58 protein-coding genes, 1 tRNA gene and 2 pseudogenes (1 of these 61 running past the window's edge) are annotated in these 57671 nt (G+C 40.9%); 52 read left to right on the top strand and 9 right to left on the bottom strand.

Going from position 1 to position 57671, the window contains the following annotated elements:
* From ACFORE_RS08550 to ACFORE_RS08535, 4 genes are all read left to right on the top strand, one after another.
* On the top strand, positions 1-186 hold the end of the coding sequence (locus ACFORE_RS08550; RefSeq protein WP_154455494.1) for a hypothetical protein. 396 nt of this gene lie to the left of the window's left edge; only the last 186 of its 582 coding nucleotides appear in the window; its start codon lies beyond the left edge, outside the window; it ends in the stop codon at positions 184-186.
* 37 nt (positions 187-223) lie between these two features.
* Positions 224-1576: a 23S rRNA (uracil(1939)-C(5))-methyltransferase RlmD gene (rlmD, locus tag ACFORE_RS08545; RefSeq protein ID WP_154455495.1), complete on the top strand. Its 1353-nt coding sequence runs from the start codon at positions 224-226 to the stop codon at positions 1574-1576.
* An 85-nt stretch (positions 1577-1661) separates the two neighbouring features.
* A complete protein-coding gene (locus ACFORE_RS08540; protein WP_154455496.1) occupies positions 1662-2240 on the top strand; it encodes a GNAT family N-acetyltransferase in 579 nt (192 codons plus the stop codon).
* Between the two features lie 111 nt (positions 2241-2351).
* A tRNA-Thr gene (locus ACFORE_RS08535) sits at positions 2352-2422 on the top strand.
* A 10-nt stretch (positions 2423-2432) separates the two neighbouring features.
* Here the strand turns inward: ACFORE_RS08535 and ACFORE_RS08530 are convergent.
* Both ACFORE_RS08530 and ACFORE_RS08525 read right to left on the bottom strand, forming a co-directional pair.
* Entirely contained in the window at positions 2433-3179 is a 747-nt protein-coding gene (locus tag ACFORE_RS08530) for a nicotinamide mononucleotide transporter family protein (protein WP_154454488.1), read from the bottom strand.
* 6 nt (positions 3180-3185) lie between these two features.
* Entirely contained in the window at positions 3186-3824 is a 639-nt protein-coding gene (locus ACFORE_RS08525; protein ID WP_167829256.1) for a deoxynucleoside kinase, read from the bottom strand.
* A 428-nt stretch (positions 3825-4252) separates the two neighbouring features.
* Here ACFORE_RS08525 and ACFORE_RS08520 point away from each other — a divergent pair, with 428 nt between their 5' ends.
* From ACFORE_RS08520 to ACFORE_RS08495, 6 genes are all read left to right on the top strand, one after another.
* Entirely contained in the window at positions 4253-4507 is a 255-nt protein-coding gene (locus ACFORE_RS08520; protein WP_154454487.1) for a DUF1912 family protein, read from the top strand.
* A 2-nt stretch (positions 4508-4509) separates the two neighbouring features.
* The gene (locus tag ACFORE_RS08515) at positions 4510-4827 is read left to right on the top strand and encodes a helix-hairpin-helix domain-containing protein (protein ID WP_154454486.1); all 318 of its coding nucleotides are present in this window, start codon (positions 4510-4512) and stop codon (positions 4825-4827) included.
* Between the two features lie 246 nt (positions 4828-5073).
* Positions 5074-5652 (top strand): GNAT family N-acetyltransferase, encoded by a 579-nt coding sequence (locus tag ACFORE_RS08510; RefSeq protein ID WP_154454485.1) that lies wholly within the window; start codon positions 5074-5076, stop codon positions 5650-5652.
* Positions 5652-6215: a shikimate kinase gene (locus tag ACFORE_RS08505; protein ID WP_154454490.1), complete on the top strand. Its 564-nt coding sequence runs from the start codon at positions 5652-5654 to the stop codon at positions 6213-6215. Before ACFORE_RS08510 ends, ACFORE_RS08505 begins: the two co-directional genes overlap by 1 nt.
* 12 nt (positions 6216-6227) lie before the next feature.
* On the top strand, positions 6228-8879 hold the full coding sequence (locus ACFORE_RS08500; protein WP_154454484.1) for a valine--tRNA ligase: 2652 nt from the start codon (positions 6228-6230) through the stop codon (positions 8877-8879).
* 306 nt (positions 8880-9185) lie between these two features.
* Positions 9186-10253: a hypothetical protein gene (locus ACFORE_RS08495; RefSeq protein WP_154454483.1), complete on the top strand. Its 1068-nt coding sequence runs from the start codon at positions 9186-9188 to the stop codon at positions 10251-10253.
* Between the two features lie 24 nt (positions 10254-10277).
* Here the strand turns inward: ACFORE_RS08495 and ACFORE_RS08490 are convergent, their stop codons facing one another.
* The 3 genes from ACFORE_RS08490 to ACFORE_RS08480 all read right to left on the bottom strand — a co-directional run bounded on the left by ACFORE_RS08490 (position 10278) and on the right by ACFORE_RS08480 (position 11842).
* Positions 10278-10622 (bottom strand): helix-turn-helix domain-containing protein, encoded by a 345-nt coding sequence (locus ACFORE_RS08490; protein ID WP_264879790.1) that lies wholly within the window; start codon positions 10620-10622, stop codon positions 10278-10280.
* A gap of 66 nt (positions 10623-10688) precedes the next feature.
* Positions 10689-11534 (bottom strand): IS982 family transposase, encoded by an 846-nt coding sequence (locus ACFORE_RS08485; RefSeq protein WP_420884313.1) that lies wholly within the window; start codon positions 11532-11534, stop codon positions 10689-10691.
* Positions 11535-11716: 182 nt separating this feature from the next.
* Positions 11717-11842, bottom strand: a complete 126-nt coding sequence (locus ACFORE_RS08480) for a hypothetical protein (protein ID WP_293963154.1) — start codon at positions 11840-11842, stop codon at positions 11717-11719.
* A 139-nt stretch (positions 11843-11981) separates the two neighbouring features.
* Between ACFORE_RS08480 and ACFORE_RS08475 the strand changes: the two genes are divergently transcribed.
* From ACFORE_RS08475 to ACFORE_RS08450, 6 genes are all read left to right on the top strand, one after another.
* The gene (locus ACFORE_RS08475; RefSeq protein WP_380435098.1) at positions 11982-14534 is read left to right on the top strand and encodes an SEC10/PgrA surface exclusion domain-containing protein; all 2553 of its coding nucleotides are present in this window, start codon (positions 11982-11984) and stop codon (positions 14532-14534) included.
* Between the two features lie 59 nt (positions 14535-14593).
* On the top strand, positions 14594-15322 hold the full coding sequence (locus ACFORE_RS08470) for a DUF6287 domain-containing protein (RefSeq protein WP_380435097.1): 729 nt from the start codon (positions 14594-14596) through the stop codon (positions 15320-15322).
* A gap of 53 nt (positions 15323-15375) precedes the next feature.
* Positions 15376-15558, top strand: a complete 183-nt coding sequence (locus ACFORE_RS08465; protein ID WP_380435096.1) for a hypothetical protein — start codon at positions 15376-15378, stop codon at positions 15556-15558.
* Positions 15559-15569: 11 nt separating this feature from the next.
* A complete protein-coding gene (locus ACFORE_RS08460) occupies positions 15570-16103 on the top strand; it encodes a hypothetical protein (protein WP_204984635.1) in 534 nt (177 codons plus the stop codon).
* 342 nt (positions 16104-16445) lie between these two features.
* Positions 16446-17030 (top strand): TetR/AcrR family transcriptional regulator, encoded by a 585-nt coding sequence (locus ACFORE_RS08455; RefSeq protein WP_380435095.1) that lies wholly within the window; start codon positions 16446-16448, stop codon positions 17028-17030.
* 93 nt (positions 17031-17123) lie between these two features.
* Positions 17124-18899: an oleate hydratase gene (locus ACFORE_RS08450; protein ID WP_380435094.1), complete on the top strand. Its 1776-nt coding sequence runs from the start codon at positions 17124-17126 to the stop codon at positions 18897-18899.
* 43 nt (positions 18900-18942) lie between these two features.
* On the opposite strand, the gene ACFORE_RS08445 is transcribed toward ACFORE_RS08450, so the two are convergent.
* The gene (locus ACFORE_RS08445; RefSeq protein ID WP_240892613.1) at positions 18943-19224 is read right to left on the bottom strand and encodes a hypothetical protein; all 282 of its coding nucleotides are present in this window, start codon (positions 19222-19224) and stop codon (positions 18943-18945) included.
* A 587-nt stretch (positions 19225-19811) separates the two neighbouring features.
* Between ACFORE_RS08445 and ACFORE_RS08440 the strand changes: the two genes are divergently transcribed.
* Positions 19812-20075 (top strand): hypothetical protein, encoded by a 264-nt coding sequence (locus tag ACFORE_RS08440; RefSeq protein ID WP_380435093.1) that lies wholly within the window; start codon positions 19812-19814, stop codon positions 20073-20075.
* 405 nt (positions 20076-20480) lie between these two features.
* Positions 20481-21473: an aspartate--ammonia ligase gene (asnA, locus tag ACFORE_RS08435; RefSeq protein WP_154454480.1), complete on the top strand. Its 993-nt coding sequence runs from the start codon at positions 20481-20483 to the stop codon at positions 21471-21473.
* 59 nt (positions 21474-21532) lie between these two features.
* Here the strand turns inward: asnA and ACFORE_RS08430 are convergent, their stop codons facing one another.
* A complete protein-coding gene (locus tag ACFORE_RS08430; protein ID WP_380435092.1) occupies positions 21533-22396 on the bottom strand; it encodes a hypothetical protein in 864 nt (287 codons plus the stop codon).
* 126 nt (positions 22397-22522) lie between these two features.
* Between ACFORE_RS08430 and rsmD the strand changes: the two genes are divergently transcribed.
* The 15 genes and pseudogenes from rsmD (at position 22523) to trpA (ending at position 35654) form a co-directional block, all read left to right on the top strand.
* Positions 22523-23062 carry a 16S rRNA (guanine(966)-N(2))-methyltransferase RsmD gene (gene rsmD, locus ACFORE_RS08425; RefSeq protein WP_154454478.1) on the top strand — a complete coding sequence of 180 codons (540 nt, stop codon included), beginning with the start codon at positions 22523-22525 and terminating at the stop codon, positions 23060-23062.
* Between the two features lie 22 nt (positions 23063-23084).
* Positions 23085-23582: a pantetheine-phosphate adenylyltransferase gene (gene coaD / locus ACFORE_RS08420; RefSeq protein ID WP_154454477.1), complete on the top strand. Its 498-nt coding sequence runs from the start codon at positions 23085-23087 to the stop codon at positions 23580-23582.
* Positions 23560-24648, top strand: coding sequence for a SepM family pheromone-processing serine protease (locus ACFORE_RS08415; RefSeq protein WP_154454476.1), 1089 nt, complete (start codon positions 23560-23562; stop codon positions 24646-24648). Before coaD ends, ACFORE_RS08415 begins: the two co-directional genes overlap by 23 nt.
* A gap of 141 nt (positions 24649-24789) precedes the next feature.
* Positions 24790-25029, top strand: a complete 240-nt coding sequence (locus ACFORE_RS08410) for a DUF3923 family protein (protein WP_154454475.1) — start codon at positions 24790-24792, stop codon at positions 25027-25029.
* Between the two features lie 217 nt (positions 25030-25246).
* Positions 25247-25822 carry a YutD family protein gene (locus ACFORE_RS08405; RefSeq protein ID WP_154454474.1) on the top strand — a complete coding sequence of 192 codons (576 nt, stop codon included), beginning with the start codon at positions 25247-25249 and terminating at the stop codon, positions 25820-25822.
* Between the two features lie 21 nt (positions 25823-25843).
* A complete protein-coding gene (gene rlmN / locus ACFORE_RS08400) occupies positions 25844-26956 on the top strand; it encodes a dual-specificity RNA methyltransferase RlmN (protein ID WP_380435091.1) in 1113 nt (370 codons plus the stop codon).
* Positions 26949-27461 carry a VanZ family protein gene (locus ACFORE_RS08395; protein ID WP_154454472.1) on the top strand — a complete coding sequence of 171 codons (513 nt, stop codon included), beginning with the start codon at positions 26949-26951 and terminating at the stop codon, positions 27459-27461. Before rlmN ends, ACFORE_RS08395 begins: the two co-directional genes overlap by 8 nt.
* Before the next feature lie 86 nt (positions 27462-27547).
* Positions 27548-28705, top strand: a complete 1158-nt coding sequence (locus ACFORE_RS08390; RefSeq protein ID WP_264879496.1) for a permease — start codon at positions 27548-27550, stop codon at positions 28703-28705.
* A gap of 693 nt (positions 28706-29398) precedes the next feature.
* Positions 29399-30754 carry an anthranilate synthase component I gene (gene trpE / locus ACFORE_RS08385; RefSeq protein WP_264879495.1) on the top strand — a complete coding sequence of 452 codons (1356 nt, stop codon included), beginning with the start codon at positions 29399-29401 and terminating at the stop codon, positions 30752-30754.
* The gene (locus ACFORE_RS08380; RefSeq protein WP_154454469.1) at positions 30751-31362 is read left to right on the top strand and encodes an aminodeoxychorismate/anthranilate synthase component II; all 612 of its coding nucleotides are present in this window, start codon (positions 30751-30753) and stop codon (positions 31360-31362) included. The genes trpE and ACFORE_RS08380 overlap by 4 nt, the downstream gene beginning before the upstream one ends.
* Positions 31334-32338, top strand: coding sequence for an anthranilate phosphoribosyltransferase (gene trpD, locus ACFORE_RS08375; protein WP_154454468.1), 1005 nt, complete (start codon positions 31334-31336; stop codon positions 32336-32338). Before ACFORE_RS08380 ends, trpD begins: the two co-directional genes overlap by 29 nt.
* On the top strand, positions 32335-33102 hold the full coding sequence (trpC, locus tag ACFORE_RS08370; RefSeq protein ID WP_380435090.1) for an indole-3-glycerol phosphate synthase TrpC: 768 nt from the start codon (positions 32335-32337) through the stop codon (positions 33100-33102). The genes trpD and trpC overlap by 4 nt, the downstream gene beginning before the upstream one ends.
* Complete coding sequence (locus ACFORE_RS08365) at positions 33089-33670, top strand: phosphoribosylanthranilate isomerase (RefSeq protein WP_204984622.1); 582 nt, start codon at positions 33089-33091, stop codon at positions 33668-33670. The genes trpC and ACFORE_RS08365 overlap by 14 nt, the downstream gene beginning before the upstream one ends.
* A complete protein-coding gene (gene trpB / locus ACFORE_RS08360) occupies positions 33667-34869 on the top strand; it encodes a tryptophan synthase subunit beta (protein WP_380435089.1) in 1203 nt (400 codons plus the stop codon). Before ACFORE_RS08365 ends, trpB begins: the two co-directional genes overlap by 4 nt.
* 3 nt (positions 34870-34872) lie before the next feature.
* Positions 34873-35654 (top strand): annotated as a pseudogene (trpA, locus tag ACFORE_RS08355) (tryptophan synthase subunit alpha).
* A 58-nt stretch (positions 35655-35712) separates the two neighbouring features.
* Here trpA and ACFORE_RS08350 read toward each other — a convergent pair.
* Both ACFORE_RS08350 and ACFORE_RS08345 read right to left on the bottom strand, forming a co-directional pair.
* Positions 35713-37053, bottom strand: coding sequence for an Nramp family divalent metal transporter (locus tag ACFORE_RS08350; RefSeq protein ID WP_154454464.1), 1341 nt, complete (start codon positions 37051-37053; stop codon positions 35713-35715).
* 80 nt (positions 37054-37133) lie between these two features.
* A complete protein-coding gene (locus tag ACFORE_RS08345; RefSeq protein ID WP_154454463.1) occupies positions 37134-37784 on the bottom strand; it encodes a prepilin peptidase in 651 nt (216 codons plus the stop codon).
* Positions 37785-37923: 139 nt separating this feature from the next.
* Between ACFORE_RS08345 and ACFORE_RS08340 the strand changes: the two genes are divergently transcribed.
* The 19 genes and pseudogenes from ACFORE_RS08340 to ileS all read left to right on the top strand — a co-directional run bounded on the left by ACFORE_RS08340 (position 37924) and on the right by ileS (position 57586).
* On the top strand, positions 37924-38454 hold the full coding sequence (locus ACFORE_RS08340) for a Dps family protein (protein WP_154454462.1): 531 nt from the start codon (positions 37924-37926) through the stop codon (positions 38452-38454).
* 135 nt (positions 38455-38589) lie between these two features.
* On the top strand, positions 38590-38796 hold the full coding sequence (locus tag ACFORE_RS08335; RefSeq protein WP_154454461.1) for a YqgQ family protein: 207 nt from the start codon (positions 38590-38592) through the stop codon (positions 38794-38796).
* Positions 38793-39761: an ROK family glucokinase gene (locus ACFORE_RS08330; RefSeq protein WP_154454460.1), complete on the top strand. Its 969-nt coding sequence runs from the start codon at positions 38793-38795 to the stop codon at positions 39759-39761. The genes ACFORE_RS08335 and ACFORE_RS08330 overlap by 4 nt, the downstream gene beginning before the upstream one ends.
* A gap of 10 nt (positions 39762-39771) precedes the next feature.
* Positions 39772-40152, top strand: coding sequence for a rhodanese-like domain-containing protein (locus tag ACFORE_RS08325; RefSeq protein WP_154454459.1), 381 nt, complete (start codon positions 39772-39774; stop codon positions 40150-40152).
* Positions 40153-40348: 196 nt separating this feature from the next.
* Positions 40349-42190, top strand: a complete 1842-nt coding sequence (typA, locus tag ACFORE_RS08320) for a translational GTPase TypA (protein WP_154454458.1) — start codon at positions 40349-40351, stop codon at positions 42188-42190.
* A gap of 55 nt (positions 42191-42245) precedes the next feature.
* Positions 42246-42518, top strand: a complete 273-nt coding sequence (locus ACFORE_RS08315) for a DUF3165 family protein (RefSeq protein ID WP_269725732.1) — start codon at positions 42246-42248, stop codon at positions 42516-42518.
* Between the two features lie 101 nt (positions 42519-42619).
* On the top strand, positions 42620-43984 hold the full coding sequence (gene murD / locus ACFORE_RS08310; protein WP_235280648.1) for a UDP-N-acetylmuramoyl-L-alanine--D-glutamate ligase: 1365 nt from the start codon (positions 42620-42622) through the stop codon (positions 43982-43984).
* Entirely contained in the window at positions 43977-45053 is a 1077-nt protein-coding gene (locus ACFORE_RS08305) for a UDP-N-acetylglucosamine--N-acetylmuramyl-(pentapeptide) pyrophosphoryl-undecaprenol N-acetylglucosamine transferase (RefSeq protein WP_154454455.1), read from the top strand. The genes murD and ACFORE_RS08305 overlap by 8 nt, the downstream gene beginning before the upstream one ends.
* On the top strand, positions 45054-46274 hold the full coding sequence (locus tag ACFORE_RS08300; RefSeq protein ID WP_269725734.1) for a cell division protein FtsQ/DivIB: 1221 nt from the start codon (positions 45054-45056) through the stop codon (positions 46272-46274).
* A gap of 189 nt (positions 46275-46463) precedes the next feature.
* The gene (locus ACFORE_RS08295; protein ID WP_154454453.1) at positions 46464-46667 is read left to right on the top strand and encodes a cold-shock protein; all 204 of its coding nucleotides are present in this window, start codon (positions 46464-46466) and stop codon (positions 46665-46667) included.
* Positions 46668-48032: 1365 nt separating this feature from the next.
* Positions 48033-48191, top strand: a complete 159-nt coding sequence (locus ACFORE_RS08290; RefSeq protein WP_167510354.1) for a hypothetical protein — start codon at positions 48033-48035, stop codon at positions 48189-48191.
* A gap of 451 nt (positions 48192-48642) precedes the next feature.
* Positions 48643-50007: a cell division protein FtsA gene (gene ftsA, locus ACFORE_RS08285; RefSeq protein ID WP_168261277.1), complete on the top strand. Its 1365-nt coding sequence runs from the start codon at positions 48643-48645 to the stop codon at positions 50005-50007.
* A gap of 22 nt (positions 50008-50029) precedes the next feature.
* Positions 50030-51352 carry a cell division protein FtsZ gene (ftsZ, locus tag ACFORE_RS08280; RefSeq protein WP_154454451.1) on the top strand — a complete coding sequence of 441 codons (1323 nt, stop codon included), beginning with the start codon at positions 50030-50032 and terminating at the stop codon, positions 51350-51352.
* A complete protein-coding gene (locus tag ACFORE_RS08275; RefSeq protein WP_154454450.1) occupies positions 51352-52026 on the top strand; it encodes a YggS family pyridoxal phosphate-dependent enzyme in 675 nt (224 codons plus the stop codon). The genes ftsZ and ACFORE_RS08275 overlap by 1 nt, the downstream gene beginning before the upstream one ends.
* A 305-nt stretch (positions 52027-52331) precedes the next feature.
* A pseudogene (locus ACFORE_RS08695) lies at positions 52332-52634 on the top strand (cell division protein SepF); the annotation flags it as partial.
* A gap of 12 nt (positions 52635-52646) precedes the next feature.
* The gene (locus ACFORE_RS08265; RefSeq protein ID WP_154454448.1) at positions 52647-52907 is read left to right on the top strand and encodes a YggT family protein; all 261 of its coding nucleotides are present in this window, start codon (positions 52647-52649) and stop codon (positions 52905-52907) included.
* A complete protein-coding gene (locus ACFORE_RS08260; protein WP_154454447.1) occupies positions 52904-53692 on the top strand; it encodes a YlmH family RNA-binding protein in 789 nt (262 codons plus the stop codon). Before ACFORE_RS08265 ends, ACFORE_RS08260 begins: the two co-directional genes overlap by 4 nt.
* A 10-nt stretch (positions 53693-53702) precedes the next feature.
* Entirely contained in the window at positions 53703-54485 is a 783-nt protein-coding gene (locus tag ACFORE_RS08255) for a DivIVA domain-containing protein (RefSeq protein ID WP_154454446.1), read from the top strand.
* 314 nt (positions 54486-54799) lie between these two features.
* A complete protein-coding gene (gene ileS, locus ACFORE_RS08250) occupies positions 54800-57586 on the top strand; it encodes an isoleucine--tRNA ligase (RefSeq protein ID WP_235280655.1) in 2787 nt (928 codons plus the stop codon).
* The last annotated feature ends 85 nt before the right edge of the window (positions 57587-57671 follow it).

Below are 57671 nucleotides of genomic sequence, written 5' to 3'. Positions count from 1 at the left end.
GCTTATTTGAATGCTTACGTGACCACTAATGTGGCTGATAGTGACGATGATTTGGACCACTTGCCTTTTTTATCGTCCAAGCAGCTTAGTGTATTAGCCTTAAATGGTATTTACGGGATTCAGAATTTTCAACTTTTGACGGAAACGGCTCTTTTGCCTTGCCAACTTTTGGAAAAGCCACTTTAGAAAAATTGAAGAAATCAGGAGTTACATTTAGTCAACAATGAATGTGAAAGTAAAGCAAAAAATTCCTTTGAAAATCAAGCGTATGGGAATCAACGGGGAAGGTATTGGTTTTTATAAAAAGACCTTGGTTTTTGTGCCAGGTGCCTTAAAAGGTGAAGATGTCTTTTGTCAAATCACGGCTGTGAAACGCAATTTTGCTCAGGCTAGGCTTTTGACTATCAACAAAACCTCGCCTTTTCGTGTGCAGGCACCGTGTCCTATTTATGATGCGTGTGGCGGTTGTCAGATCATGCATTTGCAGTATGACAAGCAGTTGGAGTTTAAGGATGATTTGATTAGGCAGGCCTTGAAAAAGTTCAAACCTGCGGGTTATGAGAATTATGACATTCGTCACACGATAGGCATGGATACTCCTTATCATTACCGTGCTAAATTGCAATTTCAAACGCGTGCGTTTAAAGGAAATGTCAAAGCAGGCTTGTTCCAAGAGGGAAGTCATCGTTTGGTTAATATCAAAGATTGTTTGGTGCAGGATGAGTTGACGCAAGCCATTATCAATCGTGTGGTGGCATTGTTAGAAAAATACCAAGTTCCAATTTACGATGAGCGTCGAACTGCAGGTGTGCGGACGGTGATGATTCGTAAGGCAATGGCGACGAATCAGGTACAGCTCATTTTTGTGACCAGTCGTGAACTTTTCTTGGCGCCAGTGATTAAGACCTTGACGGCGGAATTTGAGGAAATTCAAGGCATTGCGGTCAATCTTAACCGTTCCAAATCAAGTGAGATTTACGGAGATAAGACGGAAATCATTTTGGGACGTGCTACGATTGAAGAAGAGGTCTTGGATTATCAGTTCTCATTGTCACCACGAGCTTTTTACCAGCTAAATCCCCAGCAAACGCAGGTCTTGTACGGGCAAGCTGTGGCAGCCTTGGATGTTTCTGAAAATGACCATATTATTGACGCTTATTGTGGTGTGGGGACGATTGGTTTTGCCTTTGCTGATAAGGTCAAGAGTGTTCGAGGCATGGATATTATTCCAGAAGCGATTGCTGATGCGAAGAAGAATGCTCAGCGTATGGGCTTTGACAATACTTACTACGAAGCTGGTCGTGCGGAGGATATTATTCCCAAGTGGTACCAAGAAGGCTATCGTGCGGATGCCTTAATTGTGGACCCACCGCGTACAGGCTTGGATGAGAAATTGCTTCAAACGATTTTGCGTTACCAACCAGCCAAGATGGTTTATGTGTCTTGTAATACAGCAACCTTGGCGCGTGATTTGGTGGCTTTGACGAAGGTTTACCAAGTGGAATATATTCAGTCAGTGGATATGTTTCCTCATACGGCACGGACTGAAGCCGTGGTGAAATTAAGCAAGAAATGATACTATAACAGGGCTTGTCAGCTTTCTTTTGACAGGTCCTGTTTTTCTCGTTATACTGTGACAAAACAGTTGAGGAGGACAGGAGATGACGCCTACGATTCGTTTGGCTCGTTTAGAAGATGTGTCAAGGCTGCGGGAGATTTACCGTTATTACGTGGAAGAAACGGCTGTGACTTTTGATTATGAGGTACCCAGCCAGGAGGAATTTGCAGCGCGAATGCAGGATATCCAATCGTTTTACCCTTATTTGGTTGCAGAAGAGGCTGGGCAGATTGTGGGCTATGCCTATTCAGCCCCTTTTCATGTCAGACCTGCTTATGCTTGGTCAGCGGAAATGACGATTTATTTGGATCACAGGCAGCGTCATAAGGGGCTTGGACGTTTGCTTTACCAGCAGTTGGAGCATTATCTGCGTCAAATGGGTGTGCTAAACCTCAATGCTTGCATTGCATCGACGGCGGTGGAGGATGCTTATTTGACCAATCATAGTTCGGGATTTCACCAAGCCTTGGGGTATCAGTTGGTTGGGACTTTTCATTCATCAGGTTATAAATTCAACCGTTGGTATGACATGATTTGGATGGAAAAAATGTTGGGCGAACATCTTGAGTTGACTCCTCCTGTCCAATCCATTCACACTATTTTGAAACAAAATCTTTCTTAGGCATACCAAAAAGCCCCACAAAAGCAAATGCTTGTGGGGTGTGCCCTTTTTTGAGCAAATTGGTAAAAAAAGCTTGCGAAAGTTTTCGTGTCGTGTTATTATTATATGGTAGCCGCTATAGTTAAATGGTATAATAGAGCAATGGTAATGCTCCGTTCCGAGTTCAATTCTCGGTGGTGGCAGATGATTATATTATAAAGTCTCTTCGGAGGCTTTTTTGTTTTGGAGTGCGACATTGTCGCCTTTTCCTTTTTGCCAAATCATGATACCGACGGATCCTTGGGCAAACATACCAAGGTAGCTAAAGGCAACGACTTGATTGCCAATCGCCATGAATAAAATAAAGCTGAGCAAGTCAACCAGTAGCCAGAGGTAAAAACCGTCAATGTGTCCTTTGACTTGTCTTTGTTGTGCGGTGAAGGAAAGTCCGTTGGTGAGAGCGTCTAGGATGATTTGTTGACCGCCCATCCAAAAGGAGAGCAAACCAAGCCAAATCGTCCAGAAAAAGATAGCAATGAGAACGTCTTTAACACCAAAGCCTTTATCGACCACCAGTTCGCCGTCTTTGTTGCGGCGTTTTTTCCAATTGCTGTTACCGATAAATTCTGTGATGAGGTAATAAAGACTGGTAAACATATCACCATAGATGCCTTGCATCCCAGCAACGAGGATTCCAGCAAGGTTTTGAATGCCGTTGACTTTGAAAGTGTGTTGCCATTGCAAGGCGAGGGTCCAGGTTCCAATAAAACCAAAGACAGACATGATGATAGAAAGAATGGTGATCATGTCTAATTGCCCTAACCAAAGGGTTGAGAGGATACCGTAGACCGTAAAGCCAAGTGAAACAGTAAAGGATGCAATGACAAAGAGGCGTTCTCTGAGAGTAAAACGACCCCAAGCGAGGTCAAATGATTGTTTGAGTGAAAGTTGTGTGTCCAAAAAATGTTAATCTCCAATTCCAATTGATTTCATTTCTTGACGGATCATGCGATAAACTTTTTGCCAGTCCTCTGATTTAGTCACATCGATGTGATCAGTATTGATTTTCATTTTGGGACTGTATTGGTAGTTATCGTACCAGTTATTATAATGTGAGTGAAGAAGTTTGTAATAATCGGTTAACCCTTCGTTGTGGTCAGGTTGTTCAAATTCACGTCCGCGTTTTTTGATGTTGGACATGATATGGTCAAAACTGCCTTCAAGATAGATGAGTAAGTCAGGTGCTTTTTTAGGAAGTCCGTCAATTTCCTCCATCATGTTATCCAAAAGGTCTAGGTAAATACGGTATTCTTGGTCGCTGATACTACCTTGAAGGGTGTTGATGTAGGTAAATAAAGCATCCTCATAAATCGAGCGGTCCAAGACATTGTTATCAGCCTTGTAGGCTTTTTTGATAGCAGCAAAGCGTTTGTTTAAGAAATAAATTTGCAAAGCAAAGCCGTATTTTTCAGGGTCTTCATAGTATTTATCTAAAATAGGGTTGTTTTCAACAGGTTCAAAGAAAGCTGTTGTTCCTAGTTCTTGGGCCAAAAGAGAAGTATAGGTCGTTTTTCCAACTCCTATCATTCCTGCTAGAATAATCACGATGGTAATGCACCTCCAAAACGTTTTTTATTGATCAATAAAGGATTGTGTTGTCCTAAATCTAGGACTGGTTTGACAATTAAGCACTCAGGCTGGGCTAGGTTTTGGTCATGGCTGGCTCCTTTCTGTTAGAATCATCTATGTAGTCGCAAGAAAATCAATTTCTTGTGGGAACTGCATATCAAAAAACACAATATATTGTTAACGGTTAAAATGTTAACACTATATTTTGTGTTTTGCAAGGATTGAAAAATATTATTTTTGTGATATACTGGGAAACTTTATTGTCCTAAAAAATGAAAAGGACAGATAGATTTCTGAAAATGGTTCTTCTTTCATGTCAAAATAGCATGGAAATCCCTTACAAACTTCTCTTTTTGCGATGCTTTTGATATAATATGTGCTAGGAAATCAGACGAGGTGGAGTTATGACTTACGAACAAGAATTTTTAAAAGACTTTGAAGCTTGGGTAGATTCACAAATCACAATCAATGAAATGGCTATGGATGCAAGCCGCAAGATTGTAGAAGAGGACAAGGATGAGCGTGCTGCGGATGCTTATATTCGTTATGAAAGTAAGTTGGACGCTTACAAATTTATCCAAGGAAAATTTGCGAATTATAAATCCGGCAAAGGTTTCCATGATTTACCAGATAATCTTTTAGGAGAGAGAAATTATTAATAATGGCAAAGAAAAAGAATCGAAAAAAAGAGTATATGTTGAAATTAAAGCGTGCGGGAATGCTAAAAACAGCAGCCGCATCAACGCTTGAGGCGGCCAGTAAACTAGTTTCAAAAGCAACTCTTAGTTTGGAAGAATTTTCAGCAATTTCTGCCGTAGAAGGCATTCGACCAAAATTGATTGAAACGCTGTACAATGAAGGCATTCAATCAGTCTTGGATTTTGAAAAGTTTAGTGAAAAAGAGGTTTTGGCCTTTAAAGGGATTGGTCCAGCGACGGTTAATAAGTTAAAGGAAAATGGTGTTTCCTTTAAGGCCTAAGCATTGCGTTAGCGGACTAAATCTGATAAAATAAAACCATTCAGAGGTGTCTTAAGGACCATTTGTCACAGAGAGCGGTGTGGTTGAGAAATCCGTACAAATGTTAAGGCTGGTTGCTGAAAGGGTGTAATTGAATAAACAAGTTGCGAGTGCCAGTCACTCGAATGTGGGTGGTACCGCGGATTTATAAAAAGTTCGTCCCTGTCGTATGGCAGGGGCGGTTTTTTATTGGGAAAAGGGGATATTATGATAAACATTCTAGGTCACATAAAAGGTGAGAAACTGCCTGATGTAGAAACGGAGCGGCTTTATTTGCGACAGCGTTTGGTCATAGATGCCAAGGACGTGTTTGCTTATGCAAGTTTGCCAGAAGTGACTTGGCGAGCAAGCTTCCCACCTGTGAAAACGGTAGAAGAGGAGGCCTATTATCTTGAGCATATCTTACCAAAACGCTGGGAGGAGCAAAAGATTCCGTCTGGTTATGGGATTTGCCTAAAAGGGACAAACACAGTCATTGGTTCAGTTGATTTCAATCATCGCCATGCAGATGATGTGCTGGAGATGGGCTATCTTCTTCATCCAGATTATTGGGGGAAAGGGCTGATGACAGAGGCTGCGCGTGCGTTGTTGGAAGTTGGATTTACCCTACTCAATCTCCACAAAATTGAAATTGAATGTTATGGTTACAACAAAGCAAGCCAACGTATTGCTGAAAAACTAGGTTTCACCCTCGAAGCTCGAATCCGTGACCGCAAAGACGCACAAGGAAAACGTTGTGACCTATTGCGCTATGGATTGCTGAAAAGTGAGTGGGAGGGGAGATGATGAATCTTGTTATTATTGGTGCACAAGCTTCAGGTAAGATGACGATTGGTCAAGAAATTGAAAAGATGACTGATATGACTTTGTTTCATAATCACGATAGCATTGATTTTGTTAGCTGTTTTATGGAATATGGACCTATCTCTGCTGAACTCATTCGGAAAATTAGACTAAATTTTTTCGAAGCTTTTGCTCAGAGCAATCAACCTCTTATTTTTACTGTTGTGATTGATTTTAATGATTCAAATGACATTGCGTTTTTGAGACAAATTCAAGATGTTTTTCACTCGTTTAAGAGAGAGGTTTTGTTTGTCGAACTTGAAACGGATTTAACAGAACGGCTTCGGCGCAATCGCACCGAACATCGTTTGCAGTGTAAACCAGTAAAACGTGATTTGGAATGGTCTGAAAAGGATATTTTATCAACGATGACTTTTGCTCAGTTTAATCCAGAGAAGTCACCCGAATTTCTTAAGTATTATTATAAAATCAATAATACAGAGTTATCTGCTCGTGAATCAGCGCAGCTTATTTTACAAAAATTAAATGATATTGAAAAAAAGTAGAAAGGACACATTATGTCAAAAGAACTTTCACCCAAATATAACCCAGCTGAGGTTGAGGCTGGGCGTTATCAAAAATGGTTAGATGAGGATGTTTTCAAGCCTTCTGGCGATAAGAAAGCTCATCCCTATTCTATCGTTATTCCACCACCAAATGTGACTGGTAAACTTCACCTTGGTCACGCTTGGGATACGACTTTGCAAGATATTATTATTCGTCAAAAACGTATGCAAGGTTTTGATACTTTATGGCTTCCTGGTATGGACCACGCTGGGATTGCGACACAAGCAAAAGTTGAAGCCCGTCTTGCTGAAGAAGGCATTTCACGTTACGATCTTGGTCGTGAAAAATTCCTAGACAAAGTTTGGGAATGGAAGGACGAATACGCGACAACAATCAAGGAACAATGGGGGAAGATGGGGATTTCTGTGGATTATTCTCGTGAACGTTTCACCCTTGATGAAGGCTTGTCAAAAGCGGTGCGTAAGGTCTTTGTTGAATTGTACAAAAAAGGTTGGATTTACCGTGGGGAATTTATTATCAACTGGGATCCAAAAGCACGCACAGCACTTTCTGATATCGAGGTTATTCACAAGGATGTGGAAGGGGCTTTCTACCACATGAACTATATGTTGGAAGATGGTTCACGTGCCCTTGAAGTGGCAACGACTCGTCCTGAAACCATGTTTGGTGACGTTGCCGTGGCGGTCAATCCAAATGACGACCGTTACAAAGATTTGATTGGTCAAAATGTAATCCTTCCAATCGTAAACAAGCCAATTCCAATCGTTGGTGACGAACACGCTGACCCAGAATTTGGTACTGGTGTGGTTAAAATCACTCCAGCTCACGATCCGAATGACTTCTTGGTTGGTCAACGCCATGATTTGCCACAAGTCAATGTCATGAACGATGATGGTACTATGAATGAACTTGCAGGTGAATTTGCTGGTATGGACCGCTTTGAAGCTCGTAAAGCTGTCGTGAAAAAATTGGATGAAATCGGTGCGCTCGTCAACATCGAAAAAATGGTTCATAGCGTGGGTCACTCAGAACGTACAGGTGTGCCAGTTGAACCACGTTTGTCAACACAATGGTTCGTTAAAATGGACCAATTGGCTAAGAATGCCATTGCCAACCAAGACACAGACGACGAAGTGAAATTCTACCCACCACGTTTCAACGATACCTTCCTTCAATGGATGGAAAATGTGCATGACTGGGTGATCTCACGTCAATTGTGGTGGGGACACCAAATCCCAGCTTGGTACAATGCAGACGGTGAGATGTATGTCGGCGAAGAAGCTCCTGAGGGCGACGGCTGGACACAAGATGAGGACGTGCTAGATACTTGGTTTAGCTCTGCCCTTTGGCCATTTTCAACAATGGGTTGGCCTGATACGGACTCAGAAGATTTCAAACGCTACTTCCCAACATCTACCTTGGTAACGGGTTATGACATCATCTTCTTCTGGGTGTCACGCATGATTTTCCAATCATTGGAATTTACAGGACGCCGTCCGTTTGAAAACGTGCTTATCCACGGTCTTATCCGTGACGAGCAAGGTCGCAAAATGTCTAAATCACTCGGTAACGGTATCGACCCAATGGATGTGATTGAAAAATACGGTGCAGATGCGCTTCGTTGGTTCTTGTCAAATGGTTCTGCCCCTGGCCAAGACGTTCGTTTCTCTTATGAAAAAATGGACGCTGCTTGGAACTTCATCAACAAAATCTGGAACATTTCACGTTACATCTTGATGAATAACGATGGTTTGACTCTTGAGCAAGCCAGCGACAACGTCGCAAAAGTGGTAGCTGGTGAGGCTGGTAATGTCACTGACCGTTGGATTTTGCACAATTTGAATGAAACCATCGCCAAAGTCACTGAAAACTTTGATAAATTTGAATTTGGTGTGGCTGGTCACATTCTTTACAACTTCATCTGGGATGAATTTGCGGATTGGTATGTGGAATTGACCAAGGAAGTGCTTTACAGCGACAATGAGGCTGAAAAAGTCATCACACGTTCTGTTTTGCTTTACACGCTTGATAAGATTCTTCGTTTGCTTCACCCAATCATGCCATTTGTGACAGAAGAAATCTTTGAACAAATCTCTGAAGGCTCTATCGTAACGGCTGCTTACCCAACGGTGAACCCAGCCTTTGAAAACGAAGCAGCTCACAAGGGTGTGGAAAGCTTGAAAGACCTTATCCGTGCAGTGCGTAACGCTCGTAGTGAGGTCAATGTGGCACCAAGCAAACCAATCACTATCCTTGTCAAAACAAGCGACAGCGAATTGGAAGCTTTCTTTAATGACAATGTCAACTACATCAAACGCTTCACCAATCCAGAAAAATTGGAAATCGCATCAGATATCGAAGCACCAGACTTGGCCATGTCAAGCGTCATCACAGGTGCTGAAATCTTCTTGCCACTAGCTGATTTGCTCAATGTCGAAGAAGAATTGGCACGTTTGGACAAAGAACTTGCCAAATGGCAAAAAGAATTGGACATGGTCGCTCGTAAACTCGGCAATGAGAAATTTGTCGCTAATGCCAAACCAGAAGTAGTGCAAAAAGAACGCGACAAACAAGCTGATTACCAAGCCAAATACGACGCAACCGTTGCTCGTATCGAAGATATGAAAAAATTGGTGAAATAAATATGTATTTTCAGGAAAACTTTTAGGTTTGTTTAAGGAAGTCTTTATATACTATAATCATCCTAAAACTTTTCTTTTTCATAATCTCCAAGGGAGAGGCCTATGATGTTGAGCCTCTTCTTTTTTTATTTCTGTGTATCCGATTTCAAAAAAGATGTTATAATAGTCTCATAACTATCATTTATGAAATAGGATACGAGATATGATTTTGAGACAAAAAGGGAACAGAGTTTAGAATACCACTCGTTAAATGTTGCCCAAAAAGTACGGCAAGAAGGCAGCACTATCGTTTAGGAGGTTATGACGATGAAAAAGCTCGTTTTACTATCAACCGTGGTTTTGCTTGGTTTAAGTGCTTGTTTGGCGGAAAGTCAAAACAATTGGTTTGACCAGTCGCAAGATCATGTGAACCATGAGACCAGCGAAACCACGCATTCAAGTCATTCAAAAGAAGAGGAAACAAGCGAATCTAGTGAATCTAACGAGTCTAGCAACTCTAGTGAATTTAGAGAGTCTAGTGAGTCTAGTACAGAAGAAACAGTTGACCCAGTTGATGCCATACTAAATGGTGACTATTCGTCGCTCGTTGGTGTGTGGGATTATCCTGACGGTAGTTCTTTTAAACAAGCTGATATTGTGACGGTAGTTCTACCCGATGGTTACCGTTTAAAGGTTGATAGCAACGGTAATACACGGGGTGTCGAGCAATTGATTGGTGCTAGCGAGGCTATACAAAGCGTCATCTATTTTAGAAATTCGACCAAAACTGAAAAAGTTGATGTTATTAAATTGTCAGTAGCGTCGGGTTTTATGGGTGCTGGCGGTTATGTTCCCTTGCTTTACCCAGCTGGTTGGCAAGTAGGTAATACTGACAGCACACGAGATAGAATGGCTGGAACGCAAAATGGCACACCTGCTGAAAATGCTTATTGTCAATTCAAAATATCGGATGATGTTAGCCAATATGAGAATTGTTCAAGGCTTGTTTCTTATAACTATTCTACTCCTTATATTTACATTTTAGGTAGCTATCAAGCGTCTGATGGCTCTAGCATAGCAGTTGTTGACTATGATTCTGACCTATTAGAGGATGTTACAAATGGTCGATATATCGGCAGTTTTGATGTTGATAACTCACAACCATTGACGACAAGTTATCAAAAAGTTGGCGATTATCTTTACTATCCATTTGAAGTAACTCTTGAAGGAGGTAATGAATACAACGCTCTCTTTCTTATCCCTCGTGGTCAAGTTGCTGGTAAGACCGACACCTCACAAGACCGCTTGATTATTGGAAACACAGGCGACCTATCCTTTAGCAAGATTCCCGCGGACAAGGTCTTTTATAAGATTAGCGAGCGAACAAACTATTAAAAAAAACACCAAATGTGTGTTTTTTTAATAGTTTTCTGAGTCAGTCATATCAATTATTTCATTCATGATATGAATAAATTTCTCTTTATTTTGTGATTGTTGAATTTTAATTATCATACTAGTTAATTCAGCATCAACTGTATTATCTTCTTCGTGAGAATAGGGAAGGAAAAAAGTACTCAAAGAAACATCTAGAGCATTTAAAATCTTAATAAGGGTTTCAAGCGTCATTTTCCTATGATTATTTTCAATTAGGTTGATAAAAGGCAGACTTAAGTCACTTTTTTCCGCAAGTTCTTGCTGAGTATATCCGCATTTCAAGCGATATTTCTTAATACGTTTGCTGATATCTTTGAGTAACGTCTCCATAAAATCACAATCCTAGTTTAATAATATATTATTATAAAGATTACCCGTGGTGCTAGTTGAAAAATCTCAATTATAAACCCAAATAATACTTTCTAACCACAGTTCCAGTCCGCATAAGCTACGAACAAGGGGTCTTTGAATATCAAATTCTGTACAGAGTACCGAAAATCTCGTTTCAATAGTTCGTCGTTTAGCCATTAATTTCCAATTATTATGATGTTTAGCTTCGCTCATGTTTTGACGTAACGGTGTCCAAAGCTGGTATCCTTTTTGTGCTAATCGTTGCTTCAATGATTGGCTAATATAGCCTAAATCCGCTAAAATCATAGGAAAATTGGTATCTTCTAGTAATTCCTCACAGGCTTTACTATCATGGGGTGATGCAGGTGTCACGAGGTAGTTCACAACGTAACCTGATAAGGTTACCAACATACGCACCTTGAAACCATAAAACCACATTTGTTTAGCTGAATTAAAGGAAATATCAGCCTGTTCGTCCCGAAAAATCCTAGTTTTAAAATTTCTAACTGGAAGACAAACAGGAAGTGGAAAGCTATCTACAATAACAAGCTCATCTTTAGATATTCGTTTTGTTAGCGCTTGTCTGATTAGTTTAAATAGAGGAAGCAAATATTTTGCACGACGATAAAATCGCGTACGTTCTAATCCACTACTACCAATAAATAACTGACACATACGATAAAACTTACGCTGAGACCGAATACCTAACTCTACTTGTAAAAATAAGAGAACTAAAATAGAACTATCTTTTGTTTTACAAAGTTTGATATTGTGGCGTTCACGCAATAACTTGGGACTGTATTGACGATAAATAAGAGTACAAAATTGTTTTAATGGCTTCATATCCCATTGTAAATGATGAGATTTAGCGGTATACTGTAAATGGCTCATTTGGACTACCTCCTGTTTAGTTGTCACTTACAGTATAGTCCATTTGGGCTTTTTTCGTATCTTAAATTTTACTAGCACCACGGGTAGTTAGTGATAAATGGTAAGGAGATAACGAAATTCTATGAATCGCAAACAATTACTCACATCTGCCGCTATTACTGTTGCACTTGCTGGTGTTAGCGTTAAATCAACAACTCATGTACCGCTGATGAAATTGATGACGCTTCTGTTGAAACACAAGCGCAAGTATCTGATTCTCTTGATACTGTCAAAGAAGAGGTCGATACCGCTAAAGCTGATGCTGACACAGCACAAGCCGCTACTGACTCTCAACAAGAAATTGTTAATAACGCTCAAACAAACGCTGATAAAGCTCAAGATGAAGTTAACAAAGCAAACCAAGCTGTATCTGATCAACAAGACGTTGTATCTGACGCAAATCAAACCATGGCTGATACTAAAGCTGATGTTGATGCCGCTCAAAATGCTGTTGATACGGCACAAAAGATTGTTGATGGTGAACAATCAGACGCTGATGCGCAAAAAGCACTTGATGATGCTAAAGCAAACGAACAAGCAGCTAGCGACGCAGTTAACAACGCAACAGCTGATAAAGCCGCTGCAGAAAAAGCAGATAGTGATCGTCAAGCGGCTATTGATGACGCAAAAGCTGATGTAGAAAAAGCAACTCAAACAGATACAGGTGCTATTTCACAAGAAATCGCAGACGCAAATAAAACAATTGCCGATAGCGACGCCACTATTGCTGACGCTGATAAAACAATCGCAGAAGCAGATAAAACAATTTCTGAAAACACAGATAAAATCAAAGAAATTGAAAAAAATACTGCAACAACACCAACAGCTCCAAAACCAACATTACCTGAAGGTTATGATTTGGATGGTACTGGCGGATATACAGCCATGGAAGAAGCCCAAAAGGCGACAATGGAGTTGAACAAATCATATCAAATTCCCGCATTTAATGTTCAAACAAATACAACAGAAGCTGACCGCAATACAACTGTTGATATTTCAAACCCAATATCAGAACAACTTAAAGAAATTAATGAATATGCGGCTCAAGTAATTAATGATTTGCGTAAACAACTTGGTAAACCAGCAGTTACTATTTCAACAAACTCTATCAATGTTGTTACTCAAGTTGCTAAACAATACGAAGCTGATAACTGGTTTGCTTTTGATAATAAAGGTCATGATGAATCTGCTCTAAAAACTGGTGCAGCCGCCGCAAATTCTGCATATAGTTCAGAATGTATAGCATCAACAAACACAGACAGTCGTTATATGACTATGGCTCAAATCAAACAAGACATTTATGAAGCTATTACTCTCATGGTATTTTCTAGTGATGAACTTCATCACGCTGAAATTATTCTTGAAGAAACAGCGCAAATGGGTGTAACATACAGCTTCTTCTCTAATTATAAAGGTCTTGGTGATTTCGCACAAATTCACTTTGTATTTAGTGTTCCACTCGCAGGAAATACTGATGCAAATGATACTGCTGATTACGTAACAACTTACGAACAAGCAGAAGAAACAGCAAAAGCTGAGCAAGCTAAACAAATCGCTAAATATCAAGACGCTATCACATCTGCAACTGCAACTAAGAAAGAAGCAGAAAACACAAAAGCTAAAGCAACAGCTGTTAAAACAGAAGCTGAAACTAAGAAAGCTGACGCAAAACAAGCGTTGTCTAATGCTCAAGCTAAATATGACGCCGCTGTTGCTGTTCCCGAACAAACAGCTACTGCCAAAGCTAATTTGGCTAAAGCTCAAGCTGACCTTGCAACAGCCAAAGCAAATGTTGAAACAGCACAAAAAGCTCTTGATGCTATTCATGCAAGTCAAGCTGAAAAAGAAGAAACTTTGAAACAAGCGAAAGCTGATTTGGCTGATAAAATTGTTGCATGGACAGAAGCTAAAGATGCGCTTGCTAAAGAAATCGCTAAATTGAATGAACTTCAAAGCGTTTCAACAGAAAAACAACAAGCATTGAGTGATGCAATTGATGCTGTAACTGCGGCTAAACAATCATTGGAAGATGCTATCAACTACTTGAATCGTCTTGAAAACAGCAAAGACAATTTGAGTAAAGCAACAGCCGCTAAAACAGAAGCCGATGCAAAATTGGCAACAGCAAAAGCTGAGCTTGAAACAGAACTTGCAAAACTTGCGACATTGAAAGAAACAAGTGACGCCGCTCAAGCTAAATACGAAGAAGTAAAAGCTCGTTATGATGCCCTTGTAAAAGCTCAAGACGAATTGAATAACAACGATAAAGGTGATGATACACCAACAACACCTATTGTTGATGAAAAATCTGAACTTGAAAAAGCCAAAGAAGCTAAAGAACAAGAACTTGCTCAAAAACAACAAGAACTTGCAGATGCTAAAGCGGCTGTGGCTCAACAAGAAGAAAACATCAAAAGTCTTCAAGAATGGTTTGATGACCAAATGAATAGATATCTATCAAATGGTGGTAAAATTGAAGATCTTGATCCTAACAGCCAACTTGCGCATACACCAGATCTACTTCGTAAACTGGGCGTAGAACTCAATGAAGCTCGTGATAAACAAGCCTCAATTGAACAAGACATTGCAACACTCACTTCAGAAATTGCTTCACTTGATGAACAAATTAAAGAAGTTGATTCTAAGAAAGATGAACCTGTTGTGCCTAATACACCAACAACACCAGACAAACCAGAAACTCCTGTAACTCCAACAACAGATACAAAACTAAGTGAATCTGCACAAACAGATACTAATGGCCAAGCAGCTTATCATGAGGTAGTGACAAAAGCAGAAACACAAAAAGTGATTGACCGCCTAGGCGTTCCAACTTATCAAGCAACTGCTGAACTTCCAAATACAGGTGATGACAATACAGCAACATTTACGCTCATGGGATTAGCTATTACTGCCATGGGAATGTTTGGAGCAATAAAATTAAAAGGGAGAAAAGATTGTTAAAAACGAAGCAAACAAGCCTAGTTGCTTGTTAGTTGTTTTATATGAAAAAGAAGAATATCATGAAAAAGTTTAAGTGTATTATTGGTCTATTATCTTGTGCAGCCATATTAACAGCTTGTGGGACAAAAACGGATAACGTTAAAAGTACAAGCAGTACAAAAGCTAAGACTAGTCAAACATCTTCATCAACCAAGCCTTCATCAAGCACAGAAACGCAATCATCTTCATCGGAAGAACCACAAAAATCTGATGAAGAACTTTACGCAGATATTATCGCTTCGTATCCAAATGAGTATCGTGTCGGAAAGCACACTTTTTATGACATTGACGGGAACGGAACAGATGAAATGAATGTTGGAAATGGCAGCTTTGCCTATGCACTCTACTATTTAGAGAATGGTGTTCCAACAGAGCTAGTGTCATCTAATGTTTTATCAGTAGGCGGTGTTCGTCAAGGATTTTCTATTTATAAAAACGGTCAAGTATCTTACATGGACATCTCTTCATTTAATGGAGAGGGGACTATAACGGATTATCAGCTTAAATCTGACAATACAGGTGTGGATATTATCAAAGAGTTAGATTATAAAATTGGAGAGACAGCAGATGATGGCTTACAAGATGTTGAAACATTGGATTACAGTACTCTCACTTGGCAATCTGCTTTTGATGCTGCTGATGCCCAAATGGATATTAATGCTATCCAAAATAAAGATTACAGTTCAATCGCTGGAACATGGCAAAATACTAAGGGGGTGTCCTTACTTTTAATGCAAACGGCATTGTAGGAGACAATCTTACTGTAGACCCATTTAATAATGCAACTGTTGAAAATGGTATATTGAGTACTAGTGTTTCAGCTGCTCCAACAGGTAGCTATATGATTAAGTTTGCACCCCAAGGAACATTCTTTGTAACAGAAACCCTCGAAAATGAAGTGTCAGATGTTAGTAAAGATCGTATTTGGACTGGGCAACAATATAATTACACAGACCCAAGTACGTTTTATTACAAGGTTGATTAAAGGAGATAATGATGAACTATAAACGTATCTATGTCGCAACTTTATCTATTATTGGCTTTATTTCTATCTTTATGCCTTGGATTGTTTACAATTCTTATACATTAGATGCTGTTAACGATATATTTAACGATGGTTATTGTTTTGGAGTGATGTTTTTAGTTATTTTAGTGTTATCAATGATAGGTTCAGAAACGTTAGGTCGAAAACGCAAGTTAGCACTATTAATTCTTTCAGTTTTGATACTTATTTTTGCTATTGGTGATTTTATGGCAAACCAAGAGTCACTTACTCGGTTAGGAGCTTCTTTTGGGATTGGATTTTTCCTGACACTCCTTTCGTCAGCTTTTATAGCAATTTATGTTTTCTTAGCTAAGCAAGATGGTACAGAAGAAAAAATAGAATTTAACTCTGAAGATTTCAAAGAGTTAGGTCAAAAAAGTTTAAAAGTGGCTAACTCAGTAACAAAAGTATCAAAGAATATTGTCAAATCTGCTATTGATGAAGTAAAGAAAGAGATTCGAACAACTGATAAAGAAGAAAAGTAGAGCAAGAAATGGGATTTTTTAGGAAGAACAGCTTATTAATCAAGACCGTATGATTGAGTTATTAGAGTACTCTAATGCTCTAGAAATGACTCATATTGCTCTTACTGCTGACATTGCTCGTACGAATACAACAATTGCTTCAAATCTTACTGATATTAATCAGTCAGTTAATACTATCAAAAATCTACGATAAGTTTTGTATAAAAAAGCTACCTTGATAAATTTACGTGGACTAAAATCCTAAATGATTCAAAAGTCTTAAAAAGTAAACATAAGCCTGACCATCTGGTTGGGCTTATTTTTTTGGTATAATGGTAGGGATAATGATAAGAGAGGGCGCAAATGACACAGGTAACCAAACGGGCTTTGGAGGAGGCGCTGAAGCGTCTGCTTTTTGAGAAGCCCTTGAGCAAGATTACAATTCAAGACTTGGCAGATGAGTGTGGGATTAGTCGGATGACTTTTTACTACCATTTCAAGGATATTTATGATTTGGTGGAGTGGTCGTTTGTTGAGGATGCCAATGCTATTTTTCAAGCAGAACCAAGCACTGAGAGTTGGGAGATGGCTTTGCAGCACGTTTTTGAGATGATTAAAAAAGACGAGCTCTTTATCATGAGTGTTTACCACGCGGTTAGCCGTGAGCAGATTGAGCGTTATTTGCATCTGGTGATCCATCATTTGATGAGCCAACTCATTGAAAAAAGCGTGGCGACTGCTGGCATTAGCCTGACGGACAAGGAAGGGCTTTTTGTCACGAATTTTTACAAATATGCCTTGATTGGTACGTTATTGGACTGGGTCAAGCCAGACATGAAGGCAGATTATCAAGAATTGGTAGTACAATTGACCAGCTTGATACATGATCCACTGATTGGGACCTTGAGGGGCTTTGCGTCCAAAAACTTATCAAAACCCCTAAAATGATAAAGTTTTTATCACTTCCAAGCATTTGTTTATTGACTTTGTATGGGTAAAGGTCTAAAATGAAAGCGATTAAAAATAGTGGAGGTCATCAATATGTATTATTCAAGCGGAAATTACGAAGCATTTGCTCGCCCTTTGAAACCAGAAGGCGTTGAGCATAAGTCTGCTTATTTGATTGGCTCTGGTTTGGCAGCCTTGTCTGCGGCTTGTTTCCTCGTGCGAGATGGGCAAATGCCAGGGAAAAACATTCATGTTTTAGAAAAAGCCCCCATTCCTGGTGGGGCTTGTGATGGCTATCAATACGCTGATATTGGCTATGTCATGCGTGGTGGTCGTGAAATGGATAATCATTTTGAGTGTATGTGGGATTTGTTCCGCTCTATTCCATCTATTGAAACCGATGGCGTGAGTGTCTTGGATGAATATTATTGGCTCAATAAAGCCGACCCCAACTATTCTCTCTGCCGTGCGACAGAAAAACAAGGGCGAGATGCTCATACTGACAAGAAATTTGGTTTATCTGATAAGGCAGCCATGGAAATCATGAAATTATTCTTCACCCCTGATGAAGATTTGTACAACAAACGCATCAACGAAGTCTTTGACGATGAAGTCTTTGATTCTAACTTTTGGTTGTACTGGCGCACCATGTTTGCCTTTGAAAATTGGCATTCTGCCCTTGAAATGAAATTGTATATCAAACGTTTCATTCACCATATTAGTGGTTTGCCTGATTTTACAGCCTTGCGTTTCACTCGTTATAACCAATACGAATCCATGATTTTACCAATGGTCAGCTACCTCAATTCCTTTGGCGTGGTCTTCCATTACGACACGAAGGTGGTCAATGTCGAATTTGATTGCCAAAAAGACAAAAAAGTTGCAAAATGCATTGACATTATTCATGACGGTAAAGAAGACTGCATTGATTTGACAGAAGATGATTTAGTCTTTATCACAAATGGTGGTTGTGTGGAAAATTCAAGTTATGGTAGCCAAGACAGCCCAGCAAGCTTCAACAAGACCATTCGTGAAGGTAGCGGTTGGGATATGTGGCGTAAGATTGCTGCTCAAGATGACTCCTTTGGTCACCCTGATAAATTCTGTTATGACCCCGAACAATCCAACTGGATGAGTGCGACTGTGACGACCTTGGATGATAAGATTCCAGCTTATATTCAAAAGATTTGTAAACGTGACCCATTTTCAGGAAAAGTTGTGACAGGTGGTATTGTAACGGCGCGTGATTCTAATTGGTTATTGAGTTGGACAGTCAACCGTCAACCACAATTCCGTTCACAACCGGAAAACGAATTGGTGGTTTGGGTGTATGCTCTTTTCTCTGACAAGGAAGGTGACTTTGTTAAAAAAACAATGCGTGATTGTACAGGTAAAGAAATCTGTGAAGAATGGCTTTATCACATGGGTGTTCCCGTCGATGAGATTGAAGACCTTGCGACAAACAGTGCCAAAACCGTTCCTTGCATGATGCCTTACATCACTGCCTTCTTTATGCCACGTGAAAAAGGCGACCGTCCAAACGTTGTGCCTGATGGTGCTGTCAACTTTGCCTTCCTAGGTCAATTTGCCGAAACCGAACGCGATACCATTTTCACCACGGAATATTCTATCCGTACAGGTATGGAAGCTGTTTATACTTTGTTAGACATTGACCGTGGGGTGCCAGAAGTATGGGGTAGTACCTACGATGTGCGTGACTTGTTGCGTGCTACCGTTGCCTTGCGTGATGGCAAACCAATCACAGATTTGGACTTGAATTTCGTTGAAAAATTCATCTTGAAACAAGCCCTAAGAAAGACCGAAGGCACAGACATCGAAAAAATTTTGAAACGTTACCATGTCATCTAAACTGCCTTGACAAGACAAATAACCTTGGTGCTAGTCACCAAGGTTATTTGTCTATTAGTATGCTGAGGTTGTGTTCTAGCATTTCACTGAGAATGACAATCAATTCGTTTTCAGAGATATTTTCAGGACGTGCCAGCCAGTTAATATAGACTCCCATAATACCATTTACCATATACCTGATTTTAAGACGGTTTTCAAAGCTAGAATGGTTTTTCAGGTAGTGTTTGCTCAATCCTTTTTCCAAAATTCGTGAAAAATCTTTAATCAAGTAAGCATAGGCATTTTTCTGAGCGATGATTTGGTAAAAACTCAGGTGGCTTTTCATGATTTGATTTAGCTCGCTAAAAAAGAGCAAAAAATCAAATTCTTCCTGTGCGTTGAGGATGTCGTCTAATTGCGAGCTAGCCTCTGCGGTCGATATTGGCTAACTTGGCAAGTTCGGTGACGGTGATGTCATCCACATCTTTTGATTCTATTATAGGTATCTGTGTTCATTATAATGATTACATAGAAAATCTTCAATGATGAAGAAAAATAAAGGAGACATCACGTTTTTTCATATTTGACCATTATCCTAAGGTTGATGTGACCTTGCAAGATTTTGTGACGTGACCCTTGGAGAAACTCGTTTTGCACTAACCTTGACAATGATTATCATTATCTTATTTTGGGATTTTTAGTTTGCGTGTACTCGTTTTTAATCGTTGATTGTGAAAAAAGTGGACCTTATCCGCTATGGATGCATACTTTTTATTGTGCTGCTGATTTTATGGGGATTTGGGTCTTTCTTTCTGCCTACTTGCGATATGACCATTTTTGGTTCTTCTTGCTTGGAACCTTTGGTGAAGTCGTTTGGGTGGCTTTTGAGCTGTATTGCTTGTGGCGTGCGGTGACCTATGAAAGAGAAGAGATTTGGGGCAAGGGCACTACTTTGCAAAAGGCTATTATTTTGATGCTTGTTTGCAAGTTTTGATTTTCTTTGTCAGTGTCAATCTCTTGCGCGTGGAATTGCACGATGAATCAATATTTAAATTCTGGATTTTCACACAAGTCATTATCTGTGTGGTACCAGGTTTGTTCTGGGAAAAACGTGGCACACGTATTGGAGCTAGCTGGCAACTTAACATCGTATTTGTCTTGGTAGCTGTCTTGTCTTTCAATCTTTGGAATATGTGAGCTCTCATTAGTCCGCAATATTACTCAATGAGCAGGAATCCTTGATTCTACATCGTTGGTTGAATTACCTTGCTCTTTGCTCTTCGTGGTTGCTACATCTATGCCAATTACCACCAAAACCAAGCCGCTTGCTTGACGGTAAAAAGCCCATTTTCTAAAAGAATCTCCAAACCATTAAGCTGGTGGGACAAGCTTGTCCTAGCGGCTTTTTTTGCTTTTTTAGGGAGAATATAACCAAATATGTTAGATAATATAACATTAAAACTAAAAAAAATTAGAAATTTTCAAAAAAGTATTTCTTTTTTAGACAAATAGGTGTATAATAACTCCATTGTTGTATGACAATTCTAATGAATGGCGCTTGAGAGCTTGTTTATTAGGGAAAAAGATTTTAAGGAGGAGCATATGAAGAAAAGCTTTATTCATCAACAGCAGGAGATTTCTTTTGTCAAGAATACATTCACTCAGTACTTGATCGATAAACTTGGCATTGTTGAAGTGCAAGGACCTATTCTTAGCCAGGTCGGGGATGGAATGCAAGATAATTTGAATGGTATTGAAAATCCCGTATCTGTCCATGTGAAAGAAATCACTGATGCTGAGTACGAAGTGGTTCATTCATTAGCGAAGTGGAAACGCCATACCTTAGCACGCTTTGGCTTCAATGAAGGGGAAGGGCTTTTTGTTCATATGAAAGCTCTAAGACCAGACGAAGACGAACTGGACCCTATTCATTCGATTTATGTGGACCAATGGGACTGGGAAAAAGTCATCCCAAATGGACGCCGTGACATTGATTATTTGAAAGAAACGGTGGAGCAAGTCTATAAAGCCATTCGATTGACAGAATTAGCCGTTGAAGCACGCTTTGATATTGAAGCGGTTTTGCCAAAAACCATTACGTTTATCCACACAGAAGAATTGGTGGAGCGTTACCCTGATTTAACACCAAAAGAGCGTGAAAATGCTGCCGCTAAAGAATACGGTGCGATTTTCCTTATTGGTATCGGGGGTGTTTTACCAGACGGAAAACCTCATGACGGTCGTGCCCCAGACTACGATGACTGGACTTCTGAATCAGAAAATGGTTACCACGGTTTGAATGGGGATATCATTGTTTGGAATGAAACCATGAACTCTGCCTTGGAATTGTCATCAATGGGTATTCGTGTGGACGAAGAAGCCCTAAAACGCCAAGTCAAAATTACTGGTGACGAAGACCGCTTAGAATTAGAGTGGCACCGCGCCCTCTTAAACGGTCTATTCCCACTCACTATCGGTGGTGGTATCGGACAATCACGCCTAGCAATGTTCTTGCTCCGTAAAAAACACATTGGAGAAGTCCAATCAAGTGTATGGCCAAAAGAAGTGCGTAATACCTACGAAAACATTCTCTAACAGGAAGAATAAGATGCAAACAAAAAAGTTGTTAGAAAATCTTCTAACAACTTTTTATGTTATTCACGTTGGCATTTCGTTAAGCCTCGAGCTTCTGCGTCAGATAGAGTAACTTGTGTGGTGCTTTTAGCATTATTTAAACCAGGACAACCAGGGCTGAAGTGGTAATGTTTTCCAGTTCGAGTGATATAAACTTGTGTGGTATCATCTTGTTGGGCAGCAGGAGCCTGAGCTTGTGCTTGAGCTTGGGCCTGCGCTTGTTGTTCGGTTAATTCTTTTGTAGAAATGGCATTTTCAACAAGGGTGATACGATTTTGTAGGCTTGCTTTTGTGCCCTTGTCGTTAACCAAGTTGGTTTTATCAGTGGCATTTGCAATATTGTCGCGACTTTGATTGTCTTCTAAGTATTTGACCGCATCATCGGCTTCTGTGATGAGAATGGCCTGTTCTACCAAATTCGTGCGGTTGTTAAGGTCAGCTTTTGTTTCCTCGTCAGATACCAAATTCACTTGATTTCTTGCAGCTTGCAAGTTATCGCGATTGTGGTTATCTTCTAAGTTTTTAACGGCTGTCTTAGCTTCTTCATTGACGATGTTTTGTTCGACAAGATCAATGCGTTGGTTTAAGGCTTCTTTCTGAGTTGAATCAGGAAGATTATCAACGGTTGCTTTAGCGTATGCTAAATTGCTTCTGGTTTGGTCATCTTCTAGTTGTTTAACTGTTTTTTTAGCTCGGTTAAGTTTCTTGTTTTTAGTTGATTTCTTTATTTTTGTTTTAGTGCTGGCTTTTGTTGTTGATGTGTGACTATCTGCCAAGACAATTGCTGTATTGTCGCTCGATGATGGCAAAAATCCTTGATCTGTAGTCATTCCCATAAGGGCAGCTGCCATGAAGAGCACGGCAAGTTTGACCGTCTTTTTCATGTATCATTCCTCCAAAAATAATATTCTTCTCATCAGATTATATCAATCCTAAAAAATTGTGTCAATAGCGTTTAGAGTTTATCGTTTTTTAAGGCAATCGCCCTGTTTTTTGCTATAATAGGTGTCATGAGAGTTGTAGCAGGAACATTTGGAGGGCGTCCTTTAAAGACGCTAGATGGAAAAATCACGCGCCCAACGACGGACAAGGTCAAGGGAGCTATTTTTAATATGATTGGTCCTTACTTTGATGGAGGACGGGTCTTGGATTTGTTTTCGGGAAGTGGCAGTCTAGCTATTGAGGCTATTTCGCGCGGTATGGACGAGGCGGTCTTGGTGGAACGCAACCGTCAAGCGCAGGCTATTATTACGGAAAATATCAAGATGACCAAGGCCCAAAACCAGTTTCATTTGTTGAAAATGGATGCCAATAAAGCAATTGGTGTGCTCAAAGGTCCGTTTGATTTGGTGCTTTTAGACCCGCCTTATGCCAAGGAAGAGATTATCAAAAACATCACGGATTTGGAGGATGCTGGGCTTTTGTCTGAGGAGGTCATGATTGTCTGTGAGTCCGATAAGGCGGTGGATTTGCCTGAGGAGATTTCTCATTTTGGTATTTGGAAGCAAAAGACCTACGGTATTAGCAAGGTCACGGTTTACGTGAGATAAGAGCTATTGGAAAGGAAAGCATATGGCTAAAATTGGTTTAATGATGGGTTCTTTTGACCCTGTGACAAATGGGCATTTGGATATCATTGCGCGTGCAAGTCGCTTGTTTGATAAGCTGTATGTGGGCATTTTTTACAATCGTGATAAAAAAGGCTTTTTTAGCGTGGAAGAACGCAAGCAAATGCTGGAAGAAGCTTTGGCGGCTTTTCCCAATGTGACGGTGATTATGGCGCACGATTCCTTGGCGGTAGCTATTGCCAAGCGTTTGGGTGTTGGCTACTTGGTGCGTGGTATTCGAAATGCTAAAGATTTGGAATACGAGGCAGATTTGGCCTTTTACAATCACCATTTGGCAGCAGAGATTGAGAGTGTCTTTTTGCTGACAGCGCCTCAGTGGCAACACATTTCGTCGAGCCGCATTCGTGAATTGATTGCTTTTCAAGCAGATATTGCTGATTTTGTGCCAAAAAGTGTGATGACAAAAGTGGAGGAAATTAATGACAAAAAACAATGGCTTTAAGAAGACACTCGGCAAAGTCGGTCATTTTTTGAAGCGTTTTAAGTGGTGGATTGTAGGTGTTGTGGGAGTTCTTTTTCTCCTGTTTAGCCTCTTTTACCCGCTGAATTACTATATCGAAATGCCTGGTGGTGCCTATGATGTGCGCAGTGTTCTGACGGTTAATAATAAAGAGGATGACGAAGAAGGGTCTTACAATTTTGTAGCGGTATCGGTCAGTCAGGCGACCTTGGCCCAGCTGGTTTATGCTTGGTTGACCCCGCATACCGAGATTTCCACAGCTAAGGAAACCACAGGTGGTTACAGTAATGAGGATTACCTGCGTATCAATGATTATTATATGCAGACCTCACAAAATACAGCTACTTATGAAGCACTGACTTTGGCTGGCCAACCTGTTACTCTTGATTATGAAGGGGTTTATGTCCTAAACGTCAGCGATAATTCAACCTTCAAGGGCATTTTAAACATCGCCGATACTGTAACTGGCATTAACGGTCAGACCTTTAACAGTTCGGCAGAGCTGATGGCTTATGTGGCTGATTTGGATTTGGGTTCTGAAGTAACGGTTCAATACACTTCAGACGGCAAGGCCAAAGAAGCAACGGGTAAAATCATTGAATTGTCAAATGGTAAAAATGGAATTGGTATTGGTTTGGTGGACCATACCAAAGTATCGTCAGACATTCCTGTTGACTTTCACACCAGTGGTGTCGGCGGTCCAAGTGCTGGTTTGATGTTCACCCTTGATATTTACGACCAATTGACCCAAGAAAACCTTCGTAAAGGGCGCAAGATTGCTGGAACAGGAACCATTGAAAGTGATGGTTCTGTGGGCGACATCGGTGGAGCGGCTCTTAAGGTTATCTCTGCGGCAAAATCAGGTGCGGATATTTTCTTCGTGCCAAATAACCCGGTAGATGAGGAAACCTTGAAGCAAGACCCCGATGCTAAGACCAACTATGAAGAAGCGGTTGAGGCTGCCAAAAGCATCGATACAGATATGAAAATCGTCCCTGTCACAACGGTTCAAGAAGCCATTGACTATCTTCGTGACACGGATAAATAAACAAACAAAGCTCCTAGTTCTTCTTCTCCTAGCAGAAAGAAGGTCCTAGGGGCTTTTTAATGAATTTTTTAATTTTTTCTTAAGCTTTCTCCGCTACAATGTCACTAAGCGTAAATAATAGATTGTTTGTAGGAGTAACTTATGAAAAACTGGCAGAAGCGCTTTATCATCTGGTTTAACTTGGCTATTTTGTTTGTTTTTTTAGATGTCAGTTTACTGATATTTGTTCGCTCGATTGACCACGAAGGGATTTATCAGACCACGGCAATGAAATGGGAAACCTTCTTTGTTTGGGCACTTTGCTACGCGATTGTGTGTCTGGGTCAGATTTTAGGGTATGTGCTGTTTAAACGTCGCAAATCAGCAAGAAGTGGGAGTTAAGCCTCGTTTGTCAACCAAAAGAAAAAAGAAGTGCGTCAAAAGAACCTGACAAGCTTCTTTTTTAGTCTATTGGAAGCTTTCTAGCGACTAGCGGTTGGCGATTTTCAAAAGTCAAAAAATAGTGTATAATAAAAAGGTTACGACTGCCACCAAGCTTTTTTAATGAGCAAGTTTTTTGCTGGCAGCATGCGTTTAACTATGGATTGAGAGGAGACCGATGAGAAAAGAGATCTCTCCTGAAATGTACAACTACAACAAGTTTCCTGGTCCACAGTTTGTGGCCTTTCCTGACCGTATTAAAAGTGAAACGATTGAGTTGTTCATTTTGGAAAATACAAAAGATGCCCTTGATGTGACTGTTTTTAGCCAACGTTTTTCAGATATTTTGCTCAAATACGATTACATTGTTGGTGACTGGGGCAACGACCAGTTACGTCTTAAGGGATTTTATAAAGATGACAGAGATGTCAAAAAATCACGTTGCATTTCGCATTTAGAAGACTATTTAAAAGAATATTGTAATTTTGGGTGTGCTTACTTTGTGCTCGAAAACAAGGCACTGAGAAAGGAAAAGGCAGATGAGCGCCGAAAAGGTAAAAGCAGCCGACATAGCAAGCGCTCAGCGTCCGCATCAAAAGAAATGAATGACAAAGGGCGTGAACGCTCTCATCACAAATCTTTTACCAAAAAACACCACTCTGATAAAAAACAAAAACCACTGACTGAACGTCAGACCAAAAAAGAAGTTACTTCGACATCACACCATTTTGTGATTTCCAAAAAGAAACGATAGAAAGGATTTTGTATTTACAACATGCAAACAGAAACAAAAGAAGTTAAGCCTTCTATTTATAGCTTGACACGCGATGAATTGATTGAATGGGCGATTGAACACGGGGAAAAGAAATTCCGTGCGACACAAATTTGGGATTGGTTGTACCGCAAACGCGTCCAATCTTTTGAAGAAATGACCAACATCTCTAAAGACTTTATCGCGGTTTTAAATGAGAATTTCTGCGTCAATCCTTTGAAACAACGCATTGTTCAAGAAGCTTCTGACGGAACGGTGAAATACTTATTTGAATTGCCAGATGGCATGCTGATTGAAACCGTATTGATGCGTCAACACTATGGTTTGTCAGTCTGCGTGACGACCCAAGTGGGTTGTAACATCGGTTGTTCGTTTTGTGCCAGCGGTTTGATTAAAAAACAACGTGACTTGACCAGCGGTGAAATCACATCACAAATCATGATGGTGCAAAAATACTTTGACGAACGTCATCAAGGTGAACGCGTCAGCCACGTGGTGGTCATGGGAATTGGTGAACCATTTGATAACTATGACAATGTACTGCGCTTTTTACGCACCATTAACGATGACAATGGGTTGGCTATTGGTGCCCGCCATATTACCGTATCAACTTCAGGTTTGGCTCATAAAATCCGTGAATTTGCCCAAGAAAGCTTGCAAGTCAACCTTGCGGTTTCTCTTCACGCGCCAAACAATGAATTGCGTTCTCAAATCATGCGCATCAACCGTTCATTCCCACTGGAAAAACTCTTTTCAGCGATTGAATACTACATTGAAACCACTAACCGCCGTGTAACCTTTGAATACATCATGCTAAACGGTGTCAATGATTCGCCAGAAAATGCTCAAGAATTGGCTGATTTAACCAAGAAAATCCGCAAATTATCTTACATCAACTTGATTCCTTACAACCCCGTATCAGAGCACGACCAATATAGCCGCTCAAGTAAGGAGCGTGTGGCAGCCTTCTACGATGTGCTCAAGAAAAACGGCGTTAATTGCGTGGTGCGTCAAGAACACGGAACTGATATTGATGCGGCTTGTGGTCAATTGCGTTCAAATACCATGAAAAAAGACCGTCAAAAAGCAGCGGTGAAAGAGCAAGCAGATGCCTAATTGGTTGGATAGCCGAGGGGAACTCGTGCCTTCCATGCGTCGTCTAACGCGCATCTTGGTAATTATCTACGCCCTCATGGTAGCTTGGATGTGCTTTTCTCCACAACCCATTATCATTGATGGTGTCGAAACCCCAAACTTGATTGCTTACGGTCGTTTGCGTTTATTGCTTGTACCTTTTAATACCTTTTTGTCCTTTGGGCAGTTAGAAGGTTTCAAGGAAATCTTTTGGGTCATTCTCCAAAATGTCATGAATGTCTTTTTACTCTTTCCTTTGATGTTGGGCTTGATTGCCCTTTTTCCAAGGTGGCGAAGTCTGAGCCAAGCAGCGCTTTTAGCCTTCTTGATTAGCCTAGGCATTGAAAGCACGCAATTGTTGGTGGATGTCTTGTACAATGCCAACCGTGTTTTTGAGATTGATGACTTATGGACAAATACCTTGGGTGGTGTGCTGGCCTTTCTGGTTTATCGCTGGCTGGTGCGCCTTCTTAACCCAAGTCATTAACCAATTTGCCTTGGCAGATTGGTTTTTATGATGTAAACGTTCTCCTAGGTTTTACAAGTTTCCGTAGGCATATTATAATGGTAGGTATGGCAAATGAAAATGTTCGGATTGTTTTAAACCAAGAGATTGCTCAGCAGCTCCATTTGGAGAAGGGGCAGGTGGTAGAAGCGGAGTTAGATGTCAATCGCCTGCTCATCCAAACGGGCGAAGAACCCAAGCGTCAGACGCTATCCAGCTGGGTCGTCATCGTGGCAACACTGGTTCTATGTTCGCTTTTTTATGCCCTTAGTGCTCTTCAAAATAGAAACCAAATTTTATTAGTGGGGGATTATTCGATTATTACCTTCCTGATTGCTTTTTCGGGGGTTTTAGGGATGACGGTTTTCACCATCAATTTGATTCGAAACCGTCAGCTATTTTTAGGAGGACTAAAGGCGCGTGTATTCTGGCGGATGTTGCCCATCATCGTGGCATCTTTTACGGAGATTTTGCTGCTGGCCTTGCTGGCTTTGGACTGGCTTTTGGAGCAGATTTTCACAGGAGCATCCTTTGACAAATTCACGGCTAGCTTGATTTTGGGCGCTGCCCTTTATGCCGTCAGCGTTTTTTGGGGACAAATAGCAGAGCAGATTAGGGCGACTTGGTTGACCACTGTATTTACCATTATCATGATTGGCGGTGTCTTTCATTCCATGGCTTCCAATAGTTCTAGGGAATGGTGGCACTTTAACCTGAGTTTCCTAGGCACGCAAGAGGCAAGGGACAGTTGGCAATTCAACTTGACTTTGATGCTGTCTGCCTTGATTTTAGTGGCCTTGGTGGATTACCTCTTTGTCGCCTTGGGTGAAAAATACGCTAAAAACTGGAAATTGACGCTGATGCGCGTGATGTTGACCTTGCTGGGGCTTGATTTGGGAGCGGTTGGTTATTTCCCAAATAATGCCAATTCTCATGTTCTTCATACGCGTGTGGCAGGCTATTTGGTTTTGATTATCATCGCTTTAATCATCAGTGTTCGCTGGCTACTGCCCAATGTCACCAAGGACTTTTTGATTATGTCTTACGCCATTGGTGGCATGCTAGTTGTCTTGCAGATTGCCTTCCAAGGTGTGCACTACTTGTCTTTGACTGCCTTTGAAATCAGCGCTTTCTTGCTGGCCTTTACTTGGCTGATAAGGCTGTTCAACCACTTAGAGCAACTCATCGTGACGGATAAGAAAATCGTGCACCTAACCATTGAATAAAAAAAACTCATCTCTTAACCTCGTTTGGTTAAGAGGTTTTTTTAATGAAAACAATATTTTTAGAAAATTTAAAAAAATCTATTGACAAGCCTATTTGAAGCTCGTATAATATAAGGCAATTAGAAAGTAACAGAAAATGATTTTCAGGGAGCCCATGGTAACTGCGAATGGGTAATGTTTTTTTGTGAAAATTGGGCTGATGGTAATGGTTGAAAATAACACATGTTTTTCAGGTAGGCACCCCTTATCGTGCAACTCCTTGTTGGAGGAGATAGAGATAACGGCAGTTTAATAGCTTTTTTCCGTCAAAATGAGGTGGCACCGCGCTAAAATAGACGCCCTCACACAGATAGTTTTTTTCTGTGTGAGGGTTTTTGTTTTATATGGTGATAAGATTTTCAATCCTATAATAGTGAAATGAACGCTGATGATCTAGGCAGGTTATGGGCGGCAAGTTTCAGGTAGGTACCCCTTATCGTGCAACTCCTTGTTAGAGGAGATAGAGATGACGGCAGTTTGATAACTTTTTTCCGTCAAGATGAGGTGGCACCGCGCTAAATAGACGCCCTCACACAGCTATTTTTTGCTGTGTGGGGCTTTTTCTTTACCTTGGAGGTGACTGATGAAAAGACGCGATAAAGGCTGGCGAATCAGCTGATAACCCAAATATTTCAAGAATAGAAAGGACTATGTATGAGAACGATTTTAACAGCTGATACTTTGACGCCTATTTTGGCTTACTTACGTATTCAAGGAAAACATAAGGTTATCTTGGAGTCTATTCCCAGAGAAAAAGAAAATGCTCGTTTTTCCATCGTGGCTTACAATCCCGTTTTTGACATCAGTTTTGACGAGGGCAAGTTGACTCAAAATGGAAAGGAGATTGCGGCAGATCCTTTGGATTACCTCAATCATCTAACGGTTAAAAATAGTGAGAGTGATTTGCCTTTTGCTGGTGGGGCAATTGGTTTTGTGGGTTATGACATGATCGGGCTTTATGAGGCGATCGGGGATATTCCCAAGGATACCATTGGCATGCCAGATCTGCGTTTCTTTGTTTACGAATTTTATGTGATTTTTGACCATAAAACCGAAAAAGTCCACGTGGTTGAGGATAATGGTTATAGCCAGCGTGATCAAAAAGCTATGCGTCAAGCGCTTGACAAGGTAACTAAGGAGTTACAAACGCAAGTTGACAAGGAATGTGCGCCCCTAAGGTCTTCCTCTTTGGATTTTAAACCGCATATGGAAAAGGCGGCTTTTGAAAAGATGGTGGAAAAGGCTAAGCGCTACATTCGTGAGGGGGATATGTTTCAATGTGTGCTGAGTCAGCGCTTTTCAAGTCCCTTTGCTGGTGAGCCTTTGGATTATTATCGTCAGTTGCGCGTGGCTAATCCGTCTAATTACCTTTATTTATTTGATTTTGGGGATTATCAGATTATTGGAGCTAGTCCAGAGAGTCTGGTATCGGTGAAAAAAGATGTGGTAACCACCAATCCCATTGCTGGGACGCGTCCGCGGGGGCAAAATGATGCTCAAGATGCTGCGTTAGCCAAGGATTTACAAACCGACGTCAAAGAAACGGCTGAACATCGTATGTTGGTGGACTTGGGCCGAAATGACATTGGCAAGATTTCTCAAAATGGAACGGTCAAGGTTACGACCTATATGGCGGTGGAATATTTTCGCTACGTCATGCATTTGACTAGTGTGGTTAAGGGAAAATTGCTGCCTGGGGTGCAGAGCATTGAAGCCTTGAAGGCGACCTTGCCTGCTGGTACGGTATCAGGTGCGCCAAAAATTCGAGCCATGAAACGCATTTACGAATTGGAACAGGAAAAACGCGGTGTTTACGCAGGTGCTATTGGTTATTTGTCTGCCTCGGGTGATATGGATTTTGCCATTGCCATTCGCACCATGATTCTCAAAAATCAGCGAGCTTATGTGCAAGCAGGAGCAGGAATTGTTTACGATAGCGTAGCAGAAAAGGAATTTGCTGAAACGCTCAATAAAGCCAAAGCCATGACACGAATAGGGGAAAGCCGTTGATTTTATTAGTTGATAATTATGATTTATTTACCTACAATTTAGCCCAATACCTAGGAACCTTTGCTGAGGTTCAGGTCTTGCGAAATGACGACGTAGGCTTAGAAGTGGCAGCCCAAGCAGCAGACGCTTTGGTCCTATCCCCAGGTCCAGGTTGGCCAGCCGACTCTGGAAAAATGGAGGCTTTGATTGAGACCTTTGCGAAAGAAAAGCCTATTTTGGGGATTTGCCTTGGGCATCAAGCCATCGCTGAAACCTTTGGCGGTCAGCTTGGACTTGCTCATAAGGTCATGCACGGCAAACAAAGTGAGATGGCAGTGATAGCAGATTCACCGCTTTTTGAAGGAATGGGAAGTACTTTGCTGATTATGCGCTACCACTCCATCGTGGTGACGGATTTGCCTAAGGGATTTGAGGTGGTGGCCAAAACAACTGATGACCAAGAAATCATGGCCATTCAACATCAGGAATTACCGATTTACGGGCTGCAATTTCACCCAGAAAGCATAGGAACGCCAGATGGCTTGCAGATGATAGAGCAATTTGTGCAATTGGTTAGGGAAGATAAAGGGAGAAGAGAAAATGAAAGAAGTATTTCATCAAATGGCTAATGGAGAAGATTTGACACAAGAACAAGTAGAAGCTTTGTTTGACGCGATTTTAAATCAAGAGGTGTCTGAAAGCGAGTTGGCTGCTTTTCTTATGGGGCTTAGGGTCAAGGGAGAAACATCTGCTGAGATTACAGGCATTGTGCGAGCGCTAAAACGCCATGCGGTTTCTCTGCCACAGACCTTTGAAGATGCCATGTGTAATTGTGGGACAGGCGGCGACCAATCTTATAGTTTCAATATCTCGACAACAGCTTGCTTTATTTTAGCGGCGGGTGGCATTCGGATGGCCAAGGCTGGTAATCGTTCGGTGTCGTCACAATCTGGCTCTGCCTACGTGCTGGAGGCTTTAGGTATTAACATTGCGGCTGCTCCTGAAACCTTAGCCCAAGCCTTGCAAGAAGTGGGACTTGCCTTTATCTTTGCCCAAACCATGCACCCAGCCATGCGTTTTATTGCTCCAGCCCGCAAGACACTTGGCATTCCGACTATTATGAATTTGGTAGGCCCTTTGGCCAATCCCTTGGACCTTGAAACGCAATTGATGGGCTTGTACAGTGAGGATTTGCAGGGAACAGCTGCTCAAGTGATGCAGCAATTGGGGCGTAAGCGTGCCATTATCATCACAGGCCCCAATCACATGGACGAAGCCGCTCTTTACGGTACCAACACCTACACCCTCCTCGACAATGGCCATATCAGCCAACACCAATTTACTTATCAAGATCTTGGCATGCCAAAAGTCACTTTGGATGACATTGTCGGCGGAGATGCCAAGGAAAACGCCGCTATTTTGCTCAGCGTTCTTAACAATGAACCTAGTCCCTATCTGGAAACAACAGCGCTCAATGCGGGACTTGGTTTTTACGCCAATGGCAAGGTGGCTAGTCTGGAAGAAGGCATTGCCTTGGCTCGTCAATTGTTGGCAGATGGTTCTGCCTTAGCCAAATTGCAGCAACTCAGAGAGGTACAAGTATGACACAGACATTTCTTTCGCGCATTTTAGCCGAAAAAGCCAAGGAAGTTGAAACGATGGCAACCGAAGAATTGCAACCCATGCGTGATACCTACAAGCTTTACGATTACCTCAAAAGTCACCCTAAGCAGTTACAAGTGATTGCAGAAGTGAAAAAAGCCAGTCCCAGCTTTGGCGATATCAATCTTGACGTGGCTATTGACCAGCAAGCAAAATGCTATCAAGAAAACGGGGCAGCCATGATTTCCGTGCTGACCGACCCACATTTTTTTAAAGGCAGTATTGAGGATTTGCGTCAGGTTTCCAGTCAGGTGCGCATTCCGACGCTGGCTAAGGATTTTATCATCGATGAAAAACAGATTATTCGCAGTCGTAATGTTGGCGCAACGGTGATTTTGCTGATTGCGGCGGCTTTGCCAGAACAACGTTTGAAGGCCTTTTATGATTTTGCGACCCAGTTGGGCTTAGAAGTCTTGGTTGAAACGCATCATTTGGCAGAGCTGGAAATTGCCCATCGGATAGGCGTCAAAATCATCGGCATCAACAATCGCAACTTGCAGACTTTTGAGACAGATGTACACACCAGCTTGGCTTTATCCGAGCATTTTCAAGAGAAACCTGTATATATCTCAGAATCAGCCATTTTGACCAAAACTGACGCAGCTCTAGTTGCCCCCTTCTTTAATGGGATTTTAGTGGGAAGAGCCTTGATGCAGGCGGAAAATGTAGCTGAAAAAGTGAAGGAGTTGCAGATTGACAAAGGTTAAAATTTGCGGGCTTTCAAGCAAGGAGGCGGTCAAGCAGGCCGTCAAATGCCGAGCGGATTATATCGGATTTGTCTTTGCTAAAAGCAAGCGACAGGTCGGCTTAAAACAAGCCAGCTATTTGGCACAGTTTGTTCCTAAAACCGTCCAAAAAGTAGGTGTTTTTGTAAGCCCGACCTTGCGGGAACTAAAAGAAGCGATTAGAACAGTACCTCTTGACATGGTGCAAATTCACGGAGAATGTGATGATAGCCTCTTTAATCACCTTGACGTTCCTAGCATTCGTGCCATCCCTGTTCATCAAATACTGGAAGATATCGACACCCAAGCGGACTACCTTTTATTTGACGCTCCTTTAGCTGGCTCGGGCAAGACTTTCGATTGGGACTTGTTAAAAGATAAGACCATTTCAAAACCCTATTTTTTAGCAGGTGGATTGACGGGGGACAATGTCCGAGAAGCGATAACTTTCTTTCACCCTGATGGTGTTGACGTTTCTTCTGGTGTTGAAACGGATGGTCAAAAAGATTTAGAGAAAATAGCGAGATTTATAGAAAGTGTGAAACAATGACATATAACCAACCTGATCGTAAGGGATTTTATGAAAAATTTGGTGGGCAATTTGTCCCTGAAACGCTGATGACTGCGGTGCTAGAGCTGGATAAAGCTTACCGCCAAGCAAAAGTAGATCCTAGTTTTAAAGAAGAATTGGATCAACTTTTGAAAGATTATGTGGGACGTGAAACGCCGCTTTATTATGCGGAGCGTTTGACCAAGCATTTTGGTGGGGCGAAAATTTACCTGAAACGCGAGGATCTCAACCACACAGGTGCCCATAAAATCAACAATGCCCTCGGACAAGTTTTGCTTGCTAAACGCATGGGGAAAAAGAAAATCATTGCCGAAACAGGAGCAGGCCAACACGGAGTTGCCACAGCCACAGCCGCTGCCCTATTTGACATGGAGTGTACCATTTACATGGGAGAAGAAGACGTGAAACGCCAAGTTCTCAATGTCTTTCGCATGGAGTTGCTGGGGGTCAAGGTCTTTTCGGTGACCGATGGCTCACGTGTTTTGAAAGATGCGGTCAATGCTGCCTTGCGTGCATGGGTGGAAAACGTCGAGGATACGCATTACGTTATGGGTTCAGCTCTTGGACCAGCCCCTTTTCCTGAAATGGTGCGAGATTTCCAATCGGTCATTGGTAAAGAAGCCAAGCGGCAATACGCGGAATTATCAGGTGGGCAATTGCCTGATGCTGTTCTGGCTTGTGTAGGCGGTGGTTCCAATGCCATTGGTTTGTTTTACCCTTTCGTCGAGGACGAATCTGTTGCCCTTTATGGGGCTGAGGCTGCTGGTCATGGATTGGATACGGAAAAACACGCTGCAACCTTTGCCAAAGGTCGTCCTGGTATTTTGCACGGGGCTTTAATGACGGTGCTTCAGGACCGTCACGGGCAAATCATGGAAGCCTTCTCCATTTCAGCTGGGCTGGATTATCCAGGTGTCGGCCCTGAGCATTGCCACTTTAAAGACATTGGCCGTGCTAGTTATGATGCCATTACAGATGAAGAAGCCTTAGAAGCCTTTATGCACCTATCTCGCTTGGAAGGTATTATCCCAGCCCTCGAATCCAGCCACGCTATTGCCTTGACCAAGAAAGTCGCCAAGCAATTGGGGCCAGATAAATCGATCATCGTCTGCCTATCTGGTCGTGGCGACAAGGATGTCATGCAAGTCAAAGAACGTTTGGAAACAGAAAGGAAGTAGCCCATGACCAAAACACTCACGCAACATTTGGAGAAAATTAAGGCAAGTGGAAAAGGGATTTTTGTGCCCTATATCATGGCAGGTGACCACGAAAAAGGCCTAGACGGTTTATACGACACCATTGCTTTTTTGGAAAATAGCAGAGCTTCTGCATTGAAGTGGGAATTCCTTGGTCTGACCCCGTTGCTGATGGACCTGTTATTGAACTCGCAGGACAAAGAAGCTTGGCTAACGATGTGAGTTTAACAGCGATTGTTCAAAAATTACAAGAAAAACAAACGACAGTTCCTTTGGTCATCATGACTTACATCAATCCTGTCTATCAATACGGCATTGAGAAATTTATTGCTGACTTGAAAAATACGTCTGTTAAAGGGTTGATTATTCCTGATTTACCACACGAACATGAAAATATGATAAAACCATATCTTACCGACACAGATATTGCTCTTGTGCCGCTGGTTAGCCTGACAACAGGTATTGAACGTCAAAAAACGTTATGTAAAGATGCTGAAGGTTTCATTTATGCTGTGGCTGTTAATGGCGTCACAGGTAAAACAGGTCATTACCGTGAGGATTTGGATAAACATTTGACCAATCTTAAAGCCATTGCTGACATTCCTGTTTTAACAGGTTTTGGTGTCTCAACTCCAGCGGACATTGAGCGCTTTAACAAAGTATCAGACGGTGTCATTGTTGGAACCAAAATCGTCAATGATTTGCACCAAGGTCATTTGGAAGCATTAGCAAACTTCATCCAGTATGGTGCTACCTATGCAAACTAAAAAAGCCTCCAAACGGAGGCTTTTAATCATGCGTAAATACTAGTGAGGTGAATTGTTATTAAAACAAATCAAAAATCAATTTGAGGTTTAAAACGGTTAGAACGACAGCAACCACATAGCCTAAAATGGTGTTCCACTTGGCATTGACAAACTGACCCATGATTTTCTTATTAGATGTGAAGTAAAGCAATGGGAAGATTGAAAATGGCAGAGCTAATGAAAGAAAGACTTGAGAATAAACAATCAATTGGTCCAAAACCTCTTCTTGACTACCATACATCAAGGCTACGATAATGGCGGGTGTCAAGGCTAAGAGTCGGGTAACCAAACGAATAAGCCATTGTGGCAAACGGAGTTTCAAAAAGCCTTCCATAACGATTTGCCCTGTTAAAGTACCTGTAATGGTTGAATTTTGCCCGCTGGCCAAAAGAGCGACCGCAAATAAGATTGATAGAGCTGAACTAGCCACGCTACCAGCAATGGCAGAATTTTGAAGTGCATCATACATTTGAGAAAAGGCACCAATGTCACTGGCGTGACCGTAGAACAAGGCAGCCCCCAAAACCAAGAGCAGAGAATTGACCACAAAAGCCAAACTCAACTGAATGTTGGAATCCCAAGTCATGAAGCGAACAGCTTGTTTAACAGAATTGTGATTGTCATAATCCACTTTCCGAGTTTGCGAAATGGAAGAGTGCAAGTAGAGATTATGTGGCATCACCGTTGCCCCGATAATCCCCAAGGCTAAGGTTAGCTGGCTATGCCCACCGACTTGCTTAGGATTTAAAATGGATGCGCGTGGGATATAACCTTGAAAAATGCCTGACACACTAGGGTGTGAGAGGTAAACCAAATAGACAAAGATAAGTAAAATCGTTGCTATTAAGGTTGACACGATTGCTTCAATTTTACGAAACCCAAGTTTCATCAAGGATAGCAGTAAAAAGACATCCAAGACTGTCAGTAAAATACAAAAGAGCAAGGGCCAACCAAACAGCAAATGCAAGGCAATCCCAGAACCGATAACTTCTGCCAAATCCGTTGCCATCAAAGCCAACTCAATGATGACAAAGAGCACGTAACGAAGCCCTTTTGGCAAATGAGCGGCGGTTGCTTGCGCCAAGTCCTGCCTTGTCACAATGCCTAGTTTTCCAGCCATCTGTTGTAGCTGCATCGCAATGAGAGATGATATTAAGACAACAGACAAAAGAACGTATTTATAAGTTGCTCCACCAACAACGCTTGTAATCCAGTTACCAGGGTCCATGTATCCAACAGCCACTAAAGCACCAGGACCGATAAAAACTTTCAACGTGCGCCAAAAGGGAGCGTTTTGAGGAACAGCGATACTTTGATTGACCTCACCAAGTGATTTTGAGTAAGTTGTAGATGTTTCCAAACCCCAACCTCTTTTCTGTATATTTCTAAAACCTATTATATCAGAAAAGCTCAAAAAATAAAGTCTATTTAACTAAAAAATTAAGTTAACTTAAAAAAGATAACTAACAAGTATCCTAAAAATAAAAAAGGCACCAAGGGAATGTGTTTGCAACGCTTTAATAAATAGGAGAGAATGCCTGCTAAAGACCCTAGTTCAATTACCCATAATAATGCCGTAAGGCTAAATCCTAAGCTCAAACTGGCGAGATAGAAAAAATCCCCACTGCCTATCTTAATATCTGTCATTTCTGCTAAAATCCCAAGCAAACAAAGGATGAGAAAGATAGGGGAAAGGGGAGCAAAAAAGAACAAGCCAAGTGTCGGAAGTAGCCAAGCCAGAATAGGAAAGCCAAGGGATTTCAAGTCGTAAAGGCTAAGCAAAACGCTCAGGAGAATGGTCATACAGATTTGTCCTGATAAGATATGATGGTAGTAACCGACACTAACAATTCCCAAGAAACACTCAATAAGCAAGTACCAAATGGGCAATTTAACCTGACAAAAACGGCAACGCCCACGGTTGATCAAAAAAGACAAGATGGGAATCAAGTCCCAAGCAGGCAAGGTTGTACCACAAGCTTGGCAATGACTAGCTGGCGTAATGAGGGATTTTTCAGGAAAACGCTCGACCACAACACCGATAAAAGAGGCTAAAGAAGCCCCTAGAAAAAAGAATAATAAAATGTCCATACTAGTTTATTCGAAAAATAATTAAAAAAGAGAGCATATTATTTGCTCTTTATTTAGAATTATCATAAAATAGGATTGTAAAGTAAAGGATGAGAAATCCTAAAGTGTTTCAAAATGTTATTTGACGAGGAGGTTTGCTATGACTCAAACAATCACTGAAAACATTTACGCATCTGTAACACATAATATCTCACAAAAATCAACTGCTAAAAATGCCAAAACAAAAGCTGTTCTTAACCAGGCGGTCGCTGATTTGTCAAAGGCTGTCTCAATTGTTCACCAAGTTCACTGGTACATGCGTGGAGCAGGCTTCTATTACTTGCACCCAAAAATGGACGAATTGATGGACAGTCTTAATGCTTCACTAGATGAAATGAGTGAACGTTTGATTACCATCGGGGGAGCACCTTATTCAACGCTTAAAGAATTTGATGACCATTCAAAACTAGAAGAGGTGCCAGGTTCATTTGAAAAAGCAATGGATGAACACTTGGCACGTTTGGTAGATGTTTATACTTATTTATCAGCTCTTTATCAAGTAGGTCTTGATGTGACTGATGAAGAAGGCGATGCACCATCTAATGATCTTTTCACAGCAGCGCAAGCTGAAGCTGAAAAGACTATCTGGATGTTGCAAGCAGAACGTGGCCAAGCATCAGGAATTAAATAAATAGGGTAAGAATATAAGGATAGGCTTTAGGGTCTGTCCTTGTTTTTATGTCCAATAAGCAGATTCTAAGAAAACGATTGCAATAGTTTGCGTTAGCGGTTGAAAATGGTTTTTTTTTTTGATAAAATGCTTATCATGAAAACTTTATTCGATGTGCAACAATTGCTAAAACGGTTTGGCATTTACATCTATATTGGGAAACGTCTTTATGATATCGAAGTCATGAAATTAGAACTTGAAAAATTGTATGAGAATGGCTTGATTGATAAGACAGAATACCTAGAGGCTGAATTAGTTTTACGACATGAGCACCGCTTAGAAATGGAGAAAGAAAATAAATGACACAAAAATTACTAGGAATCGACTTGGGTGGAACAACCATTAAATTTGGGATTTTGACCCTTAAAGGTGAAGTTCAAGAAAAATGGGCGATTGACACAAACATCCTTGAAGATGGTAAACACATCGTACCAGATATCGTGGCTTCTTTGAAACATCGCTTGGGCTTGTATGGGTTGACTAAGGACGATTTCGTTGGTATCGGAATGGGTTCTCCTGGTGCGGTTGACCGTGAAGCAAAAACAGTTACAGGTGCTTTCAACTTGAACTGGGCACACACAGAAGAAGTGGGCTCTGTTATCGAACGTGAACTTGGTATTCCATTTGCCATTGATAACGATGCTAACGTTGCGGCGCTTGGTGAACGTTGGGTTGGTGCTGGTGCTAACAATCCAGACGTTGTCTTTGTCACTCTAGGAACTGGAGTTGGCGGTGGTGTTATCGCTGATGGGAACCTTATCCACGGTGTTGCAGGTGCTGGTGGCGAAATTGGTCACATGATTATTGAACCTGATAACGGTTTTGAATGCACTTGTGGTAACAAAGGCTGCTTGGAAACAGTTGCTTCTGCAACAGGTATTGTCCGTGTGGCACGCTACTTGGCTGAAAGCTACGAAGGTGATTCTAGCATCAAAGCAGCTATTGACAATGGCGATGCGGTTTCAAGTAAAGACATCTTTGAAGCGGCTGAATCTGGTGATACATTTGCGGATTCTGTTGTTGAAAAAGTTGGTTTCTACCTTGGTCTTGCAACAGCTAACATCGCTAACATATTGAACCCAGATTCTGTTGTTATCGGTGGTGGGGTATCTGCAGCTGGTGAATTCTTGCGTATCCGTGTGGAAAAATACTTTATCCAATACGCTTTCCCACAAGTTCGCCAATCAACTAAAATCAAAATTGCAGAACTTGGTAACGATGCTGGTATCATCGGTGCAGCTAGCCTTGCAAGCCAATTCTTAGATTAAGGGGAAAACATTGGACTGGATTATTATTATACTGGTTATCCTTGTTGTTGTGACTTGGTTTGCGTGGAATTATTACAGCATTCGCCGTGCAGCGCATTTTATTGACAATGCTGACTTTGCAAGCCGCATTCATACCAGTCAAGTGATTGATATTCGTGAAGCGACTTCTTTTAAAGCCAAACACATCATGGGTGCACGCAACCTTCCAGCAAGCCAGATAGACTTGTCATTATCAGCTATTCGCAAGGACAAACCCGTTCTTTTGTACGCTGAAAGCAGAAGCACTGCCCTTCCACGCGTGATTAGAACGCTAAAACGAGCAGGTTTTACAGACTTGTATGTCTTAAACGATGGCTTTGATTACTGGACAGGAAAAGTCAAAGAAGGCTAAATGCCTCTCTGGCTTATATGTGAAAAAGGGCTTAGCCCTTTTTTTCGTGTTAAAAAGAGTGTGAGCTATTTTTGGGAAAGCGATGTCTTAAAAGTGCTCTATATTTGAAAACATTTACAATTCTTTTGACGCTGTTTTTTCAAAGGATTTGTGGTATAATTCAAAAGTTAGAATAAATGAAAAAAATCGAGGAATCATGACTAAATTAAGAGAAGATATTCGTAATGTGGCGATTATCGCCCACGTTGACCACGGGAAAACAACCCTTGTTGATGAATTATTGAAACAATCACACACACTTGACGAACGTAAAGAGTTGCAAGAACGTGCGATGGACTCAAACGACCTTGAAAAAGAACGCGGTATTACCATTTTGGCTAAAAATACGGCGGTTGCTTACAACGGCGTTCGTATCAACATCATGGACACACCAGGACACGCGGACTTCGGTGGTGAAGTAGAACGTATCATGAAAATGGTTGATGGTGTTGTGCTTGTTGTGGATGCCTACGAAGGAACAATGCCACAAACACGTTTTGTGTTGAAAAAAGCCCTTGAGCAAAACTTGACACCAATCGTGGTTGTTAACAAAATTGATAAACCATCTGCTCGTCCAGCTGAAGTTGTGGACGAAGTACTTGAACTTTTCATCGAACTTGGTGCAGACGACGACCAATTGGAATTCCCAGTTGTGTACGCTTCAGCTATCAATGGAACATCATCACTTTCTGATGACCCAGCTGACCAAGAACACACAATGGCACCAATCTTTGATACCATCATCGACCATATCCCAGCACCTGTGGATAACTCAGATGAGCCCCTTCAATTCCAAGTGTCACTTCTTGACTACAATGACTTCGTTGGACGTATTGGTATCGGTCGTATCTTCCGCGGTACGGTTAAAGTGGGTGACCAAGTAACCCTTTCAAAATTGGACGGTACAACGAAAAACTTCCGTGTAACAAAACTATTTGGTTTCTTTGGACTTGAACGCCGTGAAATCAAGGAAGCAAAAGCAGGTGACTTGATTGCCATTTCTGGTATGGAAGACATCTTCGTTGGGGAAACCATCACACCAACAGATTGCGTTGAACCTCTTCCAATTCTTCACATTGACGAACCAACCCTTCAAATGACTTTCTTGGCAAATAACTCACCATTTGCAGGTCGTGAAGGAAAATACGTTACTTCTCGTAAAGTAGAAGAACGTTTGCTTGCTGAATTGCAAACAGACGTTTCATTGCGCGTTGAACCAACAGATTCTCCAGATAAATGGACTGTTTCAGGTCGTGGTGAATTGCACTTGTCAATCTTGATTGAAACTATGCGTCGTGAAGGATACGAACTTCAAGTATCACGTCCAGAAGTTATCATCAAAGAAATTGATGGTGTGAAAATGGAACCATTCGAACGCGTTCAAATCGATACACCTGAAGAATACCAAGGTGCGGTTATCCAATCCTTGTCAGAACGTAAAGGTGAAATGTTGGATATGCAATCAACTGGAAATGGTCAAACACGCTTGATTTTCCTTGCGCCAGCTCGTGGTTTGATTGGTTACCCAACTGAATTCTTATCAATGACTCGTGGTTATGGTATCATGAACCATACCTTTGACCAATACATGCCAGTGATTAACGCTGAAATCGGCGGACGTCACCGTGGTGCCTTGGTATCTATCGATACTGGTAAAGCAACAACATACTCTATCATGTCTGTTGAAGAACGTGGTACTATCTTCGTTAACCCTGGTACAGAAGTTTACGAAGGAATGATTATTGGTGAAAATTCACGTGAAAATGACTTGACTGTTAATATCACGAAAGCAAAACAAATGACCAACGTTCGTTCAGCAACGAAAGACCAAACGGCTGTTATCAAAACCCCACGTATTTTGACGCTTGAAGAATCACTTGAATTCTTGAACGATGATGAATACATGGAAGTTACTCCAGAATCTATTCGCCTACGCAAACAAATCCTTGATAAAAATATGCGTGCTAAGGCTGCGAAAAAGAAAAAATCTGCAGAGTAATGCTTTAAACGTGCGAAGCTAAAGACCAATCGTGCGATGTGAAGAGGGGGTCAGCGTGTTTTACCTTATTGTTGCGATTTTAATCGTTTCTTATTACTTTTTTATGGCCCCTACAAGCATTCGTAATACATTGAACACCATTGGCTTGGTGGGTGCCACGGCTCTCTTAATTGTGCTGGCATTTATGAGTTTTATCAAAATCCTTCAATCGCCACCAGAAATTTTGCTGGGATTTGCCATGGCGATCTTTGGATTTTTCGCCATTCGTGATGTCTATCAATTACCAGCTAGGGCAGAAAAAAGTGAGCATCCAAATAAAGGAGATTGAGTTTTGCTCAATCTTTTTTAGTGACGGCACTAGAATGATTGAAAAAGCGTTTAAATAAATGTAGAATATTACTATATTTGTAAGGTTAGAATGGATAAACGATGAAAAAAATAGAAACATTTAAAAACAAAAAGGTATTGGTACTTGGCTTGGCCAAATCAGGGGAAGCTGCAGCTAAGTTGTTGGATAAACTTGGGGCTATCGTGACCGTTAATGATAGCAAACCTTTTGATGAAAACCCTTCTGCACAAGCCTTGTTAGAAGAAGGAATCAAGGTGATTTGTGGTAGCCACCCTTTGGAATTATTGGATGAAAATTTTGAATGGATGGTTAAAAATCCTGGTATCCGTTACGATAATCCTATGGTGGTGAAGGCTCTTGAAAAAGGCATCCCAGTCATCACAGAAGTTGAGTTGGCTTACATGATTTCAGATGCGCCAATTATTGGTATCACAGGGTCAAATGGTAAGACAACGACAACAACCATGATTGCTGAAACCCTTAATAACGGTGGCAAATCAGGGCTTCTTTCAGGAAATATCGGATTTCCTGCTTCAGAAGTTGCCCAAACGGCGACTGACAAAGATACCTTGGTTATGGAATTGTCATCTTTCCAATTGATGGGAACACGCACCTTCCATCCACACATTGCTGTTATTACTAATTTAATGCCAACGCATATTGATTACCACGGTACTTTTGATAATTATGTTGCTGCCAAATGGAACATTCAAAAACACATGACGGCAGATGATTTTGTGGTGCTTAATTTGAACCAAGATTTGGCAAAAGAATTAGCACAAAAAACAGCAGCACAAGTGGTACCATTTTCAACAATTGAAAAGGTTGACGGTGCTTATCTTGACGGCAATACCTTGTATTTTAAAGAGGAAGCTATCATGAAAGCCTCAGAAATTGGTGTGCCTGGAACACACAATGTTGAAAATGCTTTGGCAACCATCGTTGTGGCTAAATTATCAGGAATTTCCAATGAAGCCATTAAGGAAACCTTGGCTCATTTTGGTGGGGTAAAACACCGCTTGCAAGCCCTTGGTGAAGTGGATGGTGTCCGTTTTTACAATGATTCCAAATCAACTAACATTCTAGCCACTCAAAAAGCCCTTTCTGGTTTTGATAATGCCAAAGTGATTTTGATTGCTGGTGGTTTGGACCGAGGCAATGAATTTGATGAGTTGGTTCCTGATATTACTGGTGTGAAATTGATGGTGATTCTTGGTGAATCTGCACCGCGTGTCAAACGAGCAGCTGACAAGGCTAAGGTGCCTTATCTGGATGCCACAGACGTTGCGGATGCGACTCGAATTGCCTTTAGTAATGCGGAAGCTGGCGACGTTGTTTTGTTGAGTCCAGCCAATGCTAGTTGGGATATGTACAAAAACTTTGAAGTCCGTGGTGACGAATTTATAGCGACTTTTGAAGCCCTTAAGGAGAGTAACAATGCCTAAAAAAATTGTGTTTACCGGCGGTGGAACGGTTGGTCATGTGACCTTGAATCTCATTCTCATTCCAAAATTCATCGAAGATGGTTGGGAAGTGCATTACATTGGGGATAAGCATGGTATTGAGTACGAACAAATCACTCAATCTGGCTTGGATGTGACCTTTCATTCAATAGCTACTGGGAAATTGCGACGCTATTTTTCATGGCAAAATATGTTAGATGTGTTTAAGGTTTCTTACGGCGTTTTGCAATCTTTTGCCATTATGGCACGCCTTAAACCGCAAGTTTTGTTTTCAAAGGGAGGCTTTGTTTCAGTACCGCCCGTTATTGCGACAAAACCACTAGGCGTTCCAGTCTTTGTCCACGAGTCAGATTTGTCCATGGGACTTGCCAATAAAATTGCTTACCGCTTCGCGACAACTATGTACACGACGTTTGAGCAACCTGAAAGCCTAACCAAAGCCAAACACGTTGGAGCTATCACTAAGGTTGGCAATAAAGTGCCTTATGACACGAGTAAAATCGACGCCATCAAGAGCCACTTTGACCCTAAATTAAAAACTATTCTCTTTATTGGTGGTTCAGCTGGGGCGCGTGTTTTCAATGATTTTGTAAGTAACACACCTGAATTGACCCAGCACTACAACGTCATCAACATTTCTGGCGACAAATCGTTGAATGAATTGAGCCAAAATCTTTACCGAGTGGATTATGTGACGGATTTGTATCAGCCTTTGATGGATTTGGCAGATGTTGTGGTAACGCGTGGGGGTTCTAACACTATTTTTGAACTGGTGGCTATGCAAAAATTGCACTTGATTGTGCCACTAGGCAAGGAGGCTAGCCGAGGCGACCAATTGGAAAATGCGGCTTATTTTGAGAAAAAAGGCTACGCGCGTCAATTGGCAGAAGACCGTTTGACCTTGGAAAACTTGCAAGATGAATTGAACCAGCTCTTTACGGATGAAGCACAGTACAAAAAACAGATGAAAGAATCCAATGAGTTGAAATCACAGGATGAATTTTACCATCTGATGATGGCTGACATTTCTAAAACCGCAAAAGGAATTTAAATGGCAAAAGAGAAAGAGCAAGACAAACAACAAGACACAAAACCACAAGAAGAATTAACCGAATGGCAAAAACGCAATATTAAGTTTTTGAAGAAAAAAGAAGCTGAAGAGTTGGAGAAAAAAAAGCAGCAAGAAAAGATGCGTTTGGAACGCAATCCTTACGCTGCTAGCCAAAAGCAAGCTGAAGATGATGAGGACAAGGATTCTAAGGAAAAAGTAGCCGATAAGGCAAGTGACAAGAAAAAGGAATCCTCTGAATTCTCAGAAATAGTGGAATCAGACCAACCCAAACCTAAAAAGGTGAAAAAGCCCAAAGAAAAAAAAGAACGCTCACCCCTTCAAAAAGCAATCAGGCACGCTCTTCCTGTTCTTTTGGGTGCTGTTCTTGTGTTGGCGATTTCGATTTTCTTGGTATCGCCCTTAAGCAAAAAGAAAGTGATTACTGTCGAAGGTGGCAATAGAGCCACTCAAGAAGATGTCTTGTCGGCATCTGGCATCAGCAGTTCAGATTATTTCTTTTCCTTGATTTTGAATAGGTCATCTTATATGCACAATATCTTAAAGAATGATAAGCTCATCAGGGAAGCGAAAATGACCTATCATTTTCCTAATAAATTCACGATTAAGATTAAAGAATACAACATTGTGGCTTATGCACAGACAGACGATGGTTATCAGCCAATTCTTGAAAATGGCACACGTTTGGGAGTTGTTAGCTCGCAGGATTTGCCAGACAATTTCTTAACCATCAATTTATCATCTGAAAAAGAAATTGAGCAACTCATCAAAGCTTTCTCAAAATTAGACAAGAGTTTGGTGCAACAAATTCAAATTGTGAGCTCAGCTGATTCGTCAACAACTTCAGATTTGCTGAATTTGGAAATGCACGATGGCAATACGGTGCGTGTTCCGCTATCAGAATTGGATGAAAAATTGCCATATTACGATAAAATCAAGCAAAACTTGACGGAAAATAGTATTGTGGATATGGAAGTTGGTATTTACACAACCACGTCAACCATTGAGTCAGAAGCTGCTGCCGAAAAAGAAAAAGCGCAAAATGAAGCTAACGCGGACGAGTCACAAATGGAAAGTACAGATGAATCAACGGAATTGACAGAGTCTAACGACACAGAAAGTCAGTCAGAAGTGAGTCAAGAGGCATCAGCTACCAGCACCGAAACAGACGCAGTTAGTGATACGTCAAGTACTCAACAATGATTCCAAATCCGTGTTGTTAAAGCGAAAAAACGAAATAATTTGGTAAATGAGAGTTTAGTCTTGACTTATAGTGACTTTACTGTTAGAGTAATGAGTGTAAATAAGATTTGGGGTTTAAGTAATAAGTGGTATCTTTTTGTTTTTCCTCTTGAATATTTTTACAAATTTATATAAAAAAGAGGTAACTCAATGGTACAAGGTACAGTAAAATGGTTTAATGCGGATAAAGGTTTTGGCTTTATCTCTCAAGAAAATGGGACTGATCTGTTCGCACACTTTTCTAAAATTAAATCTAATGGTTTTAAATCTTTAGAGGACGGTCAGAAAGTTCAATTTGACGTTGAACAAGGAGAACGCGGACTTCAAGCAGTTAATATTATTAAAATTTCTTAACGTTTAAGGGGAGCTATTTTGATAGCTTCTTTTTTATTCGGAAATACCCTTAAATTTTTATCGGGATATATTGTTGTTCGGATATAACAACGCCACCGTTTTTTGCGCGTGATTTTCCCTTTTTAAAATATTCAGCACGTCCGAGAATGGGTCTAAAATCCCCTGTATGGCGTTTTAATACTCGGGAATATAATTATATTATCCAAGTGTTTAAATGACCCCCGCCCCCCTTCTCGTGCCGAGGAGAGCCACCACAAGGTGTTCGCTTGTACCACGCGCCATTTTTTCAGATTTTTAAGGGTGTCATATAACCTCAAAAAACCTTATTTTGATTATGTTTTATTTACCAGTTAACTATCTATTTGTTCCGCTGTTAGATTGCATAAAAAAAAGCCTATAGGGCGAACCTATAGACCCAAAAAAAACCATGCTCGCACAAACCTCAAAAATGAAACAACACTAACATCATAACATTCTCTATATTTATTTTGGCTTTGTGCCGTAATTATTATACCACGGTCGCTTACAGTGCTACAATAAGAACATGGAAAAATATAATAAAGGTATCCTAGAAATGGGATACCTCTTTTTTTATACAAATAAAAAAACCGTGGGATAAACCACGGGAGAAAATCACAATATATCTATCTAAGTACACTAATATTATAACATGATGGGTTATGTTAGTCACACACGCGCGTGGTTATTGAAATGATTAATATAAGGCGCTGATAAATAAGTATGGGATAGTATTTGATTATGTTCCCCCCTAATGAACCAGTAAAGCCCTATGAGGTGGTTACTACTGAAAAGGTAGCAGACGTTTGGAAGAGCTAAAAGAATGGTAACACAAAAAAGCACCCGTTAAGGTGCTATTTTCTTGCCCGCTGAACCCGTATTTTTAAATGTGTTTTAATGTAACTGCTACATTAAGTTAGTAATTTTATATGTTTTCGTATTTTCACAATAATAGCTATAAACGTTGATACAACAGGCTTTGTTTATATTAGTAATTTTGTGCGTTAGTTTGAAAATAAAAATATCACTATTCAACATTTGAGAATTTTCCTAGCATTCAAAGAGAGGGGTTAAAGATTGACGGTGATGGCTTCGTTTATCTTGCTGAATCTCACGAACTAGTGAGGGAGTTTGCTTGCCTTTATGGTTTACAGGCTTATGCTTTGTTTGAGGTTGATATAGAACCGAATGAAGTATCAGAAAGCACAGACCACAACGAAGAATATTTTAAAGGGCTAACGTAAAAAACAAGCGCAAAATGTTACATAAGTGAGCATAATATACCAGCCGATAGAGTGAACTTTATAGGTATGTTTTGGGTGTAAAGGAGGCAGACAATGGCAGACAATGACAGATAAAGAATTAAATAAAATAGCTGACCTTATCAATGAACGTGTAACGTTTGCCGAATTGGCAGAATTCAAACACTTGGAACAGCGAGAAGATAGGAAAGCATGGGTTAAAAATCAGATTGCCAAGCTAGATAAAGGAGAAATACTGCCATGACAGATATCGTTATCAGTATTCAAGGCACTAAAACAAAGTTAGCGGTAGCGCGTGACCGTTTTAATTGGGTTACCCGACAAATTCAAAAAATGGAGGTACGACCGTATGGAAATTAATCTACTAAGCAACGAAACGGAGCAAGCATTAGTTAGTGGTATTTTGACTAGGATGCTTTTTTCCTGCCTGCTGAACTCGTAAATTTGTTATAAAATTTGTTACGTTTTTTGTTACGTGTATTTTATCGTAATTAATATATTCTAGCTATAAATATTAGTATGTTTTTTATACTGTAACGTTTTTTACAATATTAAATAGTAGGGAAATTTCTATAACAAAAAACGTAAAATGATAACATTTTACGTTTTTTTATGATATAATATTTTCTGAATACTTCTGATTTTATGCAGATTTTAGAATAGTAAATGAATGGAAAGATAGAGAGGTCGAGTGAATGGCTAGAAATGGCTTTTTTACAGGTTTGGATATAGGGACAAGCTCGATTAAAGTTCTCGTAGCAGAATTTGTTTCTGGCGAGATGAACGTCATTGGTGTGAGCAACGTTCCCAGCACTGGAGTAAAAGATGGAATTATTATAGATATTGAAGCTGCTGCTGAAGCAATCAAAAAAGCGGTTGAACAAGCAGAAGAAAAAGCCGGAATGACCATTGATAAGATTAACGTCGGTCTTCCAGCTAATCTTCTTCAAATTGAGCCTACTCAAGGGATGATTCCCGTTCCTAGCGAATCAAAAGAAATTAAAGACGAAGATGTTGATAGTGTCGTGAAATCAGCTTTGACAAAAAGCATTACGCCAGAGCGTGAAGTGATTTCACTCATTCCAGAAGAGTTTATCGTGGATGGTTTCCAAGGTATCCGTGACCCTCGTGGCATGATGGGTATTCGCTTGGAAATGCGTGGCTTGATTTACACTGGGCCAAGCACGATCCTTCACAATCTTCGCAAGACAGTAGAGCGTGCTGGTATTAGCGTGGAAAACGTGATTATTTCACCACTAGCTTTGGCGAAATCAGTTCTCAACGAAGGGGAACGTGAATTTGGTGCTACTGTGATTGATATGGGTGGCGGTCAAACAACAGTCGCTTCAATGCGCGCACAAGAGTTGCAATACACAAACATCTACCCAGAAGGTGGAGAGTATGTCACAAAAGACATTTCGAAAGTCTTGAAGACATCAATGCAAATTGCAGAAGCGCTTAAATTCAACTTTGGACAAGCAAACTTGGCAGAAGCAAGTGAGTCAGAAAGTGTTCAAGTTGATGTGGTTGGTAGTGACACGCCAATTTCAGTGAGCGAGCATTACTTGGCAGAAATCATTTCTGCGCGTGTTCGCCACATCTTAGACCGTGTCAAACAAGATTTGGAACGTGGACGCCTCTTGGATTTGCCAGGAGGGATTATTCTTGTCGGTGGTGGAGCGATTATGCCAGGTGTGGTTGAGTTGGCTCAAGAAATTTTCGGAACCACTGTTAAACTCCACGTGCCAAACCAAGTAGGTATCCGTAACCCAATGTTTGCCAACGTGATTAGTTTGGTAGAATACGTTGGCATGATGAGCGAGGTAGATGTGATTGCTCAACGTGCGGTTTCTGGTGAAGAACTCCTTAGACGTAAGCCAGTGGATTTTGAACCAGAACCACAACCACGTCCAGTCTATCAACCAGCTCCAGAGCCTGTTGCTCCAGTAGTTAGCGAGCCTACACCGCAGGCTCCTCAGGGTATTCCTGCTCATAAGGAGCCATCAAGACCTAGCCTGACAGAGCGTATTCGTGGTCTTTTTGGAAGTATGTTTGATTAATAATAAGTGAGGAAAATTAAAAATGGGAATTTCATTTGATGCAGCGTCTGTACAAGGTGCTATTATTAAAGTTATCGGTGTCGGCGGAGGTGGCGGAAATGCCATTAACCGCATGATTGATGAAGGAGTTGCAGGTGTTGAATTTATCGCTGCTAACACTGATATTCAAGCGTTGAGTTCTTCAAAAGCAGAAACAGTCATTCAATTAGGTCCAAAATTAACACGTGGCTTAGGTGCTGGAGGTCAACCTGAGGTTGGTCGTAAAGCTGCCGAAGAAAGCGAAGAAGCTTTGACAGATGCTTTGTCAGGTTCTGATATGGTCTTTATCACTGCTGGTATGGGTGGTGGCTCTGGTACAGGTGCTGCGCCAGTTATCGCTCGTATTGCTAAAAGCTTGGGTGCTCTTACAGTTGCCGTTGTCACACGTCCGTTTGGTTTTGAAGGAAACAAACGTGGCAACTTCGCTGCTGAAGGTATTGCAGAACTTCGCGAACAAGTAGATACTTTGTTGATTATCTCAAACAACAACCTTCTTGAAATCGTGGATAAAAAGACACCGCTTCTTGAAGCACTTAGCGAAGCTGACAATGTGCTTAGACAAGGGGTACAAGGTATTACAGACTTGATTACAAGCCCAGGCCTTATCAACCTTGACTTTGCCGATGTGAAAACCGTTATGGCAAACAAAGGTAACGCTCTTATGGGAATCGGTATCGGTTCTGGTGAAGAACGTATCACAGAAGCTGCTCGCAAAGCTATCTTCTCACCATTACTTGAAACAACAATCGATGGTGCTGCAGATGTTATCGTAAACGTTACTGGTGGTCTTGACATGACTCTTACTGAAGCCGAAGAAGCTTCTGAAATCATCAGCCAAGCTGCTGGTAAAGGGGTCAACATTTGGTTGGGTACATCTATTGATGACAGCATGAAAGATGAAATCCGTGTGACTGTTGTGGCAACTGGTGTCCGCCAAGACCGTGCAGATAAAGTGGCTGGTTTCCAACAATCAAACCGTTCATTTAACCAACCAAATGCACAACAAGCAGCAGGTGCTCAATACGCTTCTGAACGTGCACAACAATCAAGCCAACCAGCTTTTGAACGTCGTTCAAGCTTTGACTATGATATGGGTGCAACAAACACTGTACCAACATCACAACCAGCGTCTAACCCAGCTTCACAACAAAAAGACAATTCATTTGGAAACTGGGACCTTCGTCGTGACAACATCAGCCGTCCAAAAGAAGGTGAACTAGACAGCAAATTGACGATGTCAACTTTCTCAAGCAACGACACAACTGACGATGAATTAGAAACACCACCATTCTTTAAAAACCGTTAATGACGGATTTTCAAAAGAATAAAGACCTTGTTTTTGAACAAGTAGCGCAGGCAGCGCAAGCCGCTAATCGCTCTAAGGATAGTGTCAATATTATCGCAGTGACGAAGTACGTTGACAGTGGTGTGGCTGCTCGTCTTATTGATACTGGCATTACCCATATTGGGGAAAACAGGGTTGATGTTTTTCTTGATAAATACGAAGCTTTGAAAGACAGACCTTTGACTTGGCATTTGATTGGAAGTTTGCAACGTCGTAAAGTTAAAAATGTGATTAACTTGGTGGATTACTTCCATGCCTTAGATTCTGTCAAATTGGCTTTAGAAATTCAGAAACGAGCGGAGCATACAATCAAATGTTTCCTACAAGTCAATATTTCAGGTGAAGAGAGTAAGCACGGTTTTAAAGTTTCGGAAATTGACGAAGCTTTAGCCGCTATCTCTGAATGTGATAAAGTGGAACTGGTGGGCCTAATGACAATGGCTCCGAAAGATGCTTCTGGAAATGAGATAAACGACATTTTTGGTAGAGCAAATCAGATTAGACAAGAGTTACAAAAACGTGGTTTACCCCATATGCCATTTACAGAATTAAGTATGGGGATGAGCGGTGATTTTAAGCTTGCTATTCAAAACGGAGCGACTTTCGTCAGAATTGGGACATCATTCTTTAAGTAACAGGAGAAAAGATGGCATTTAAAGACAGATTTGAGAAAATAATTTCATATTTTGATACTGATGAAGTTAGTGATGTTGAGCCAACAGTGAGTGAGGAGGTCAAGCCTTCTGCCTCTCAAGAGAGTGAAAAGGTCCAGCCAATTAAACGATCAATGGAACAACCTCAACCATCTAACCGCGTTCAACACGTGGTTAATGGTAACGATGCTCAACGCTCATCTTCATCTCAACAAAAGAGGACGGTAGAAGATATGCAACGTGTTCGCGCATTAAACCAACGCCGTGAAGAGCAAGCAAATGTGAATCAACAAACTACAACTATTACGCTTAAATACCCTCGTAAATATGAGGATGCTCAAGAAGTAGTGGATTTGTTAAACAATAACGAATGTGTTTTGATTGATTTTCAATACATGCTAGACGCTCAAGCACGTCGTTGCCTTGATTTCATTGATGGCGCAAGTAAAGTGCTTTATGGAACACTTCAAAAAGTAGGTAGTTCAATGTACCTTTTGACACCATTTAATGTGATTGTCAATGTTGAAGAACTTCCAATGCCAAATAATGGTCAAGATGTCGGATTTGATTTTGACATGAAAAGACGCTAATATAGATAACATATGATTTTTATATTAATTGTATTACTAAAGACGATTCAGTTTTATTCTTATCTACTATTTGCTTACGCTTTACTGTCTTGGTTCCCAGGAGCCTACGATACTTGGTTGGGGCAGGTTTTGACACAAATTGTTGAGCCTGTGATTAGACCTTTCCGACGTTTTAACCTTCAATTTTTGGGGTTAGATTTTACGATTATAGCTGTGGTGTTCGCTCTTAATATTTTGAGCCGCATTCTGATTATGGTATTCACATCCTTATGACATCACAAGGAGTCTATCAACATTTTCGACCTGAGGAGCATGACTTTATTGATAAAATAACACGTCTTGCTCAGCGGGTAGAAGAAACCTATGCCTATGTTTTGACGGAGTTTTTAAATCCTCGTCAAATCGAGATTGCGAAAACGGTGGTTAATCATTTTGGACTGAAAGCATTTGTGTCCAGTGATTATTATGCTAGTGAATATGCCCGTCTGATTATCGCACCAGAATATTATGTCTGTCAGGTAGAAGATTTTGAATTAGCCTTGCTTGAAGTGCGTTACCAGTCAAAATTTGCCCAGTTAAGCCATGCACAGATTATGGGAACTCTCCTTAATCATCTTGGCATTAAACGGACAGTCATCGGTGATATTTTGGTAACAGATGGCTACGCTCAGGTGTTAGTTTCGCGAAATATGTCTGATTATATTAGAATCCATACAACAAAGATAGCCAGAACGAGTGTTTCATTGAGAGAAATTCCTCTAAGCGATATCATCGTTGCAAATCAGGCTAGTCTGCAGCTAAACGTCATCGTGTCAAGTATGCGTCTGGATAAGATTCTGGCAACTGTGCTAAAGCTATCAAGAACGCAAGCTGCGCAGTTAATAGGAACAGGTAAAGTCAAACTTAATTATCAACTGATCGATAAAACAGCGACAGTTCTTCAAGTTGGAGATTTAGTTAGTGTAAGAGGGTTTGGTCGATTTTCAATTTTGAGCGATAATGGGATAACCAAAAACGGCAAATTGAAATTGACCATAGATAAGATGATACATAAATAAGGAGAATTCAATGGCACTTACAGCACTTGATATTAAAGATAAAACATTTAAAGTAAAATTCCGTGGTTATGACGAAGAAGAAGTTAATGAATTTCTAGATATTGTTGTTGAAGACTACGAAAACTTGGTTCGTCGTAACCATGAGCAAGAAAATCGTATCAAAGATTTGGAAGATAAATTGGCTTACTTTGATGAAATGAAAGAATCATTGAGCCAATCTGTTATCCTTGCTCAAGAAACAGCTGAAAAAGTGAAAACATCAGCAAACGACGAAGCAGCAAACCTTGTTAGCAAGGCGAACTACGATGCGCAACATTTGATTGATGAAGCAAAATCAAAAGCCAACCAAATTTTGCGTGATGCAACTGACGAAGCAAAACGTGTTGCTGTGGAAACAGAAGATTTGAAACGTCAAACACGCGTCTTCCACCAACGTTTGGTAGCTGCTATTGAAGGTCAACTTAGCTTGGCTAACTCACCAGAATGGAACGAATTGTTGCAACCAACAGCCGTTTATCTTCAAAACTCAGACGCAGCTTTTCGTGAAGTTGTTGAGAAAGTGTTAGACGAAGAAGTTCCAGAATTGGATGATGAGTTGTCAATGGATGCGACACGTCAATTCACACCAGAAGAAATGGAAGAATTGCAACGTCGTGTTGAAGAAAGCAACAAACACCTTGAAGAAACGCAAAAATTAGCAGCTGCTGACGACGAATCTGCTGACGCAGATACAGATGAAGCAGTTAATCTCAGCGAAACACAAACATTTAAATTGAATATCGAAGAAGACTAAGAAAAACGCGATTGTTAATCCATATTTTCAGCGAGCAGGAGATGGTGTGAGTCCTGTAATCCCTAGATTGGCAATTATCATTTTCGAATCGTTTTATCTGAATGAAGTAAGATAAAAGGGCTGACTTACCTTACGAGTCGCAGAGGGAGATTTGGTTTGATCTGATTTTTTTAGGAAAATAAAATCTCTGAACAAAGGTGGTACCACGAGCTTTCGTCCTTTTGAGGCGAAAGCTCTTTTTTATTATTTAACCCTGTCAACCTTCTGTCGTTGCTTGTGTGATGACAGTTAGATTATTTATATAAGGAGTAGCTATGAAACTAAAAGAAACGCTTAATCTTGGAAAAACAGCTTTCCCAATGCGTGCTGGGCTTCCTAACAAAGAACCAAAATGGCAGCAAGAATGGGAAGAAGCTAATATTTACGCCAAACGTCAACAATTAAACGAAGGCAAGCCTTCTTTCAACCTCCACGATGGACCTCCGTACGCTAACGGAAATATCCACGTTGGGCATGCCATGAATAAAATTTCTAAAGATATTATTGTGCGTTCAAAATCAATGTCTGGTTTCCGCGCCCCTTATGTACCTGGTTGGGACACACACGGTTTGCCAATTGAACAAGTGTTGTCCAAAAAAGGTGTGAAACGCAAAGAAATTCCATTGACAGAATACCTTGAAATGTGTCGTGAGTATGCGCTTAGCCAAGTGGATAAACAACGTAACGACTTTAAACGTTTAGGAGTTTCTGCTGATTGGGAAAATCCATACATTACTCTAAAACCAGCTTATGAAGCGGCTCAAATCCGTGTCTTTGGTGCTATGGCTGACAAAGGCTACATTTACCGTGGTGCTAAGCCAGTTTACTGGTCATGGTCATCTGAATCAGCTCTTGCGGAAGCTGAAATTGAATACCACGATATTGATTCAACTTCTCTTTACTATGCCAATAAAGTTAAAGATGGTAAAGGTGTGCTTGATACAGATACTTACATTGTCGTTTGGACAACAACACCATTTACAGTAACAGCATCACGCGCTTTGACTGTTGGTCCTGATATGGATTATGTCGTTGTGAAACCTGCTAATAATGACCGAAAATTCGTTGTTGCAGAAGGACTTTTGGATAGCTTAGCTGAAAAATTTGGTTGGGAATCATTTGAAGTTCTCGCTAAACATAAAGGTACTGAACTCGAATATATCGTTACAGAACACCCATGGGATACTGAAGTGGATGAATTGGTTATCTTGGGTGACCACGTTACACTTGATTCAGGTACAGGTGTTGTCCATACTGCCCCTGGTTTTGGTGAAGATGACTACAACGTTGGTGTTAAATACGGATTGGAAGTTTTTGTTACTGTTGACGAACGTGGTATCATGATGGAAAATGCTGGTCCAGATTTCCAAGGTCAATTCTACGATAAAGTTGTTCCAACTGTTACTGAAAAACTTGGTGACCTTTTGCTTGCTAGCGAAGCCATTACTCACTCATACCCATTTGACTGGCGTACTAAGAAACCAATCATCTGGCGTGCTGTACCACAATGGTTTGCATCAGTTTCTAAATTCCGTCGAGACATTCTTGATGAAATTGACCGCACAACATTCTATCCAGAATGGGGTCGTACACGTCTTTACAACATGATTCGTGACCGTGGCGATTGGGTTATCTCACGTCAACGTGCTTGGGGTGTGCCACTTCCAATCTTCTATGCAGAAGACGGTACAGCTATCATGACTAAAGAAGTGACTGACCACGTTGCAGATTTGTTTGAAAAATACGGTTCAATCGTTTGGTGGGAACGCGATGCCAAAGACCTTCTTCCAGAAGGCTTCACGCACCCAGGTTCACCAAATGGCGAATTTACCAAAGAAACAGATATCATGGATGTTTGGTTTGACTCAGGTTCTTCATGGAATGGTGTTATGAATGCCCGCGAAGGTTTGGAATATCCAGCTGATCTTTACCTTGAAGGTTCTGACCAATACCGTGGTTGGTTCAACTCATCATTGATTACCTCAGTTGCCGTCAATGGTCATGCTCCTTATAAAGCTGTCCTTTCTCAAGGTTTCGTTCTTGATGGTAAAGGTGAAAAAATGTCTAAATCACTCGGAAACACTATCCTTCCAAGTGACGTTGAAAAACAATTTGGTGCTGAAATCTTACGTCTTTGGGTAACAAGCGTTGATTCTAGCAACGATGTTCGTATTTCAATGGATATTTTGAAACAAACGTCAGAAACTTACCGTAAAATCCGTAATACCCTTCGTTTCTTGATTGCAAATACCAGTGATTTCAATCCAAATGAAGATACCGTTGCTTACGAAGAATTGCGTTCTGTGGATAAATACATGACCGTGAAATTCAACCAATTGGTAGCAACTATCCGTAAAGCTTATGAAGCTTATGATTTCATGGCTATCTACAAAGCTGTTGTGAACTTCATCACTGTTGATTTGTCTGCCTTCTACCTTGATTTTGCCAAAGATGTGGTTTACATCGAAGCAGCTGACAACCTTGCTCGTCGTCAAATGCAAACCGTCTTTTATGACATTTTGGTTAAAATCACTAAATTGTTGACACCAATCCTTCCACACACTGCGGAAGAAATTTGGTCATACTTAGAGTTTGAACCAGAAGAGTACGTGCAATTATCAGAATTACCAGAAGCAGAAGTCTTTGAAGGTCAAGACAATATCCTTGAAGAATGGGATGCCTTCATGACCCTTCGCAACCAAGCTCAAAAAGCCTTGGAAGAAGCGCGTAATACTAAAGTTATCGGTAAATCATTGGAAGCTCATTTGACAATCTATGCGAGCGAAGAAGTGAGAACACTTTTGACAGCCCTTGATAGCGACATTGCGCAATTGTTGATTGTTTCTCAATTGACCATTACAGATGAAGCTGCGCCAGCAGATGCCGTTGCTTTTGAAGATGTTGCCTTCACAGTTGCTCATGCAGAAGGTGCTGTTTGTGACCGCTGTCGCCGTGTTGACCCAACAACAGCGGAACGCTCATACGGTGTGACAATCTGTGACCACTGTGCTGACATTGTTGAAACGAATTTTTCAGCAGCCGTAAGCGAAGGTTTTGAATAAGCCAATAAAAAAGGCTCTTTGTCAACTGTAGTGGGTAGATGAAAAGCTAACACCTAGAGAGGACGAACTTCGTTCTCTCTTTCTT

The sequence above is a fragment of the Streptococcus alactolyticus genome (genome assembly GCF_042649785.1).
In the GTDB taxonomy this organism is placed as follows: domain Bacteria; phylum Bacillota; class Bacilli; order Lactobacillales; family Streptococcaceae; genus Streptococcus; species Streptococcus alactolyticus.
Note: the sequence above shows the minus strand (reverse complement) of the source record. Positions and strands in the feature narration are given on the sequence as shown.

Excerpts from the sequence above, each read along its gene's own strand:
- rlmD (WP_154455495.1), top strand. The coding sequence starts at position 224 with ATGAATGTGAAAGTAAAGCAAAAAATTCCTTTGAAAATCAAGCGTATG.
- ACFORE_RS08540 (WP_154455496.1), top strand. The coding sequence starts at position 1,662 with ATGACGCCTACGATTCGTTTGGCTCGTTTAGAAGATGTGTCAAGGCTG.
- ACFORE_RS08520 (WP_154454487.1), top strand. The coding sequence starts at position 4,253 with ATGACTTACGAACAAGAATTTTTAAAAGACTTTGAAGCTTGGGTAGAT.
- ACFORE_RS08515 (WP_154454486.1), top strand. The coding sequence starts at position 4,510 with ATGGCAAAGAAAAAGAATCGAAAAAAAGAGTATATGTTGAAATTAAAG.
- ACFORE_RS08510 (WP_154454485.1), top strand. The coding sequence starts at position 5,074 with ATGATAAACATTCTAGGTCACATAAAAGGTGAGAAACTGCCTGATGTA.
- ACFORE_RS08505 (WP_154454490.1), top strand. The coding sequence starts at position 5,652 with ATGAATCTTGTTATTATTGGTGCACAAGCTTCAGGTAAGATGACGATT.
- ACFORE_RS08500 (WP_154454484.1), top strand. The coding sequence starts at position 6,228 with ATGTCAAAAGAACTTTCACCCAAATATAACCCAGCTGAGGTTGAGGCT.
- ACFORE_RS08495 (WP_154454483.1), top strand. The coding sequence starts at position 9,186 with ATGAAAAAGCTCGTTTTACTATCAACCGTGGTTTTGCTTGGTTTAAGT.
- ACFORE_RS08490 (WP_264879790.1), bottom strand. The coding sequence starts at position 10,622 with ATGGAGACGTTACTCAAAGATATCAGCAAACGTATTAAGAAATATCGC.
- ACFORE_RS08485 (WP_420884313.1), bottom strand. The coding sequence starts at position 11,534 with ATGAGCCATTTACAGTATACCGCTAAATCTCATCATTTACAATGGGAT.
- ACFORE_RS08475 (WP_380435098.1), top strand. The coding sequence starts at position 11,982 with ATGGCTGATACTAAAGCTGATGTTGATGCCGCTCAAAATGCTGTTGAT.
- ACFORE_RS08470 (WP_380435097.1), top strand. The coding sequence starts at position 14,594 with ATGAAAAAGTTTAAGTGTATTATTGGTCTATTATCTTGTGCAGCCATA.
- ACFORE_RS08460 (WP_204984635.1), top strand. The coding sequence starts at position 15,570 with ATGAACTATAAACGTATCTATGTCGCAACTTTATCTATTATTGGCTTT.
- ACFORE_RS08455 (WP_380435095.1), top strand. The coding sequence starts at position 16,446 with ATGACACAGGTAACCAAACGGGCTTTGGAGGAGGCGCTGAAGCGTCTG.
- ACFORE_RS08450 (WP_380435094.1), top strand. The coding sequence starts at position 17,124 with ATGTATTATTCAAGCGGAAATTACGAAGCATTTGCTCGCCCTTTGAAA.
- ACFORE_RS08445 (WP_240892613.1), bottom strand. The coding sequence starts at position 19,224 with ATGAAAAGCCACCTGAGTTTTTACCAAATCATCGCTCAGAAAAATGCC.
- asnA (WP_154454480.1), top strand. The coding sequence starts at position 20,481 with ATGAAGAAAAGCTTTATTCATCAACAGCAGGAGATTTCTTTTGTCAAG.
- ACFORE_RS08430 (WP_380435092.1), bottom strand. The coding sequence starts at position 22,396 with ATGAAAAAGACGGTCAAACTTGCCGTGCTCTTCATGGCAGCTGCCCTT.
- rsmD (WP_154454478.1), top strand. The coding sequence starts at position 22,523 with ATGAGAGTTGTAGCAGGAACATTTGGAGGGCGTCCTTTAAAGACGCTA.
- coaD (WP_154454477.1), top strand. The coding sequence starts at position 23,085 with ATGGCTAAAATTGGTTTAATGATGGGTTCTTTTGACCCTGTGACAAAT.
- ACFORE_RS08415 (WP_154454476.1), top strand. The coding sequence starts at position 23,560 with ATGACAAAAAACAATGGCTTTAAGAAGACACTCGGCAAAGTCGGTCAT.
- ACFORE_RS08410 (WP_154454475.1), top strand. The coding sequence starts at position 24,790 with ATGAAAAACTGGCAGAAGCGCTTTATCATCTGGTTTAACTTGGCTATT.
- ACFORE_RS08405 (WP_154454474.1), top strand. The coding sequence starts at position 25,247 with ATGAGAAAAGAGATCTCTCCTGAAATGTACAACTACAACAAGTTTCCT.
- rlmN (WP_380435091.1), top strand. The coding sequence starts at position 25,844 with ATGCAAACAGAAACAAAAGAAGTTAAGCCTTCTATTTATAGCTTGACA.
- ACFORE_RS08395 (WP_154454472.1), top strand. The coding sequence starts at position 26,949 with ATGCCTAATTGGTTGGATAGCCGAGGGGAACTCGTGCCTTCCATGCGT.
- ACFORE_RS08390 (WP_264879496.1), top strand. The coding sequence starts at position 27,548 with ATGGCAAATGAAAATGTTCGGATTGTTTTAAACCAAGAGATTGCTCAG.
- trpE (WP_264879495.1), top strand. The coding sequence starts at position 29,399 with ATGAGAACGATTTTAACAGCTGATACTTTGACGCCTATTTTGGCTTAC.
- trpD (WP_154454468.1), top strand. The coding sequence starts at position 31,334 with ATGAAAGAAGTATTTCATCAAATGGCTAATGGAGAAGATTTGACACAA.
- trpC (WP_380435090.1), top strand. The coding sequence starts at position 32,335 with ATGACACAGACATTTCTTTCGCGCATTTTAGCCGAAAAAGCCAAGGAA.
- trpB (WP_380435089.1), top strand. The coding sequence starts at position 33,667 with ATGACATATAACCAACCTGATCGTAAGGGATTTTATGAAAAATTTGGT.
- ACFORE_RS08345 (WP_154454463.1), bottom strand. The coding sequence starts at position 37,784 with ATGGACATTTTATTATTCTTTTTTCTAGGGGCTTCTTTAGCCTCTTTT.
- ACFORE_RS08340 (WP_154454462.1), top strand. The coding sequence starts at position 37,924 with ATGACTCAAACAATCACTGAAAACATTTACGCATCTGTAACACATAAT.
- ACFORE_RS08335 (WP_154454461.1), top strand. The coding sequence starts at position 38,590 with ATGAAAACTTTATTCGATGTGCAACAATTGCTAAAACGGTTTGGCATT.
- ACFORE_RS08330 (WP_154454460.1), top strand. The coding sequence starts at position 38,793 with ATGACACAAAAATTACTAGGAATCGACTTGGGTGGAACAACCATTAAA.
- typA (WP_154454458.1), top strand. The coding sequence starts at position 40,349 with ATGACTAAATTAAGAGAAGATATTCGTAATGTGGCGATTATCGCCCAC.
- murD (WP_235280648.1), top strand. The coding sequence starts at position 42,620 with ATGAAAAAAATAGAAACATTTAAAAACAAAAAGGTATTGGTACTTGGC.
- ACFORE_RS08305 (WP_154454455.1), top strand. The coding sequence starts at position 43,977 with ATGCCTAAAAAAATTGTGTTTACCGGCGGTGGAACGGTTGGTCATGTG.
- ACFORE_RS08300 (WP_269725734.1), top strand. The coding sequence starts at position 45,054 with ATGGCAAAAGAGAAAGAGCAAGACAAACAACAAGACACAAAACCACAA.
- ACFORE_RS08295 (WP_154454453.1), top strand. The coding sequence starts at position 46,464 with ATGGTACAAGGTACAGTAAAATGGTTTAATGCGGATAAAGGTTTTGGC.
- ACFORE_RS08290 (WP_167510354.1), top strand. The coding sequence starts at position 48,033 with ATGACAGATAAAGAATTAAATAAAATAGCTGACCTTATCAATGAACGT.
- ftsA (WP_168261277.1), top strand. The coding sequence starts at position 48,643 with ATGGCTAGAAATGGCTTTTTTACAGGTTTGGATATAGGGACAAGCTCG.
- ftsZ (WP_154454451.1), top strand. The coding sequence starts at position 50,030 with ATGGGAATTTCATTTGATGCAGCGTCTGTACAAGGTGCTATTATTAAA.
- ACFORE_RS08275 (WP_154454450.1), top strand. The coding sequence starts at position 51,352 with ATGACGGATTTTCAAAAGAATAAAGACCTTGTTTTTGAACAAGTAGCG.
- ACFORE_RS08265 (WP_154454448.1), top strand. The coding sequence starts at position 52,647 with ATGATTTTTATATTAATTGTATTACTAAAGACGATTCAGTTTTATTCT.
- ACFORE_RS08260 (WP_154454447.1), top strand. The coding sequence starts at position 52,904 with ATGACATCACAAGGAGTCTATCAACATTTTCGACCTGAGGAGCATGAC.
- ACFORE_RS08255 (WP_154454446.1), top strand. The coding sequence starts at position 53,703 with ATGGCACTTACAGCACTTGATATTAAAGATAAAACATTTAAAGTAAAA.
- ileS (WP_235280655.1), top strand. The coding sequence starts at position 54,800 with ATGAAACTAAAAGAAACGCTTAATCTTGGAAAAACAGCTTTCCCAATG.